Origin of the sequence: Rhodohalobacter mucosus (genome assembly GCF_003150675.1) — a bacterium.
Classification (GTDB): Bacteria; Bacteroidota; Rhodothermia; order Balneolales; family Balneolaceae; genus Rhodohalobacter; species Rhodohalobacter mucosus.
In genome coordinates, this window is the sequence record NZ_QGGB01000004.1 from 57,672 (window position 1) to 115,342 (window position 57,671).

At 49.2% G+C, this 57,671-nt stretch carries 56 protein-coding genes (2 of these 56 cut by a window edge); 36 read left to right on the forward strand and 20 right to left on the reverse strand.

What is annotated here, in order from left to right; translation table 11 throughout:
* Together DDZ15_RS05310 and DDZ15_RS05315 are read right to left on the reverse strand one after the other, a co-directional pair.
* Positions 1-402, reverse strand: partial view of a hypothetical protein gene (locus DDZ15_RS05310; RefSeq protein ID WP_109645866.1) — the 5' portion only. 591 nt of this gene lie to the left of the window's left edge; only the first 402 of its 993 coding nucleotides appear in the window; its start codon is at positions 400-402; its stop codon lies beyond the left edge, outside the window.
* Between the two features lie 64 nt (positions 403-466).
* A complete protein-coding gene (locus tag DDZ15_RS05315; RefSeq protein ID WP_109645868.1) occupies positions 467-1,519 on the reverse strand; it encodes a stealth family protein in 1,053 nt (350 codons plus the stop codon).
* 89 nt (positions 1,520-1,608) lie between these two features.
* Between DDZ15_RS05315 and DDZ15_RS05320 the strand changes: the two genes are divergently transcribed.
* Positions 1,609-1,803, forward strand: a complete 195-nt coding sequence (locus tag DDZ15_RS05320; protein ID WP_109645870.1) for a hypothetical protein — start codon at positions 1,609-1,611, stop codon at positions 1,801-1,803.
* 169 nt (positions 1,804-1,972) lie between these two features.
* Entirely contained in the window at positions 1,973-3,067 is a 1,095-nt protein-coding gene (locus tag DDZ15_RS05325; RefSeq protein WP_109645872.1) for a hypothetical protein, read from the forward strand.
* Between the two features lie 48 nt (positions 3,068-3,115).
* On the opposite strand, the gene DDZ15_RS05330 is transcribed toward DDZ15_RS05325, so the two are convergent.
* Positions 3,116-3,625 (reverse strand): hypothetical protein, encoded by a 510-nt coding sequence (locus DDZ15_RS05330; RefSeq protein ID WP_109645874.1) that lies wholly within the window; start codon positions 3,623-3,625, stop codon positions 3,116-3,118.
* Between the two features lie 503 nt (positions 3,626-4,128).
* Between DDZ15_RS05330 and DDZ15_RS05335 the strand changes: the two genes are divergently transcribed.
* From DDZ15_RS05335 to DDZ15_RS05360, 6 genes are all read left to right on the forward strand, one after another.
* Complete coding sequence (locus DDZ15_RS05335; protein ID WP_109645876.1) at positions 4,129-5,706, forward strand: amidohydrolase family protein; 1,578 nt, start codon at positions 4,129-4,131, stop codon at positions 5,704-5,706.
* Positions 5,707-5,794: 88 nt separating this feature from the next.
* Positions 5,795-6,274, forward strand: a complete 480-nt coding sequence (locus DDZ15_RS05340) for a hypothetical protein (RefSeq protein WP_109645878.1) — start codon at positions 5,795-5,797, stop codon at positions 6,272-6,274.
* A gap of 13 nt (positions 6,275-6,287) precedes the next feature.
* Complete coding sequence (locus tag DDZ15_RS05345; RefSeq protein WP_109645880.1) at positions 6,288-7,235, forward strand: threonine ammonia-lyase; 948 nt, start codon at positions 6,288-6,290, stop codon at positions 7,233-7,235.
* Between the two features lie 451 nt (positions 7,236-7,686).
* Positions 7,687-8,661: a glycoside hydrolase family protein gene (locus tag DDZ15_RS05350; RefSeq protein ID WP_109645882.1), complete on the forward strand. Its 975-nt coding sequence runs from the start codon at positions 7,687-7,689 to the stop codon at positions 8,659-8,661.
* Between the two features lie 301 nt (positions 8,662-8,962).
* Complete coding sequence (locus DDZ15_RS05355) at positions 8,963-9,940, forward strand: Gfo/Idh/MocA family protein (RefSeq protein ID WP_109645884.1); 978 nt, start codon at positions 8,963-8,965, stop codon at positions 9,938-9,940.
* A 109-nt stretch (positions 9,941-10,049) separates the two neighbouring features.
* On the forward strand, positions 10,050-10,478 hold the full coding sequence (locus DDZ15_RS05360) for a hypothetical protein (RefSeq protein WP_109645886.1): 429 nt from the start codon (positions 10,050-10,052) through the stop codon (positions 10,476-10,478).
* An 89-nt stretch (positions 10,479-10,567) separates the two neighbouring features.
* On the opposite strand, the gene DDZ15_RS17065 is transcribed toward DDZ15_RS05360, so the two are convergent.
* Positions 10,568-10,747 (reverse strand): LPXTG cell wall anchor domain-containing protein, encoded by a 180-nt coding sequence (locus tag DDZ15_RS17065; protein WP_109645888.1) that lies wholly within the window; start codon positions 10,745-10,747, stop codon positions 10,568-10,570.
* Between the two features lie 300 nt (positions 10,748-11,047).
* Here DDZ15_RS17065 and DDZ15_RS05370 point away from each other — a divergent pair, with 300 nt between their 5' ends.
* Both DDZ15_RS05370 and DDZ15_RS05375 read left to right on the forward strand, forming a co-directional pair.
* Positions 11,048-12,481 (forward strand): PhoPQ-activated pathogenicity-related family protein, encoded by a 1,434-nt coding sequence (locus DDZ15_RS05370; RefSeq protein WP_109645890.1) that lies wholly within the window; start codon positions 11,048-11,050, stop codon positions 12,479-12,481.
* Positions 12,482-12,534: 53 nt separating this feature from the next.
* Entirely contained in the window at positions 12,535-13,467 is a 933-nt protein-coding gene (locus DDZ15_RS05375) for a cobalamin-binding protein (RefSeq protein WP_109645892.1), read from the forward strand.
* Positions 13,468-13,482: 15 nt separating this feature from the next.
* Here the strand turns inward: DDZ15_RS05375 and DDZ15_RS05380 are convergent, their stop codons facing one another.
* Together DDZ15_RS05380 and DDZ15_RS05385 are read right to left on the reverse strand one after the other, a co-directional pair.
* A complete protein-coding gene (locus DDZ15_RS05380; protein ID WP_109645894.1) occupies positions 13,483-13,950 on the reverse strand; it encodes an OsmC family protein in 468 nt (155 codons plus the stop codon).
* Between the two features lie 10 nt (positions 13,951-13,960).
* Positions 13,961-14,794, reverse strand: a complete 834-nt coding sequence (locus DDZ15_RS05385; RefSeq protein ID WP_109645896.1) for a hypothetical protein — start codon at positions 14,792-14,794, stop codon at positions 13,961-13,963.
* Between the two features lie 116 nt (positions 14,795-14,910).
* Between DDZ15_RS05385 and DDZ15_RS05390 the strand changes: the two genes are divergently transcribed.
* Genes DDZ15_RS05390 through DDZ15_RS05400 form a run of 3 tightly spaced genes read left to right on the forward strand, consistent with a single transcriptional unit; the run spans position 14,911 to position 15,808 of the window.
* A complete protein-coding gene (locus tag DDZ15_RS05390; RefSeq protein ID WP_109645898.1) occupies positions 14,911-15,285 on the forward strand; it encodes a hypothetical protein in 375 nt (124 codons plus the stop codon).
* Between the two features lie 49 nt (positions 15,286-15,334).
* Positions 15,335-15,538: a DUF3185 family protein gene (locus DDZ15_RS05395; RefSeq protein ID WP_109645900.1), complete on the forward strand. Its 204-nt coding sequence runs from the start codon at positions 15,335-15,337 to the stop codon at positions 15,536-15,538.
* A gap of 51 nt (positions 15,539-15,589) precedes the next feature.
* Positions 15,590-15,808: a hypothetical protein gene (locus DDZ15_RS05400; RefSeq protein WP_146198521.1), complete on the forward strand. Its 219-nt coding sequence runs from the start codon at positions 15,590-15,592 to the stop codon at positions 15,806-15,808.
* A 20-nt stretch (positions 15,809-15,828) separates the two neighbouring features.
* On the opposite strand, the gene DDZ15_RS05405 is transcribed toward DDZ15_RS05400, so the two are convergent.
* Positions 15,829-16,164, reverse strand: coding sequence for a DUF971 domain-containing protein (locus DDZ15_RS05405; protein WP_109645904.1), 336 nt, complete (start codon positions 16,162-16,164; stop codon positions 15,829-15,831).
* 59 nt (positions 16,165-16,223) lie between these two features.
* Here DDZ15_RS05405 and DDZ15_RS05410 point away from each other — a divergent pair, with 59 nt between their 5' ends.
* Positions 16,224-16,946 carry a hypothetical protein gene (locus DDZ15_RS05410; RefSeq protein WP_109645906.1) on the forward strand — a complete coding sequence of 241 codons (723 nt, stop codon included), beginning with the start codon at positions 16,224-16,226 and terminating at the stop codon, positions 16,944-16,946.
* A 9-nt stretch (positions 16,947-16,955) separates the two neighbouring features.
* On the opposite strand, the gene DDZ15_RS05415 is transcribed toward DDZ15_RS05410, so the two are convergent.
* Entirely contained in the window at positions 16,956-17,384 is a 429-nt protein-coding gene (locus DDZ15_RS05415; RefSeq protein WP_158278624.1) for a CoA-binding protein, read from the reverse strand.
* 72 nt (positions 17,385-17,456) lie between these two features.
* On the opposite strand from DDZ15_RS05415, the gene DDZ15_RS05420 reads away from it, so the two are divergent.
* From DDZ15_RS05420 to DDZ15_RS16680, 3 genes are all read left to right on the forward strand, one after another.
* Entirely contained in the window at positions 17,457-17,888 is a 432-nt protein-coding gene (locus tag DDZ15_RS05420; RefSeq protein WP_109645910.1) for an FKBP-type peptidyl-prolyl cis-trans isomerase, read from the forward strand.
* 259 nt (positions 17,889-18,147) lie between these two features.
* Entirely contained in the window at positions 18,148-19,308 is a 1,161-nt protein-coding gene (locus DDZ15_RS05425; protein WP_109645912.1) for a THUMP domain-containing class I SAM-dependent RNA methyltransferase, read from the forward strand.
* A gap of 26 nt (positions 19,309-19,334) precedes the next feature.
* Complete coding sequence (locus tag DDZ15_RS16680) at positions 19,335-19,442, forward strand: hypothetical protein (protein ID WP_479725180.1); 108 nt, start codon at positions 19,335-19,337, stop codon at positions 19,440-19,442.
* 48 nt (positions 19,443-19,490) lie between these two features.
* Here the strand turns inward: DDZ15_RS16680 and DDZ15_RS05435 are convergent, their stop codons facing one another.
* Positions 19,491-20,123 carry an O-methyltransferase gene (locus DDZ15_RS05435; protein WP_109645916.1) on the reverse strand — a complete coding sequence of 211 codons (633 nt, stop codon included), beginning with the start codon at positions 20,121-20,123 and terminating at the stop codon, positions 19,491-19,493.
* Between the two features lie 115 nt (positions 20,124-20,238).
* On the opposite strand from DDZ15_RS05435, the gene DDZ15_RS05440 reads away from it, so the two are divergent.
* Both DDZ15_RS05440 and DDZ15_RS05445 read left to right on the forward strand, forming a co-directional pair.
* Positions 20,239-20,916 (forward strand): lysophospholipid acyltransferase family protein, encoded by a 678-nt coding sequence (locus DDZ15_RS05440; protein ID WP_109645918.1) that lies wholly within the window; start codon positions 20,239-20,241, stop codon positions 20,914-20,916.
* A gap of 203 nt (positions 20,917-21,119) precedes the next feature.
* Positions 21,120-21,812, forward strand: a complete 693-nt coding sequence (locus tag DDZ15_RS05445; RefSeq protein WP_109645920.1) for a class I SAM-dependent methyltransferase — start codon at positions 21,120-21,122, stop codon at positions 21,810-21,812.
* Positions 21,813-21,901: 89 nt separating this feature from the next.
* Here the strand turns inward: DDZ15_RS05445 and DDZ15_RS05450 are convergent, their stop codons facing one another.
* A complete protein-coding gene (locus DDZ15_RS05450; protein ID WP_158278626.1) occupies positions 21,902-22,948 on the reverse strand; it encodes an oxidoreductase in 1,047 nt (348 codons plus the stop codon).
* 232 nt (positions 22,949-23,180) lie between these two features.
* Here DDZ15_RS05450 and DDZ15_RS05455 point away from each other — a divergent pair, with 232 nt between their 5' ends.
* The 5 genes from DDZ15_RS05455 to DDZ15_RS05475 all read left to right on the forward strand — a co-directional run bounded on the left by DDZ15_RS05455 (position 23,181) and on the right by DDZ15_RS05475 (position 28,039).
* A complete protein-coding gene (locus tag DDZ15_RS05455) occupies positions 23,181-24,134 on the forward strand; it encodes a carbon-nitrogen hydrolase family protein (protein ID WP_109645924.1) in 954 nt (317 codons plus the stop codon).
* A gap of 152 nt (positions 24,135-24,286) precedes the next feature.
* A complete protein-coding gene (locus tag DDZ15_RS05460; RefSeq protein ID WP_109645926.1) occupies positions 24,287-25,402 on the forward strand; it encodes a M23 family metallopeptidase in 1,116 nt (371 codons plus the stop codon).
* Between the two features lie 245 nt (positions 25,403-25,647).
* Positions 25,648-26,457, forward strand: coding sequence for a lytic murein transglycosylase (locus DDZ15_RS05465; RefSeq protein WP_109645928.1), 810 nt, complete (start codon positions 25,648-25,650; stop codon positions 26,455-26,457).
* Positions 26,458-26,544: 87 nt separating this feature from the next.
* Entirely contained in the window at positions 26,545-27,645 is a 1,101-nt protein-coding gene (locus tag DDZ15_RS05470; RefSeq protein WP_109645930.1) for an aromatic ring-hydroxylating oxygenase subunit alpha, read from the forward strand.
* 13 nt (positions 27,646-27,658) lie between these two features.
* Entirely contained in the window at positions 27,659-28,039 is a 381-nt protein-coding gene (locus tag DDZ15_RS05475) for a hypothetical protein (protein ID WP_109645932.1), read from the forward strand.
* Positions 28,040-28,762: 723 nt separating this feature from the next.
* On the opposite strand, the gene DDZ15_RS05480 is transcribed toward DDZ15_RS05475, so the two are convergent.
* A complete protein-coding gene (locus DDZ15_RS05480; RefSeq protein ID WP_109645934.1) occupies positions 28,763-32,158 on the reverse strand; it encodes an amidohydrolase family protein in 3,396 nt (1,131 codons plus the stop codon).
* 167 nt (positions 32,159-32,325) lie between these two features.
* Here DDZ15_RS05480 and DDZ15_RS05485 point away from each other — a divergent pair, with 167 nt between their 5' ends.
* The gene (locus DDZ15_RS05485) at positions 32,326-33,978 is read left to right on the forward strand and encodes a formate--tetrahydrofolate ligase (RefSeq protein WP_109645936.1); all 1,653 of its coding nucleotides are present in this window, start codon (positions 32,326-32,328) and stop codon (positions 33,976-33,978) included.
* A gap of 64 nt (positions 33,979-34,042) precedes the next feature.
* On the opposite strand, the gene DDZ15_RS05490 is transcribed toward DDZ15_RS05485, so the two are convergent.
* Complete coding sequence (locus DDZ15_RS05490; RefSeq protein ID WP_109645938.1) at positions 34,043-34,453, reverse strand: DoxX family protein; 411 nt, start codon at positions 34,451-34,453, stop codon at positions 34,043-34,045.
* 128 nt (positions 34,454-34,581) lie between these two features.
* Here DDZ15_RS05490 and DDZ15_RS05495 point away from each other — a divergent pair, with 128 nt between their 5' ends.
* A complete protein-coding gene (locus tag DDZ15_RS05495) occupies positions 34,582-35,859 on the forward strand; it encodes a Gfo/Idh/MocA family protein (protein WP_109645940.1) in 1,278 nt (425 codons plus the stop codon).
* A 1,024-nt stretch (positions 35,860-36,883) separates the two neighbouring features.
* Here the strand turns inward: DDZ15_RS05495 and DDZ15_RS05500 are convergent.
* From DDZ15_RS05500 to DDZ15_RS05520, 5 genes are all read right to left on the reverse strand, one after another.
* Positions 36,884-37,561 carry a hypothetical protein gene (locus tag DDZ15_RS05500; RefSeq protein ID WP_109645942.1) on the reverse strand — a complete coding sequence of 226 codons (678 nt, stop codon included), beginning with the start codon at positions 37,559-37,561 and terminating at the stop codon, positions 36,884-36,886.
* 119 nt (positions 37,562-37,680) lie between these two features.
* A complete protein-coding gene (gene folD / locus DDZ15_RS05505) occupies positions 37,681-38,574 on the reverse strand; it encodes a bifunctional methylenetetrahydrofolate dehydrogenase/methenyltetrahydrofolate cyclohydrolase FolD (protein WP_109645944.1) in 894 nt (297 codons plus the stop codon).
* A gap of 112 nt (positions 38,575-38,686) precedes the next feature.
* Positions 38,687-40,057 carry a sigma-54-dependent transcriptional regulator gene (locus DDZ15_RS05510; RefSeq protein ID WP_109645946.1) on the reverse strand — a complete coding sequence of 457 codons (1,371 nt, stop codon included), beginning with the start codon at positions 40,055-40,057 and terminating at the stop codon, positions 38,687-38,689.
* Positions 40,058-40,066: 9 nt separating this feature from the next.
* A complete protein-coding gene (gene dacB / locus DDZ15_RS05515) occupies positions 40,067-41,524 on the reverse strand; it encodes a D-alanyl-D-alanine carboxypeptidase/D-alanyl-D-alanine endopeptidase (RefSeq protein ID WP_158278627.1) in 1,458 nt (485 codons plus the stop codon).
* A 13-nt stretch (positions 41,525-41,537) separates the two neighbouring features.
* On the reverse strand, positions 41,538-42,008 hold the full coding sequence (locus DDZ15_RS05520; RefSeq protein WP_109645950.1) for a PTS sugar transporter subunit IIA: 471 nt from the start codon (positions 42,006-42,008) through the stop codon (positions 41,538-41,540).
* Between the two features lie 140 nt (positions 42,009-42,148).
* Between DDZ15_RS05520 and DDZ15_RS05525 the strand changes: the two genes are divergently transcribed.
* The 10 genes from DDZ15_RS05525 to DDZ15_RS05570 all read left to right on the forward strand — a co-directional run bounded on the left by DDZ15_RS05525 (position 42,149) and on the right by DDZ15_RS05570 (position 53,705).
* Positions 42,149-42,811, forward strand: coding sequence for a heme exporter protein CcmB (locus DDZ15_RS05525; protein ID WP_109645951.1), 663 nt, complete (start codon positions 42,149-42,151; stop codon positions 42,809-42,811).
* 19 nt (positions 42,812-42,830) lie between these two features.
* A complete protein-coding gene (locus DDZ15_RS05530; protein WP_109645953.1) occupies positions 42,831-44,033 on the forward strand; it encodes a DNA polymerase III subunit in 1,203 nt (400 codons plus the stop codon).
* Positions 44,034-44,053: 20 nt separating this feature from the next.
* The gene (gene dapF / locus DDZ15_RS05535) at positions 44,054-44,881 is read left to right on the forward strand and encodes a diaminopimelate epimerase (protein ID WP_109645955.1); all 828 of its coding nucleotides are present in this window, start codon (positions 44,054-44,056) and stop codon (positions 44,879-44,881) included.
* A 31-nt stretch (positions 44,882-44,912) separates the two neighbouring features.
* Entirely contained in the window at positions 44,913-46,211 is a 1,299-nt protein-coding gene (locus DDZ15_RS05540; protein ID WP_109645957.1) for a type IX secretion system plug protein, read from the forward strand.
* 128 nt (positions 46,212-46,339) lie between these two features.
* Complete coding sequence (locus DDZ15_RS05545) at positions 46,340-47,572, forward strand: hypothetical protein (RefSeq protein ID WP_109645959.1); 1,233 nt, start codon at positions 46,340-46,342, stop codon at positions 47,570-47,572.
* A 29-nt stretch (positions 47,573-47,601) separates the two neighbouring features.
* Positions 47,602-48,093, forward strand: coding sequence for a hypothetical protein (locus DDZ15_RS05550; protein ID WP_109645961.1), 492 nt, complete (start codon positions 47,602-47,604; stop codon positions 48,091-48,093).
* Positions 48,094-48,119: 26 nt separating this feature from the next.
* Positions 48,120-48,824, forward strand: a complete 705-nt coding sequence (locus tag DDZ15_RS05555; protein ID WP_109645963.1) for an SAM-dependent methyltransferase — start codon at positions 48,120-48,122, stop codon at positions 48,822-48,824.
* 117 nt (positions 48,825-48,941) lie between these two features.
* Positions 48,942-50,543 (forward strand): sodium:solute symporter, encoded by a 1,602-nt coding sequence (locus DDZ15_RS05560; protein ID WP_109645965.1) that lies wholly within the window; start codon positions 48,942-48,944, stop codon positions 50,541-50,543.
* Between the two features lie 73 nt (positions 50,544-50,616).
* A complete protein-coding gene (locus DDZ15_RS05565) occupies positions 50,617-51,489 on the forward strand; it encodes a carbohydrate kinase family protein (RefSeq protein WP_109645967.1) in 873 nt (290 codons plus the stop codon).
* Between the two features lie 245 nt (positions 51,490-51,734).
* A complete protein-coding gene (locus DDZ15_RS05570; RefSeq protein WP_109645970.1) occupies positions 51,735-53,705 on the forward strand; it encodes an alpha-amylase family protein in 1,971 nt (656 codons plus the stop codon).
* A gap of 46 nt (positions 53,706-53,751) precedes the next feature.
* Here DDZ15_RS05570 and DDZ15_RS05575 read toward each other — a convergent pair whose 3' ends face one another.
* The 3 genes from DDZ15_RS05575 to DDZ15_RS05585 all read right to left on the reverse strand — a co-directional run.
* Positions 53,752-55,257: an NAD(P)/FAD-dependent oxidoreductase gene (locus tag DDZ15_RS05575; RefSeq protein ID WP_158278628.1), complete on the reverse strand. Its 1,506-nt coding sequence runs from the start codon at positions 55,255-55,257 to the stop codon at positions 53,752-53,754.
* Between the two features lie 103 nt (positions 55,258-55,360).
* Positions 55,361-56,293 (reverse strand): archaeosine biosynthesis radical SAM protein RaSEA, encoded by a 933-nt coding sequence (locus DDZ15_RS05580; protein WP_109645974.1) that lies wholly within the window; start codon positions 56,291-56,293, stop codon positions 55,361-55,363.
* Between the two features lie 66 nt (positions 56,294-56,359).
* Positions 56,360-57,671, reverse strand: partial view of an asparagine synthase-related protein gene (locus tag DDZ15_RS05585; RefSeq protein ID WP_109645976.1) — the 3' portion only. Its footprint extends 17 nt past the window's final position; the window shows 1,312 of its 1,329 coding nt (coding positions 18-1,329); its start codon lies off the right edge, out of view; its stop codon occupies positions 56,360-56,362.

A 57,671-nucleotide genomic window follows, 5' to 3' on the forward strand; every position in this document is an offset into this window, starting at 1 on the left:
GCGAATATTCTTCAGAATCTGTCTGTCGCCATCATCCAGAAATTTCCGCGCCTGCATAAAAAGAAAAAACTCTCCGGAGTAGCCTACTACCTCCTCATTGTACACCCGTTTCGTCATGAACAAACGAAACAGCTTCCATCTTTTTACAGGCCAGATCTGCCGGTAGATAAAAATTTCGGTGAAAGGGAGCGAAAAATAGAGGATGAAGAAGATCAGGTAAAATAGTGGCTCTCCCGGGAGCGAGCTCAGAACCTCCCTCCAGCCGATATCGGCAATCTGATAGATGATAATGCCGACTATAAATGCAATTACGAGCCTTCTGGTAAATTTCTTAACCCGTTTTCCACCCGGGCTGGCAGAAAATTCTTTCCAGGTGTCCCTGATTTTCTTTTTTGAAATCACTGGGTAAATGCAGGCATTTTGGGATCCTCGGTTTGTGTGCAGATACTCATATTGACTCGTGCAGTTATGAGTTCACCGCTTCTTTCTTTTTTTCATCAGCCGGACCGGTTTTCGGAAATGGTGCGTTCAGGTCAAATTCATCCTTTAGCAGAGTCTTGATTTTTCTGCGCTGCGCCCGGCTGAAGGTCTCCATGCCCTGAATACATACAAACCGTGCCTGTCTGTTTTTTATACGGCTCAGCTTAGCCTGCAGAATGGGATAGATATCCATCTCTCCGTTCAGCATCACCGATTCATCCTTTCTTTCCAGAATCGCGTTTCCATCCCTGATCTCAAGGTGATTGGCAAGATAAATACCCGAAAACTGTTCAGTGCTTCTGAACCGATACCGGATATTTTCTTCGAACAGCGACGGCTTTTTATTGAAAAATTCGACGAGTGTCTCCTTTCTTACAGGATGAGGAACATGCGGTGACATGTAGTACGATTCATAAAATCCGGCAAGCTGCGCAGATTTTATTTGAAAGAGAAGATTCATGGTTCGCGTGATACCAAGCACTTTTTTCATTGCCATGCTCAGCATATCATTCAGTTTTAGCCGAAAGGAACCATACTGCCTCACTTTCTTCCATTTCCCCCGAAGTACAACTTTGTCACCCCGGAAAAAATCCTCCGGCTTTACGGGTTGTGTGATTACAAAATCATCATTGAAATAGATAAACCGGTCAGACAGTCCCTTTATTCTCCAAAGCGCCGTTTCCAGTGTGCGGCTGTTGAAGGTAGGAATGGCCCACTCATATCCCTCAAGTATTTCCCGGTGATCCACAATTCGGATACGAAGCCGATTTCGCACCTCCTCGGTCAGAAAGTCGGGCACCTGGTCATCGGTAATGAGATAGATGTTGCGGATCCACGGAGCATGTTGCCTGATAGAGCGAATACAAAACTTTAGCTCTCCGTTATCAACAAAGCGGGTGCTGTCTCTGCCCGTAGGTATTTCAGACTGCTCCTTTCCCGTCTCAAGATGATATATCCTGTTACGCTTGCGCTGATGGGACTCATCGCTCCCGTCAACCCAGGTAATTACGGCGTCAATCTGTGGTACTTCGTTATTCATTTCAAGTGATACTCAAATACGGAATTAAGATTCCGGATTGGAAAAAACATTCGGTGCAATAACGTTCATTCCGTACAGAGAACAAATTTATGAAAAAAGCACAGTCTGTCGTCCCGGTTCGGATTCAGGTATTGACCGATGCAGCTCTCCGTAAACCGTCTGTTCATTCTATTGCCGGAGCCGCACTGTCCAATTTTTTGTCAGCGAACAATTTACAATTTATTCATGTAAAAAGCCTTTCCCGTGAGCTTACACCCTCAGGGTTTGCACATGCAGCCATATAACGATCCTGCAGGGCTCATCTGATGAAAGCGAAATGGAATGATGACCGAAGCATTTGATTTTTATCACGGAACAAACAGCAGGAATCATCTTACAAATCCATGGCTTAAATAGGATATAACTTAATGGCGCTGTCATCGTTATATTGTGCCAAAACATACCTGTGGCAAAATGCCTGAACACATTTTAATATCATTGAAGAAGCGGCTTTATCTTACATTTTTTCTACATCTGCTACTGCTTGGCGGGAATGCCTCGTATGCACAGATTGATAATCCGGAAGGCGGTCTCACGACCGTGCCGGATGAACTCATATGGGCCCAGACTCTGAGCGGGAGCCACTTCAATGAGTTCTGGAACTACCAGTTCTATTTCGATAACGGAATGAAAGCTCATATTCTGTTTTCCGTGGCCAATTTCGGGAGTCTCAAAGACCCCGTTAGCGGCGTTCGGTTCTCCATCCTGTATCCTGACGGCAGTACATATCACGTATCCCGCGAGTATCCCCTTCACATGCTGATTCAGGACAGGGAGACCCATATGTTCCGGCCGAGGCTGGAGAGGGAACTCTACTTTGTGGGAAAACTGCCTGATGAGCACAAGATAGTGATTGACACCCCGAAAGACGGGATTTCCTATCAGATAGAACTCACATTCACCAATATTGCCAGAGGATACAAATGGGCAGACGGAATGTTCGACATTCATAATGAAGAGATCGGTATTGTAACGCATATACCGTATGCGGAGGTTAGCGGATTCATTTCAGTGGACGGAGACCGAAGGCAGGTTGACGGTACCGGTTACATGGATCATACCTTCCAGAATCAGACCACAACGCGCCTCATGAACAGCGGCTACAGGTTTGTGAATCATACAGACAGCCGGAACTGGGACCTGCTCTATTTTCTTCTTCCCGCAGACAACCGCGGCCGGAGCACGGCTGGATACAGGCTTAAAAGTGAAAACGGCCGGGTGAGCGTGCAGGGAATTGAAGCAATCCAGGAGACTCACGACAGTGAAGCATTCGGAAAGTCCATTCCGCGTATTATGGAACTGGAACTTGAGAATGGCGGCAGCCTCAGGCTCTACCGTACCGAGGATGAGGAGCGATTTTCAGTACTATCCGAACTGAACTGGCTTGCCAGGCGTGCAGCCAAAAGCTTTCTTGGGGGTGAAGTCATCGATTTCAGGGGGGATGCCACCCTGCAGGAGCCTTCGAACCGCCCCAAGCAGGGACACTACAACTACTTTTTTGTTGAATAAAATGTGCGCCTTTTTAAAGTAGTGAAATTACATAACCGGAGTATGATTTCACTCAACGGCCCGGATGCTTGCGGTCATACCCGGATGAAATGAGCAGATATAAAGACCAAAGGCCTCTGCCAGTTCCGCGGTAAGTGTGAATGTGATGTTATTTCCATTCAGTTCTGCATCAACATCAGCATCATCGTCGAACCGGCCATCGGCTCCGCTCTGGCCGAGAAGCTTCTCTCCTTCACTGTTCCTGAAATCAAGCGGGTGGGATGCGGCCCCGCCGTTATTCACAAATGTAAAACGCTTGCCAATTTCGAGATCAATGGGAGAATTATTCTGATTAAGCATAGCACTGGCACCGTCTCCCTCTATAGCGGTAACCACATAAGCGTTCGATCCCACGTTATCCAACGTAATTGAAGCATCCTGAAAGACTGAGTCTGTATCGCCCGGATCAGTATCGGAATAGCCTGTTGAATTGCCGCTGCAGGAAATTAAAATAAGACAAAGACCTGCGCAGAGCGTAAAATTAAGGTATGCGTTGAGGGATCGTTTTAAATTGTTCATAAATGGTATTTTTTTGTTTGACCGGATGTTCTCATCTACGCAAATAAACGGACTATCGTTCAGGCCCCTTCCGATTGTGTTGAAATTTTTTTGCTAAAATGGCAGGACGATTTGGTGAGTTGAATCCACATAAGTCACCCTTCAAATAAAATAAAGGTTCAGAAGGGGCTTGGGATTGGGGAAACTGATTGGATAATCCATAAGGCGCGGGAGGACAGCACCTTCATAAAAAAATAAACCCCGGGACGATCAATCCCGGGGTCATATGCTTTAGGTTCAGCATAATAGGAGTGACTAGTTGACTAACCAGAGTGAGATTAGTGCTATGCTGTTACACTAAAAGAGAATTGGCGCGGTCAATCGTTACAAATTTTCTCATTTTTCTTTTCTTTTTTTCTGAAAAAACCAGCAGGAAACCCTATTCTTGCAATCACTGAATCCTTGCACAGTTCAATTGCAATGCATGTTTCCACTCATTTTCAATCACTAAGACGTTTATTTTTATGAAATCGATACTTGTACTGGCTATCACACTACTCTTCACCGTGCCTTTGTATGCTCAGATGCCGGACGCACCAGACAGAACAGAAGGTGAAGGACCTTACGACAGGCTGATATTAAGAGGATTAACCATGATCGACGGTTCAGGGTCTCCAGCTGTGGGACCGGTGGATATAGTGATTGAGGGCAATCGGATCGCACAAATCAGAAATGTAGGCTACCCGGGTGTTCCTATCAGCGACAGCAGACGTCCAGCCGCTCGGGAAGGCGATGTAGTGATGGACCTGGATGGAATGTACATCCTGCCCGGCTTTATTGATATGCATGCGCACACCGGAGGCTCCGCACAGGGTACCGTACCTGAATATGTCTATAAACTTTGGCTTGCACACGGCATCACTTCCATCCGCGAACCCGGATCGGGCAACGGTATGGACTGGACAATCAGGCACAAGGAAAAAAGCGATCGAAACGAAATTACCGCACCACGGATATTCGCCTACGTAACCTTTGGTCAGGGTGCACCCGGCGGAATCAATTCACCGGCCGAGGCCCGCGAGTGGGTGCAAATGATACATGAAAACGGTGCCGACGGCATTAAGTTCTTCGGTGCGCGGCCCGAGATCTGGGAAGCAGCCCTTGACGAAGCAGATAAACTGGATCTGGGCTCTATGGCACACCATGCTCAAACCAGAGTGGTATACGGGAATGTTGCCAGAACAGCGGAGCTTGGCCTTCGCGGCATGACCCATTGGTACGGCCTTCCGGAAGCGCTGTTTACCGACCGCGTAATTCAGGATTACCCTCTTGATTACAACTACAGTGACGAACAGCATCGTTTTGAGGAAGCCGGCAGGCTATGGGCACAGGCTGCGCCGCCCGGGTCGGCGCGGTGGAATACACTGATGAACGAACTGATCAAGCTCGACTTTGAAATAAATCCTACGTTTACCATTTATGAAGCCAGCCGCGATCTGATGCGGGCACGAAGGGCGGAATGGCACGAAACCTACACCCTGCCCTCGCTCTGGGAGTTCTACAGCCCCGACAGACGGGCACATGGCTCTTATTGGTTCAATTGGGGAACCGAGCAGGAGGTGGCCTGGAAGCAGAATTATCATTTATGGATGCAGTTCATCAACGAGTACAAGAACCGCGGCGGTCTTGTTACGGTGGGTTCCGATGCAGGCTACATCTACAAGCTCTATGGATTCGACTATATCCGCGAGATGGAGCTCTTCCGTGAAGCCGGATTCCATCCGCTTGAAATTTTTATGTCGGCGTCACTTAACGGAGCCAAAGTTCTTGGAGTGGATCACGAACTTGGAACCATCGAGGTCGGAAAACTGGCCGATCTGGTGATAGTGGATGAAAACCCGCAGGAGAACCTGAAGGTACTCTACGGAACCGGCGCCATCCGGGTCAACGAAAACAATGAAGCGGTTCGGGTTGGCGGGGTTCGATACACCATTAAAGACGGTATTGTGTACGACGCAAAAGAGCTGCTCAGGGATGTGGCGGATTATGTGGAACAGGTAAAGGCTGAAACAGGTTATGAAATCAAACAACCCGGAATGTAGATACCCGGGATCATTCCTGCAGCAATTAGGTAAGATTTGCAGAAATTACTCATTCATATTATCAAAACGTATTTAATCTGATCCCTTTATGAAAAAATTGATACTAACGGTATTTCTCACAACATCGCTTCTCATTCTGGCAGAACAGGGAATGGCACAGGACAGAAACTTCGGAATCGGTGCGCAGGTAACTAGCCCAGCCGGCATCACCATGAAAGGCTGGGTATCTGAAACCGGGGCTCTTGCATCCGTCTTCAGTTTTAACCTCAGTGAAAACGCCTCCAGTTTCTATCTGCATCTCGACTATCAGGATCATAAAATCTATGATGACCTGAACTGGGAATTTGGGTACCTCTCCTACTACTATGGCGGCGGTGTTCGCTATATCTGGAGGGAAATTGGCCTGGACGACTCCTTTTTTGCGCTTCGGCTGCCCGCAGGACTGAACGCAAACTTCACGGAACTTCCGGTTGAATTCTATATGGAAATTGCTCCAACATTTGAAGTTGTGCCAGACTTCAACTTTGGTTTTGCAGGCGGATTTGGGTTTCGCTACTTCCTGAACTGAGCTGGCCGTACCGATGACCATTCCCCAGTATGCCGATATCGAGGATGCCGCACGGCGAATAGCATCCATGATACACCGTACACCGGTTCTCACCTCCTCATACTTTAATGACGAAACCGGTGCGGAGCTCTTTTTTAAATGCGAAAACTTCCAGAAAGTAGGCGCCTTCAAATTTCGGGGAGCAAGCAATGCAATTGCAAAACTTCCCGATGAACAGGGAAGTAAAGGCATTGTAACACATTCATCCGGCAATCATGCACAGGCCGTGGCACTGGCCGCACGCATAAACGGCTACAAAGCTACTATTGTGATGCCTGAAAATGCACCGCGCGTAAAGGTGAACGCGGTGCGCGGTTACGGCGCTGAGGTTGTTTTCTGCGAACCCACAATTGAGGCGCGTTCCGAAACGGCACAGCGCGTGGTTTCTGAACTGGGTGCCACCTTCATCCACCCTTATAATCATCCAGATGTGATTGCGGGTCAGGGCACTTGCGCCCTGGAACTTCTGGAGGAGGTGCCCGAACTTGATGCGATCCTGGCTCCTGTCGGGGGCGGCGGCCTGATAAGCGGTACAGCAATTGCGGCCAAACACCTGAAACCCGGTATAAAGGTTTACGGAGCCGAACCGGAGCTGGCCGACGACGCGTACCGGTCTTTTCACTCAGGAAAAATAGAACCGGTTCTTCGAACCGACACGATTGCCGACGGCCTTCGCACCTCCCTTGGTGAGTTACCCTTTGAGATAATCCAAAACCATGTGGACGACATTCGCACCGTATCCGAGCAATCCATCATCCGCGACATGCGGGCCGTATGGGAACGGATGAAAATTATCATCGAGCCCTCCTGTTCAGTTCCGCTGGCTGTTATGAGAGATCAGGAAACAGACCTTACTGGCAAAAAGGTGGGCATTATCCTCACGGGAGGAAATGTGGACCTGGACAATCTTCCCTGGCAATGAAGCCCTCTCCTTTGACTCAGGAATAACTTTTTGCTTCCGTGTGCGTAGGCTCATACTCCTGTGCATGTCCGGCATTCGCAACTTTGGTTTACGATCCGTAGAAGGTAATATACAATTAGGCCGGGTTGCAATATTTCAGGGTAAAGCACTGTTTATGCATTGTATTTACATCAATATTCTTCAAACGTTGCAGATAAAATTAATCAGCCCCATGAAAAACCCGCTGAAGACGAAAAGTGTAGCACCTTATCGGAGCCAGAAATTTCGGTGAATCAAAAGGTTTTTATACCCGTTTGGGTTTTGAAGGAATCGGTCTGGGTGATGAAATTTGCCTCTTCAAACAGGGTGAATCGGCTATCTTTTTATTACAGGACTATTATGTTACAGACTGGGTCCATACACGTTTTTTGTCAACTATGAATCCCACTGAGGAAAAAATTCAGGAGTAATCATGAAGAGTGCAATCGCCATGTTTTTCTTTTCTTTCCTCTTTTTCACATTTTCCTCATGCGAAGATGATAATCCCGCCTCTTCAGATGATTTTGCATCCGAATGGATAAGATCTGCAGAAAACCCGGTGCTCAGGGATCTTATACCGGCTGAAAACTACGAGGGGGCCGGTGATCCTCATGTCTTTTTTGATGAAGACGGTTCACTCAAAATGATTTATTCAGGTGATGCAAACGGCGTTATTTCCATTAAGCTTGCTGAAGGTACCAGCCTTACGGAATGGGAAAAGAAAGGTGCACTGCTTTTTGAGGTCGGCCCTTCCGGAAAGGATATCAGCAAGGAGACCTCATTTTACAGAAAATCTTTCGATGGCAAACACCAGATTTACTACATCGGGTATGCGGATGAAGACAGCTATGAGGCGGAAATATATTTAGCCGAAGCGGATAATCTGACGGGACCTTACATGCAAATGGAAAACCCTGTGGTGCCGCGGGGTAACATTGCCGGAAAAGAGGTTTATCTGATGACTTCACCGAGCGTTGTGGAATACGAAGGCAAACTTTACATGACGTTTCTGGGCTGGAATGACTCTCCGGATAAAGTAACTGAAGTCTGGGTTCTGGGCGCAATCTCTGATGATGACGGGTATACGTGGACTGATTTCCAGGTTGTGGATACCAGAATTGGCATGGAAGGACAGGTTACAAAAGTAAGTGAGAATGAATTTGTTTCAGTAAGAACCGGGACATACGGAGACAGGGAAGCTATCTATTACGCCACATCCTCCAGCCCGTTTGGCCCCTGGGATGAGTCACCGCAACCCATTCTGGTTCAGGAAGATTCTTCATTGGAAAAAGATGAAATCATTGCACCTCAGATTACGATCGATCCGGTAACCGGCGAGGAGTATCTGTTTTATACCGGGGCTGATCACCAGTCTGGATGGTGGATAATGCTGGCAGAAAAGAGATGAAACGGCCCGGTTTCCCGATACATAACCCGTTGCATCCACGATTACGTGGTCTGAGCGGTTTTTTGTAGTTTCAATCTGGTCTTATATAATTAACGTGAGTTCCCCGAGGGGAGTACCGCCTTTAGGCGCAGAGGGGTGTTAGTAATGAAAATAATGCCAAAATTTAATTATTTGAGTCAAACCAAAGCTCAGCCCAAAAGGGATTTCTTACGTGACGGGTCATCCCCCCCGGGCTCTTGCGAGCCTTTCCCCCTTCTGCAATAGGGATCTCTTCGGGCAACTGACGTTAACTACCTAAAAGATGGATAAAATTATAAAATGGGGAATACTCGGCCCCGGCAACATCGCAACACTGTTTGCAGACGACCTTCAACTATCCGACCGTGCCATCCTTCAGGGCGTAGCTTCCCGGAATTTGGATAAAGCCAGGGATTTCAGCAGCACCTACCAATCTCATACATACTATGGATCGTACGAAGAACTGGCCGACGACCCGGATATAGATGTCATCTATATTGCAACTCCCCACCCCTTTCACTGTGAACAGACCCTGATGTGCCTTCAAAAAGGAAAATCGGTTTTGTGTGAAAAGCCGATGGGAATGAATGCAACAGAGATGAAAAGCATGTTTGCGGAAGCCAGGGCACGAAACCTGTTTCTGATGGAAGGCATGTGGACCCGGTTTATTCCGGCCACAAAAAAACTTCTTCAGCTTCTGAACGAAGATGCCATAGGCGAACTGCTTTTCATGCGCGCAGATTTTGGTTTTAAATCCGACGCCGGACCTGAGAGCCGCCTGTTCAAGAAATCACTCGGAGGAGGTTCACTGCTGGATATCGGCATTTACCCGGTATATCTTAGTCTTCTGGCCTTTGGGCTGCCGCATGAGATCAAGGCGATGGCACGCATGACTAAATCCGGTGTCGACAGCTACTGCTCCATGCTGTTTGGGTATGCAGATGGAGCAAAAGCGGTCCTTGAATCAACATTTGAAGCTGAAACTCCCACTGAAGCGACACTCTTCGGAAGCCGGGGATCCATAAAACTTCAAAGCCGGTTTCACCACTCTGAGAACATCACCATAACCCTGAACGGGGAAGAGCAGAATCTGAAACTACCCTACAGGGGAAACGGATATTTCCATGAGATCGAAGAGGTAAATGACTGCCTGCTCAACAAGAAAACAGAGAGTTCAAATTACCCATTGCAAACAAGCCTGGATCTGATTACCGTTCTGGATCACGTAAGAGATGAGATCTCACTGTCGTACAATTCATAACGTGTCTTTATTTTAACAAATCGGGTGAGATCTCCATCATTCAACCATCCGCCACAGTAAATGTTCAATTTGCTGTGATCCCGAACTTAATTCAATCAATACCATAAAATTGGGGTTCGTTAAACGAAATATAGAAATGGAAGGGTATCTGGACTCCCTGAATACAGAGTGGCGGCTTCTTTCCGACTCAGAATACAGGCACATGCTCCAATCCCTGAACAGCTTTATGGATCAGGGCGCCTTCTCACTGTTCGAGGGTGAGCGCGCATACGCAGCATTCGTGGAGCGCCTTCCGCTGTACGGGTATTTGTTCAGTGCTCCCGAACACGAATACTTTTCAGCCAATGAAAGCGGCGGATCGGCCGTCACATTCGGTTATGAAATAAGAAATTTGTCGGGAGTGGACAGAGAGAGAATCAACTCAATTGAATGCGTAATCTCAGACAGTGAGATGTCGTTTTGCGCTGCATTCCATCATGAGTGGGAATCACTTGTACCCGAACAGTTTTTTGACCTCCACACCGGTTCAGAGAACTGAAAAGGCACACACTGAACCGCTATGCCGGACTCATCCACTGAATGGAGTAAAAAGAGTACGTTTCCAATCGATGGCCTGCAGGCAGACGGTCACATCATGGTATCTTCTTTTCTCGCTTTAAAATAGCTGATACCACCCGTTATTAGAACCAGCAAACCAATCCATGGCGCCCAGCTAACCGTTGACGAAGCGGAGTCCGGTTCAGAAAAAAATGAATAAAGAATAAAAAATATCCCCGCGAGCAATATTACGATCCCTGTTACTTTCATATACCCTCCGTTTATTTGATTTACCACGCTGCTCTTCTAAAATACTTTAAAAAAATCTGTCTCCATAATTAAGTGTGATTGCGCCGGATGGCAGAATAGGTACGCCGGTTAACGATCCGGCATTGCAGCCATGTCTTTATCTCCCGATCCTGTTCCGAGTCGCGTTTCGCATTAAAGATACCGATCAAGATTTTTGACGCTACGGCATATCTGCCGGAGCATTGAATCGATTCTGCTGATTCAGAATGATTTTGTATACTTTTATCTCTCAAACCGTACTGTAACCCCAATGTATCCGACATGACTTACAGAAGCATTTTGGTGTCGCTCATTACATTAACCTTTATCCTGTCATCCTGCGGTGAAACGGCAACGGAGCATCCCTTCGAAGCCTATGTAACCGACCCGCATCCCTCCTACAGTTACGAGCTGCAGTCAACGATTGAAGGAAGCTCCCATACCACCTATGTGATACGAATGGTGTCGCAGGAGTGGCTGACTGAAGAGATTGTGGATGAAACGGAGTGGCGGCACTGGCTTACCGTTGTTGTACCAAATAATATTGAGCATCAAACATCGCTGCTCATGATTGGCGGCGGTTCTCATAATGATGAACCTCCTGCTGAAGCGCCCTCCATTGTGCTTGAAGCGGCACTTGCAACCGGCTCAGTTACAGCTCATTTGGACAATGTTCCCGCTCAGCCGCTCACATTCATCGACGATGCAAACAGAGAGCGTTATGAAGATGACATCATCGCCTACGGCTGGCGGATGTTTCTGACCGGAGGAGCAATGGACGAAGACGCCGCCTGGCTCAGCCGGCTGCCGATGACCGCAGCCGCCATGAGGGCCATGGATACCGTTGAGGATTTTACCCTGTCTGAGCTGGGATTGACGGTGAACGACTTTGTGGTTACAGGCGCATCAAAGCGGGGTTGGACTGCCTGGACAACCGCCATTTTTGATAACAGGGTGGTTGCTATTGTTCCTGCCGTAATTGACCTCCTCAATCTGGAGTCCTCTTTTGAACATCATTGGAGAGCCTACGGCGAATGGTCGCCCGCGATAGAGGAGTACGAAGAGGAACAAATCATGTTATGGCAGGAATCGAAGGAGTATGCACGGCTGGCTGACATTGTGGACCCGTACTCATATCTCGACAGTCTCCGCATGCCCAAATACATAATCAATGCCGCCAGCGACGAATTTTTTCTTCCTGACTCCTGGCAATTTTACTGGCACGATCTGCCCGGCAGAAAACATCTGCGCTATATTCCAAACACAGGTCACTCACTGAGCGGCACCGATATGCACGAAGGCCTGATTGCTTTTTACAGCTCCATATTGAACAGAAGTGAACTGCCGCAGTTTGAGTGGTCTGCAACAAACGATCAGCTTACAGTGCGATACGATCCGGCCAACCCGCCCGACCGCCTGCGTCTCTGGAATGCTCACAACCCGGAAGGACGCGATTTCAGGCTGTATGTGATCGACCGGATCTGGATGGCCCGTGAACTTGATATTGAGCAGGACGGTGAGGTAACCGTTATGCTCGATCACCCCTCAAGCGGGTTTACCGCCTGGTTTGTGGAAGCGGAATTTAACTCGGACAGCGCGTATCCCTTTACAGAAACCTCCGGGGTGGTGGTTACTCCGGATATCTACCCATACGAATCCTTCGAAGCTGAAAACCCGTTAGGAACCCCGCCGGATACTGCAGGATACGCTGAATGATTCTCTCCGGATATTCCTTTTTTATTGATGAATTCTGAATCAGACCGTTTTTGATGAACATTGTATCCCTGCTGCCTTCAGTCACTGAAATCGTATGCTCACTGGGCCTGCGAAATGCATTGGTTGGACGATCGCATGAGTGCGATTTTCCGGAAGACGTTTTATCGCTCCCTGCCGTCACAAAAACGTCATATCCGGAACAGCGGTCCGGCCGGGAAACAGACCAAACCGTTCGGGAAATAGTAAGCAGCGGACTGTCTCCCTTCGAAGCCGATCCGGATCTTCTCCGCAGGCTCGAGCCGGATATCATCATTACGCAGGATCACTGCGAGGTATGTGCCATTTCCATCGACAGGCTGAAAGCTGAAACGAAATCGTACCTGGAGAACGCTGACGTGGACCTGTTATCCGTATCTCCCTCATCCTTGCAGGAGATCATGGACTCGATAACCGATATAGGCCATGTGCTGAATGTGCCTGACAGAGCGGCTAACCTGGTTACTGAACTGAGTGAACGGCTCAATATCATCCGCCAAACAGTTCAGGGCGAACCGGAAAAAAGCGCGGTTACGCTTGAGTGGATATCCCCCCTGATGACTGCAGGTAACTGGGTTCCTGAGCTGATCGAAATTGCCGGAGGCGACGACTTAATCGGTATACCCGGAGACCATTCACCCTGGATCGATTTTGATGCCGTACGAGAGTCCGACCCGGACTATTTGCTCATCATGCCCTGCGGCTACAGCATTCAGGATACCATGAATGAGTTCGAAGCTCTTGAACGGACAGACGGCTGGGTGGACCTGAAGGCTGTACGCGAACAGCAGGTATATCTGCTTGACGGCAGTCAGTTTTTCAACCGGCCCGGCCCCCGGATCTACGACTCCGCACGGATACTGGCTGAAATATTCCATCCCAATCTATTTCAGCCGCTTTATAAAGGCACCGGCTGGATTCCGGCAGGGCATTCGGTTGCTGTACCGTAAACCCTGATTCACATTTCATCTCACCGTTACAACCGGATTATGGAGCACAGGGAAATTGCAGGAGTTTGCGATAAAGCACATGCGGTTTGCATCATTATGAAGTGAACGTGCTTTTTCAGTTCTGTCATCCTCAAGTATCAGCACTTTGGGATTCAGGAGTACGGATACAAAGCGTCCCGCCCCGTCTTCATCCTCAACCATCTCCCCCGTGGCCACGTCGCTGTACTCTAGTACGGTTATTCCGTTTGTTGAGCAAAGATGAAGATACCAGAGCATGTGACAGCCTGAGAGCGCCGAGAGAAACTGTTCCTCAGGATTGATGCGTGACGGATTGCCTCTAAAGGCCGGATCCGATGAGCAATGCTGGTCCGGTTTACCGTCGATTTGTACGGTAAAGTCCCTCCTGTAGCTTGCATACGAACGCGTTCCTTCTCCGTCATTTCCGGTCCAGACTGTCCTGATTCGGTACGAATGAATTCCCATCAGTGCAGGGCTACGGGTTTACCCGTACCTCTTGTACAAGAAATACCATGTCACCAATCTCACCGGTATCCAGTATGGATTCCATTCGCTCAATTTGCGGCTTCATCTGCTCTTCGATCATTTTGCGCTGAGCTTCCGGCATCTGCTCAAGTTGTTGCCGAAAGGCCTCCAGCCCTCTCCTTGCTTCCGCAATTTCTTCATCGGTAAACTCGGTTTCCATACCCGAAAACTGAAACGTAACCGTATGTGCAACCGGCAGGCCGCTGTGCATTTGGTAATCCTCCATCAGGATATCCACAATAAACTCTTTTCCTGAATCGTCTCCCTGAACAAACCGGAGTTTTCGCGCAATGAGTTCTTCCCTGTCGAGCCAGACGGTTGCAGACCGGACACTCATCTCCGCGGATGTGTCCTCAAACTCAATGTCGTCACTGACCAGTGTATTCAGCAAGTCCGCATCATCAATAAATACCCTGTACACTGAAAAATTATTGAACTGATCATTTTCAATGCTTTCAGCTCCGCTGATCAGAATGGGCAGCTGATCATCGAAGACTCCTGACAGCAAACCGGAATCAATTTCAGGATCTTCATTTTCAGGACGGAGCCATACTCTGCCGTTTTCACTCTGCTTTACATACCGCGTTGTCGATGCAGGTATGATGTTGTCTTGCGCCTCCACCGTAATTTCCACGGCCTCTATACCTGAAAGCCGATCGGCATTCATCTCAAGAATCATGTCCGCAAGCTGACCGGGAGCAGGCTGAGCGGCGGCCAACGCCGGTACGATGACAAGGTGGATAAAAAGAATTGAAACCGTCGTGATCCGTTTGAATGTTCTCATATGCCGCTTTGTTTTGTAAGTGTACAGCCTGATTTTACGAAATGTGTCTCTAAGTTTGAAATGATACGGCTGCACTATATTATCCGGTCAGGTCTCTTAAAGATAAGCAGCATGCAATGGCAGATGAAGATATTTTTTACGCTATGGCGGAGGAGGAACTGAATCAGTATCAGCACTTCTTTCTGTTTTCGGAGCGTGAGTTATTCAGAAAAGGCAAATACCGTGAGCTGGCAGAGAAGTCACTTCGCCAAACCCGTATTTTCGGAGCAATTGTATTTATCAATATTATCATCTTTTCTGTTATTAGCATTTTTCATTTTATTGACTTTGGAAATGATCAGACACTATCATCCCTTGTACTTGGTCTTTTGGGATGGGCCTTTGTCATCGCATCCACCTATTTCTACACCCGAAATATTCTTGAAAAGAAAAAGTGTATGGAAAGGGTTTTGAAACTGCTGAAAGCACGGGAACAGTATATTGGTTCCTGAACCGAAATAACTGCGATCAAGGATATTGCACTTAAAAAACGGAGCTATTATGAGAAAAATGATTTCAGTCGGATTGCTTGCAGGCGGGTTGTTGCTGCTGTACTTCGGATACCAGGATTATCAATCGTTCAGCTCTGAAGTGACGGAGTTTATTACCGGGTCTCCCGACAGTCAGGCCATGTGGATGATGATTGGGGGCACGGTTGCCGCAGTTGCGGGACTAGTTGGCCTCCTTCCCAGGGATAAAATTTAAAACCCTGCCTTAATTCAGCATAAAAATTGTATGCATCACGATCGTGACCAGATGAACACGGAAAACCGGAGATCATTATGGATATCCCTGATTTCCATTGCGGGCGGTGCCATTCTTGCCTGGCTGGGATACGGCTCGCTCGAACCAAGCACCGGCGATTCACTTCTGGATGCCGCTCTTGACGCGGAAAGCGTATGGCCGGTATTTATGGTTATACTGGGCTTTGCGCTGCTCGTATCCGGCATAACGGGGATGCTGCGCGGTAAATGACAGGAAAGAAGTCATTTCGCTTAATCAAGGCTGCTCTCCGTATAGGTTCCCATCTCCCTCAACAGGTCCCACCGGTACATACCGGCATCGTGACCGTCATCCCAGGTTATCTTGAGCGCATGATTTCCGATGGGCTGTGCCTTAACGATCTTGTAGCTGCGGGGCGGATCGACCCTGAAAAGTTCCGGTTCGAACCGGCCCATTTTATCGTGACCGCCCCTGCACGAAACGCATGGGCAGTTTTTTCGCAGGCCGAAAAGCGGAAAATTGGACGTCTCGCCGTCTTTCCATACAATTGTTAACTGCTGATCGGAATTACTGACATCTACGGATTTCGGTACGTATCTTGGATCCATCTGTTTTTTATACCTGAAAATTCTTAACTGCTGTTTGAAGCTAAAGATACACTCATTTCATGTGGATTTTCATCCTTTTTCTGGCTTTTGTGATGTTGGCAAGCGCTTTTGCGGGCAGCCGGAACTGGTTTACACTCGACCGCCTCACGCGGGAAAATGTGCTCAACGCTGCGCTGATTACCCTTCTTGTATTTACGCTTATGATGATAGCCTATGTGGCCGGCTTTTTTCCTCAAAGCATCGCAGCGCCGGTAATGATGACGCTATACACAATGATCAGTGGTTTTTTTGGCGGGTACGCAATTCGAATGTACAGAAACCGGAGCAGATCCGGCACCATACTCTATCAGCACCGATCATTCTGGATCGATCATGCCCCTAATTTACTTTCTGTGATTCTGCTGCTGTACGGACTTTACCGTACCGCGCTGCTTACGGACCAGCTTATCACGGGAATCAGGGTTACATCGGGCCTCTCGCTGATGGCCATCGGCCTCTTTATGTGGACCCTGAAGGCTGTTCCGGAGTTCAGATCTCTGGGAATACTGTTACTCGACCGCCATATTCACTGGAAACATGTAATTGCCTGGCACTGGAGCAGTGAGTCGATTGTAACCATTGAGTATATGGCGGAGGAACAGAGTAACGATCAACGCATCCGGCAGTTTTCTACGGCGATTCCGGATGAAGACCGCAAAGAGATCGAAGTGGTTCTGAAGTCAAAGATGGAAGAGTTCTCAGAGCAACGGCAAAATGTTCTCTTTCCGGATGATCCGGAGTGATACCCGCGGTCAGCGATGCTCCACCATTACACACCGGTTCTCTACATATTTGAAACCATTTTTCTCTGCCAGTTCTTTGGCTGAATCCGTACTTACATCAAGCTGTGTCCAGATAACGGGTTTCTCCCCCCTGTCTTTACTCCAGCTGATAATCTCTTCGACAACCTCATCCACATAGCGTTTATTCCTGAAAATATCGATAAGATCGATTGATATGTTCTCGGGAAGATCATCCAGTGAGGGATAACTCTGCCTGCCAAGCACCTCACTTTCGTTGGGGTTTACGGGGTAGATCGTAAACCCTGCGCTCATGAGATATTCTGCGATGTGATAGCTTGTGCGATTCGGGTTGGATGAACAGCCAATGACCGCTATCGTCTTCACATTGCTGAGCAACTCTTTAAGCTCGTCTGATGATCGTTTTTGAAAAGGATTCAAATTCTCAATTATCTATTAAAAAGGTTATATTTAAGCATTCAATATACTCGAAAATGAAAATAAAGGAACATTTTGTCTAAAGTAAAAGACGGCGATACCGTCAAAGTACACTATACAGGAACACTTGATAACGGAGAAGTTTTTGATACATCAGAAAACCGGGAACCTCTTGAGTTTACGCTCGGTCAGGGGCAGTTAATCCCTGGTTTTGAAAAAGCAGTGACCGGACTGGCTGTAGGAGACTCAACTACAGTCGATATTCCCAGCAAAGAAGCCTATGGCGATGTGCGGGAAGACCTGATCATTTCTGTGCCAAAATCACAGCTGCCTGATGATATAGAACCACAAGTTGGAATGCAGCTTCAGGTTAACCAGCCTGACGGCCAGCCGGTGCCGGTTCGCGTAACCGAAATCGGAGATGAAAACCTGACACTGGATGCGAATCATCCGCTTGCAGGCCAGGATCTCTCGTTTAAAATTGAAGTTGTTGACGTAGCCGGATAATTCATACGGGTACGATCATGATTCTGACCCGGCCTGATGCAACCTTGTATCAGACCGGGTTTTTTTATATCTGAGCCATGCATCATACCCTACCTGCCCATATTTGAATTGAATCGTGCGCTCACTTCAGCAACTGAGAACGCTTCCCGGTACTGTAATATCTGCCGCTGTAGTTACAGTACAGTTCTGAACACTGTTTACAGATCCTCACAACTTTACTGAATCATCAAAATTAACACTGAATCACCCTTTTTATCAGATGGCCAATTTCGATAAAAAAAGCACCGTAAGCATTACCTGTCCCATGGGCCTCGCTCCTTTCCTCACTGAAGAGGTGAAAGATCTTGGATTTGAACCGGTGACTGTTCGCGAAACAGGAGTTGAAATCGTGGCAAGCCTCACCGATTGCATGTTACTCAATTTCTGGCTGCGTACGGCACACCGTGTACACTATTTGCTGGAAGAGAAACCCATTAATCATCCCGATAAGCTTCGTAACTGGCTTAAGGTTTTTCCCTGGGAGGAGTGGATCCCAAACGACGGTTACCTGTCCGTTACCTCACGTATTGATCACCCCACCATCGAAAATGACCAGTTTGCAAACCTGGTAGTAAAAGATGCTATTGTTGACCGCATTCGCTTTAAAACCAACGAGCGGCCCGATAGCGGATCGGAGCTCTCAAAGACAGTCATTTTCCTTTTCTGGAACAAGGATATTGCAAGAATATTTATAGATACTTCGGGCGAATCATTGTCCCGCAGAAATTACCGAAGCAGTTCAGTGAGTGCGCCAATGCAGGAAACCCTTGCTGCGGGTATCATTTCCTCAACTACCTGGGAACCCGGTCAGCACGTCATCAATCCAATGACCGGCGGCGGAACCTTAGCCATAGAAGCTGTGATGATGGCGATGAACCGGGCACCGGCATCACTCCGGAATAACTTCGGGTTCATGCATCTGGTCGGGTACAATGAAGAGGATTATCAGAGTATCCGCGAAGAAGCCAAAAAAGCGGTAAACCGCAATGTTTCCGGCACGTTCATAGCTACCGACCATGATCCCCAGGCTATTATCGCAGCAAAGAAGAACGCACAAACAGCCGGTGTGGATCATATGATTGAATTTGTAACCTGTGATATTGCGGACACACCTGTGCCCGAAGGCCCGGGTGTGGTGGTTGTAAATCCACCCTATGGCATGAGGCTGGGCGACAGCACAGACTTACGGCCACTCTATAAGGAGATCGGTGATTTCATGAAGAACAGCTGTGCGGGCAAGACCGGCTATGTGTTTACGGCCAATATGGCCCTTGCCAAGAAAGTGGGCCTGCGCGCAAAAAGCCGTACGCAATTTTTCAACTCCACGCTGGAGTGCAGGCTGCTGGAGTATGAACTCTATGAAGGCAGCAAAAAAGGATGAGGACGATGGGCGATGGGCGATGGGCGATGGGCGATGGGCGATGGGCGATGGGCGATGGGCGATGGGCGATGGGCGATGGGCGATGGGCGATGGGCGATGGGCGATGGGAAATTTTTAATTTTCAAGCTTATTAGCAAGTTTATACTTAACTTAGGCTCTATATTTAAACTCAATACTCAAGACTATTTAACCCTCACCACGGTTACCCCATCCCGAAGCGGAAGCATCAACTGGTCTACTTCGTCATCATCCCGGATCAGTTCACTGGTTTTGTGAATAGCGTACTCTTTACCCTCTTTGGCGTTCAGTACCATCCCATCCCAAAGCATATTGTCAAGCACGATCAGGCTGCCTGAGATCGTCTTTTTCCTGATCATCTTCCAGTACTCCGGATAGCTGATCTTGTCCGCATCCAGGTATACAAGATCAAAGTTTCCCTCCAGTCCGGGAATCACTTCCAGCGCATTGCCCATAATTTGCCTTATTTTACTTCTGTAGGGTTCTTTTGAAAAAAAACCGTCTGATATCTCCCTGTACCGGCTGTTCATCTCAATCGTTATCAGTTCGCCGTTTTCCGGTAGTACGCCGGCCATCATCAGTGCCGAATACCCTGTAAATGTTCCCACGTCGAGTACGCGTTTTGCACCGGAAATCTGAACCAGAAGTTTAAGAAGCAGCCCCGTCTGTCTGCCGCTCAGCATATCAGTATGCTCCAGATTCTTTTCTGACGCCCGAATAAGCCGTTTCACAATTTCAGGCTCTTCAGTTGTAAATGATTCGGTATATTCAGCTATTCTCTTGTTAACAAGTTCCATATACCTCCAGTACTTAATCCGTTTCTTTTTAAAAATTAGCAGCTCAATTCAATAACCCCGCAATGCCGGCAGCTGTCCGGCTTTGCAAGCATCGTTCAGAATCAGATTTCAACCATTGTCCCAAAGCAATCATACATTCATTCCGGCTAACGAATCGAAATGGTTTATCGCACTTTTCGATTTTTATGTGCGAAATCTCTTTCACCGTCGATTTAAAAATATTCTGATTGATCAAGAGTACCAACCCTCTTCCGGCAGCCGCACAATTTACTTTCTGAACCATACCTCATGGTGGGACGGCCTTATCCCCCTGCTTCTGAATCAAAAGCTTTTTAAGCAGAAAGCGAGGGCTATGATGGAAGATAAGCAGATGCTTGAGCACCGTTTTTTCAGAAAAATAGGAGCCTTTTCGGTGAATCTGGATCATCCGCGCTCTGCGGTTAAATCCCTCAGATATGCAAGCAGATCCATGGAGAGGCCGAACTCTTCTTTGTACATCTATCCGGAAGGTAAAATCGTACCTTTCAGTGTCGGTAAACCGGAGTTCAAGCGGGGTTTGGGGTGGCTCGCAAAAGAGTGCCCTGCGTGCGACCTTGTGCCGGTGGGTATCTATATTCAAACCGCACGTCACGATAAGCCGGAACTATTCATCCGGATTGGTGATCCGTCAACCCCGGATCGAAGTATGGATACAAAAGAACTATCAAAACTGCTCGAAATGGATCTTCAGTCTGTTCTCATTTCCCTGCGGAAAAAGGCTCATAATGACCCGGATGGGTTTCGTTCACTCTAAGTCCATAACCTATTACGGATATCAGGTATTTGTAAGGCTGACGTGAATTTTTTAAACATTATCCCTATGATTCATTTAATGTACCACAAGAATGCTGTTATATGAACTATCCTAAACCCGGCTATGATCCACATGGCGGCTAGAGTGCAGTTAAAAAATATCCTCCCTCATTTACAAATTACACCCATTAAGCCACGATAAACATGTTTACAGCCGTCAAAGATTTTGTATTGAAGGATATTGTTCTTGAATTCAAGGATATGAAATGCCTGCATGGCCTCAAAGACCTGCATCACAGTTATATACCCTGGAGCGGGGCTTCCATTCGTCCCACAGCGCTGGTCTACATCCTGAACGACATCATGATCAACGGACGCAAAACCATGGTGGAGTGCGGTGCCGGCATATCAACCATTTACGTTGCTGCACTGCTTAAGCAAATAGGTGAAACCGACCGCATGCTATACTCAATCGACCACGATAATAACTGGTTATCCATTATCAAAAAACAATTGCAGGACAATGACCTTGAGGGTTTTGTTAAACAAATTCACGCTCCATTGGTTCATTCAGACTATTGTCAGGATAACACCCAGACTTGGTACGATCCAGATATAATCAGGAGTGCAGTCGGCGGCAGGACCATTGATCTGCTTTTTGTTGACGGTCCGCCGGCCAACAAAAAAGGGTTTGAGGAATCGCGGTATCCTGCACTTCCTTTTTTCAAAGAGAATCTGGCCGAAAACAAGACTGTTCTTCTGGACGATGCAGACCGGAAAGGGGAAGCAAAAATTGCAGAAAAATGGGCTCAAGAACTGGGGCTTCCTTTTAAAAAATCCATCCTTTCAGGCAATATGTACATATGCAGGCATGGAGACTCTTACAACGTGATGTGATGGCCTGAGGAGATACGCCTTTTAATTAAAAGTTGATTTTGGAGTTAATTTAACATTTATCCAGAACCATATATGGATCTTCAGCGGATTCAACAATCCACAACAGTCCCGCTTTTCTGACTTTTTAAAGCCAGTTCGATCATCCGGATAACTTCTGCTGCCTCAGCCGGTTTTACCTGCAGGTCAACCTTTCCATTCACAGCATCTGCAATATTCCTGTAGAACTGCGGATAGCCACCCCCTGCCGTCGGAATACGCTCTTCCCTAAATGAATCGCCGTCTGCGGTTCTGAGCACTCCAAATTTATTTTCCGGCTCATGCCCCCATTCAGCCCCATGTGGGTCATCCCCCCGGGCGAGAGCCTCCTCCTGGGGATCGAACCCATATTTGACGTACGAACCCATCGTACCCCGTATCACAAATCTCGGTGTGGCATCTGCAACAAGCATTCCGGCTCTGAGGGTAGCCGTGAAATCATCGTAGTAGAACCGGATCATGAAAAAGTCATCGGCCTCCCCCCACCTTTGATTGCGAATATCGGCAAAAAGTTTATTGGGTACACCGAAAACCTGAAGTGCCTGATCAATCAAATGCGGAGACAAATCGTACAGAATGCCGCTGCCCGGCAGGTCTTTCTCTTTCCAGGCGTCTTCCTTCAGATAGTTACGAAACCGGTCAAAGCGGGACTCAAATTCAACCAGTCTGCCAACAGCCTGACGGCTGATCAGGTTTCTGACCGTAAGAAAATCGCCGTCCCATCGCCGGTTATGAAATACAGTAAGCACCTTGCCGGACTTCTCCGCTGTGCGGGTCAGGCTGTGTGCCTGTTCGGCGGTCACCGTGAAGGGTTTATCCACAACCACATGTTTACCGGCCGTGAGCGCATCATGGGCCATTTTGTAATGAAGATGATTGGGAGTGGTGATAACAATTAAATCTGTGTCTTCAGAACGGATCAGCTCCTCTGCGCTCCGCATCACATTCACCTCATTTCTGCCTGGAATCTGCTCGGGTCCCGTTCTCGTTACTACGTTTTTCAAAACCATACTGCGGCATGCATCGATAAGCGGAGCGTGTATGTTCCGTCCCGATTTGCCGAAACCGAGAATACCTGCCCTGATGACGGATTCTTTCATAAATGATTTAATTATCTCAACCCTATAATTCAGGAAAAAGATGAAACCCGTACCCATAGGTTAAGCGATACGGCCCAAAATGATTTCCCAACTTACGCAATTTTGTTTTTGATGGGCAACGGATAGACAATATCACCCGCTTTAATTAGCTTATCAACCCAACATGATGCCCAAGCAACTGCAAAACGGCTTTTGTTAAACCCACTATTTTTAAATTGAAATTTATTTCAGGATGTCATCAGAAAATCAGTTAACGGTCGCCCTTGCCCAGATTTCGCCTGTCTGGCTTAAAAAGTCTGAAACTCTAAAAAAAATTGAATTGAACATCAGGGAAGCCGCAAATAACGGTGCTGAGCTGGTGGCGTTTGGCGAGGGCCTTCTCCCCGGCTATCCGCACTGGCTGGCCAATACAATGGCTTCGGAATGGAACTCAGCGGTTCAGAAGGAACTCTTTGCGCACTACGTGAACCAGGCGGTACGTATTGAAAAGGGGGATCTGAGTGAAATCTGTAAACTGGCGGGGAAAAACAAAATTGCCGTTTATCTGGGATTAATTGAGCGCGCTGCCGATCGGGGCGGTCACAGCGTGTACTGTTCGCTGGTTTATATCGATCCGAAAGGAGAAATACAATCCGTCCATCGAAAGCTGCAGCCCACCTACGATGAGCGTCTTGCATGGGCACAGGGCGATGGAAACGGACTGCAGGTACACCCGCTGAAAGCGTTTAGCGTTGGCGGGCTGAACTGCTGGGAAAACTGGATGCCGCTGCCCAGGGCAGCACTGTACGGCATGGGGGAAGATTTGCATGTGGCCGTCTGGCCCGGAAGCATCCGGAATACAAAAGACATCACGAGATTTATGGCACTTGAAGGACGTTCCTTCGTTCTGTCGGTCTCTTCGCTGATGAGAACGAAGGATTTCCCGCCTGATACCCCTCACCTGGACCTGATCCTGGAGCAAGCGCCCGAAGTTCTTACCGACGGCGGTTCCTGCATTGCGGCACCTGACGGCAGCTGGGTTGCGGAACCGTGCACAAATGAGGAGAAGCTGATCATCCGTACACTTGACTATGAGCGGGTGCTTGAGGAGCGGCAAAATTTTGATCCGGCAGGCCATTATTCACGGCCGGACGTGACTCGGCTGGTATTGAACCGTGAACGGCAGTCTACCATTGAATTCAAATAATTCTCCTGTATTGATTTAAAATTAATTACCGTTTTCTAAACAGGACTGGCTTTTTAAAGCAGTTTCAGTACGAAGATTATATATTTGGAACATCATCATTACAGCTTCCCGGTGCAATCCTGCCCGATCGGTACCATTTATCCCGTTAACCCATGAGTGCGATTTTACACCTTTACAGGCGCCCGTTCCTGACGGCTCTGCTGATTGCAGTACACGTGCTGCTGTTTTACGGTGATCTCTTTGGCCAAAGCACCCGTATTTCGGCCGGCTACACCCTGCGCAACTTTTCAGCAGAGACTGTCATAAATCCGGATGTGAGCAGTGAATCCGCACTGCTTCAGAAAGGCTCGATTCACGTTGAAGTGGAGCAGCTCTTCAGGCACAGCTTTTTCATGGGTATCAGGTCCGATTATCTGATACACAACAGAAACACACCGCTCACCGGAGGCCCCGTCGATTTTAACCAGGTTTCATTCAAGGGTAGTGTTGGTCTGCAGTGGGATCGAATCGGGCTTTACACCGGCGTAAACGGGGGGTATCTCTGGGATTTATCGTTTCAGCCGTCCGAAAATGCACAAACCGGGCTCACTTCAATCACTCCTTCCGGTGAATCAGGGTCGTTCTTTGGCGGTCTGCATATCGGGGCCAGATATTACCTCTTCCGATATCTCCGTGTCGAGGCTGAATTCAGAAATCCGGTCTTTGCGAAGAATCGGTTTGAGCCTAACAGCGCACGGTCTTCACTATCCGGGCTATCCTCAATACGGTTCGAACCGACTCAATTCAGCGTAGGAGTATCAGTAAGTATTCCCATTCGCAACAGAGCGCGGGCTCGCAGCTCCTCCACCCGAACGGGCTCAACACCACCCCCTCTTTTGTCCACATCCGGCTCTGTCCGTTTCCGTTCGCCTGTTGACGGTCCTGCACTCATTACCTCGCCGTTTGGGCGTCGATGGGGCCGCATGCATGAAGGTGTGGATATTGATGCCCGTAAAGGCGACCGCATCCTTGCGGCAGCCGACGGTGTTGTCGTTGAAGCGAAAACGTCTGTCAGCTATGGCAGAATGGTAATCGTGCAACACAGCGATCTCTACTCAACCTACTATACTCACCTTAGCCGTATCAGCGTATCCGGCGGTGATCGGGTACGGGCCGGTGACGTAATCGGTCAGGCCGGTGATACGGGTGTCGCAACCGGTGTGCATCTTCATTTTGAAGTGCGCAGAAACGGTGTGGCGGTAGACCCCGAGAGATATATTCGGTTTTAGCTTTCAGGGTGCAGGGTGCAGTTTTAACGTATTGATGTGTTAAAGAAAATTCACTTGGCATTAGTAAGGCTTCAGCTTTTGCCTTCTGCCTTCTGCCTTCTGCCTTTTAACGACTCACGACTCAATTCAGCATTTTTTACAATCATTAAGGAAGGATTAATTTGCCCTTTATCAGTTTTGTACATTTATTCTCTGTTCAGACGGTAATTTAAATTAGCCTTAGCCCGTAATTCGAGAAGAGTCTTATGTTAAGAAATGCTGCTACCATCCTCCTGCTCACCGGAGTGATCCTTGCATCACCCGTTCAAAGCTATTCACAACATCAGCAAACTGAATTTCTGGCCGAGTACAGGGCAGAAGATCCTGCAAAATTTCCTGAAAATTTGCAGAGCCTGATTGACTATTTTGAAACTAAGGGAGTTGACCTGAAGGTTTACCTTGAGGATTCCCGTTTCGAGCTCTATGAAGGAATAACCCAGAGATTCACCCGTTCCGCCGAGAGAAAATCGCCCTCTCTGGATCAATATAAGCGTATTCTGGGATTCGATGACAAAAAAGGTAACATCAAGAACTTTATAGACAGCAACTTTGACAAACTTGTTCAGGCCGAAGAGGAGTATGAAATTCCGCGTTATGTGATAGCGGCCATCATCGGTGTGGAATCTGACTTTGGAAAAAATATTGGAAGTTACAATCCGCTGAATGCATACGTATCGATGTACGCTGAAAACTATCGGGCCGAGTTTGCAAGAGCACAGCTTGAAGAACTGCTTAAGTTCACCGAGCGTCACGATATCGATGTTTTTGAACTGAAATCAAGCTATGCAGGTGCCATGACCTATGCGCAGTTTATTCCCTACTCCCTGAACAGATGGTGGGTGGGTTCGGAACTATTCAACATGGATAACAATATTCTATCCGTTGCCAACTATCTGGCTCACTTCAAAGAGATTACGGGTAGTGTGGAACGGGCTGTATACCGGTATAATCCAAGTCAGCTGTACACGGATGCGGTTCTGTCTCTGGCGGCCGAAGCCGAAAAGTTCTACAACTGATTGAATCCGGACCGGAGTGTCGCGAGCTTTTTTGTGTAGATGAATATGGCGATCATGGCTTAAAAATCAACCTCTCCGGAACCGACCATGACGCTCCCACCGTTTATACACCCGGATGACCTGAAACAGCCGTCCGTCGAACAGGCCCATACCATTCCATCAGAATGGTACACCCATCCCGGCATGGATGCTGTAGAGTCTGAGGCCATTTTTGACATGGAGTGGCACCTTGCCGGACACATTTCCCAGCTCCCCGAACCGGGTGACTCCCTTTGCATTCAGGCCGGAAAGAACCCTGTCAATATCATTCGAGATGAGGGGAAGATGGTCCGCGCTTATTTTAACGTCTGCAAGCATCGTGGCGGACCCCTGACCGTAAAAAAAGGCACCACTACGGTTCTGCAGTGCGGCTATCATGGTTGGACCTATCTTGCCGACGGTTCCCTGAGGGGAATTCCCCACTGGAAGCATGTTGAACTGTTTGATAAAAAGGATTTCGGACTTCAACCGGTTGAATGCGAGGTATGGAACGGTCTGATCTTCATTCATACAGGTAAAAAATCTTCGCCCCTGCGCGATGTCTTCAAGGGAATCGATGACCGGATCCATCCCCTTTCGTTTGAGAAGTATCAGTTCTGTAAGAAAACGAGCGACCCCATCGGCTGTAACTGGAAAGTGTACGCAGACAACTACCTGGAGGGGTACCACATACCCATCGTGCACCCTGAACTGGCCGGTTTGCTCGATTACAACAGTTATGTAACGGAATTGCACGACCACTACTCCCTGCAATACAGTCCGTTCAAAAACAATAAAGCCGATAATCTCTATGGAGCGGATAACGGGGAAGCATTTTACTACTTCATCTACCCGAACATTATGCTCAATATTCTTCCCGGCAGGCTTCAGACCAATGTGATACGTCCTGTGGATGAGAAGAACTGTATTGTGGATTTTTACTACTATTACCTGAATCCTGAAAACCCCGATGTAGCACGGATGATCGAAGAGGATATCGCCTATAGTGAAACCATTCAACAGGAAGATATAGAGATCTGCGAGGCCGTTCAGCGCGGACTCAGATCCAGCGCGTACGACAAAGGGCGCTTTTCAGTTGAGCGTGAAGCGGGAGTCTATCATTTTCAAAGCCTTCTGAAGCAATCGTTCAGGCGTTATTTTTCAGAGTGACCCTGAAGGTGCAGTGTGCAGACTTCAGGGTTCAGGGTTCAGGGTATCCCGAAGTCTCGCGACTGCGCTCCGAGCCGAAGGCGATTCCCACGAAGTAAACCGCACGCAGCAAGGTGCAGTCTACTACGCTATCTACTACGCTGAAGCTATGCAGATCAGGAAAGCTTCGCAGACCAAGGGGCACAGGGCACAGGGCACAGGGCACAGGGCACAGGAAGAAAGTATTAAAGTAATAACATACAAACTTGATGAAGAGCTGCAAAGAGAACACTTGATCGGTTCGTCGGTTCATCTGTTCATCAGTTCATCTGTTTCTACATTCCATGTTCCGGAGGAACATTTGATCGGTAGCCCAACGGGCGCCAACGGCCAAACCTCCGGGCCGAATGGTTGAAAAACTGCGGGATGAATACCGGAGGGTATTAGGGAAATTTAGAATCAAGAGGCCGGGTTCGTCTTATCCATCACCAATCTCATCCATAAACCCCTCGATGATTATCTGGGCGCTGATTAAAATTGCGCCTCGGGGTTTGAAATTCGGGCTTTACGCAACCCCGCGCTGACGCACGGGGCTATTGACATTCAACGCCTACGGCGTTGGACAAGCTGCATAACCAAAGTTTAAATGTGAAAACGTATTACCGTGTTGATGTACTGCAGCGAGAACACTTGATCGGTTGTTCGGTTCGTCGGTTTTTCTGTTCATCTGTTTCTACATTCCATGTTCCGGAGGAACATCTGGTCGGTAGCCCAACGGGCGCCGAGGGCCAAACCTCCGGGCGGGTTGGTTGAAAAATCAGCGAATGGATTCCGGAGGTTCCAAAACGGAACCATGAATGGAAAACGGGATTACTTTCAACATTCGCAAATCCCATAGTGGAAACCCCTCGATACAGATCTGAACGTTGTTCACAATCAAGCCTCGGGGTTTGAATTCCGGGCTTTACGCATCCCCGCGCTGACGCACGGGGCTATGAACATTCAACGCCTCCGGCGTTGGGCAAGTTGCAGAACCAACGTTTAAATGTGAAAACGTATTACCGTGTTGATATACTGCAATGAGAACACTTGTTCGGTTCATCGGTTTTTCTGTTCATCTGTTCATCCGTTCATCCGTTCACCTGTCCATCTGCTGAAGTCCGGGCAGTCCGGCCGGATCTTCCTCATTGAACCAATACCGGCCTACTGCCTGCTGGCGCGGCCATACCTCGTTGAGAGAATCACCGTCGTAAAGCCGACCGTTCTTCATAACCTGCAAAATGGAATCCGTATTGCGAATGTTCTCCAGCGGATTGCGGTCCAGAATCAGAATATCAGCCAGTTTCCCGGCTTCGAGCGTACCGATATCCCCGTCCAGGCCAAGTGCCTCAGCTCCCTGAATGGTTGCAATGCGCAGTGCCGAATGAGGATTCATATCATCCCATGCCATCGCCCAGAGTTCCCAGTGATATCCGAGACCCTGAAGCTGCCCGTGACTGCCCACACCGTTGATTCCGCCCGCCTCATATATCTGTTTCACAATGCGAGATTGCTTGTCCATCACGTACTCATCTTCATGAAACCATCCGGCACCCCTGCGAAGTGCTTTTCCGTCAAGGTCCCTTCTGGGCGTGAAGGTCTGAAGTTTGCGGTTATTGGCTGCATCTTCGGTCATAAAGAAATAGTTTTCCGCCCATGGCCCGCCGTAGGTAACCAACAGCGTAGGTGTGTAAGCCATTTTCGATTCGGCCGTCACCTTAACAACATCCTCATAAACGGGCGTAATCGGGTAGTTGTGCTCCTGCCCCGGGTATCCGTCAATGAGCATCGTCATATTCAGCTTCATATCAAGAGACCCTTCGGTGGTTGGCATCAGCTCCTGCTCTCTGGCCGCCTGCAGAATCCACTGACGCTGTTCCCTGTTACCGGCCACGTACATCTTGATCGTTTTGGTATCGAAATACTTGCTGTATCGCATCAGAACGTCCCGTGCATGATCCAAATCACTGATCTGCTCGCTCCAGAAGACACCGGGACCCGTCTGATAAATCCGCGGACCGATCATTTGACCGCTTTTAACCTGGTCGGCATATGTCAGTAAATCCGTAGTGCCCGTCTGCGGATCCCGAACCGTGGTAACACCATACGCAAGGTTCGCCATGAACGACCATATCTGAGGCTGATGCAGGTTCCTGAATGGACGCACGTGCGCGTGGGTATCCACAAATCCTGGCATAACATACTTTCCGCTGATATCCATTATTTCTGCATCATCCGGAAGTGTTTGTGAACCGCGTTCACCCACTGCCACGATGCGGTTATCCCGTATAACGATATCGGCATTTTCTATGATTTCATAGCCGTTCATGGTTAATGCCGTGCCTCCCCGAAGAACCAGTACGCCCTGCGGCATGTCGCGGTTCACAGAGATCTCAATGGTCCTTTCCACAGCCTCGTAATCTTCCGGTCTTTCACTGTCTTCATCCGCATCCGGTGCGTTTTCCTGATCAATCTGCTCCTCTTTCTCTTCATCCTCATTGCCGGCACCCTCTTCACTGTTCTGTTCTTCCTCTCTTTCATGCTCCCTGTCGTACTGCTCCTGTTCGCGTTTGCGTGCTTCAGCATCATCCAGATTGTAGGAGAAGAGTCCGTTTCCGATCGACCAGTGCACCGTACAACCGTCCCACGTCCACGCGGGGAACTGTCCGCCAATGTCCGTCAGTTTGGACGCAGGAAAGGATGCATTATCAGGGTTGCTCACACTAATATTCTGTGCTTCTCCCGCCCTGGGAATGGTAACCGTATAGATATCGCTGCCAACCTGGGCCAGCGCCTGATCACCCTCGGGAGCTTTCAGAATCATGGATGCACGCTGCGGACTGCTGGATCCCGGTACCGTACTGCCGGTTACCGTAACAAGCGACCTTTCATCTGTACCGTCGTATCGAATCGAAATAAGCCCGCGCTGGCCGTGATTCAGATAAATGCGATCGTCATTCTTGACAAAATGCGGATTATCCCGGCCATCCGTACCGGTAATGAAGGTATACTCCCCTCCATCAGACGGTATCCACACCAATTCGTCGGTTGCAAAAGGAACAAACGGACCGGGTGAGCTGTAGTACGTTCGTTTGTCACCCCGGATCGCGACAATACGATCCTGCACCTTCGACCACGCAATCTGTTGATAAATACCCGGTTTTACAGTGAGCTGTTCTGCATCTCCCCTTCCGTTTGACCGGTTCCGGTAGATATGTCCTCCTACTTCAGGATCCCAGGTTGCAAAGGCTATCCAGCGTCCGTCCGGCGACCATGCGGGATAGGCTTCAACCACATCAAGATCCGTGAGCTTACGCGGCTCCCCGTCAGGAAGGTCCATCACATAAATTTCATTCAATACCGTAAACGCCACCTGCTCTCCATCGGGTGAAGGGGCCACATCCCGTATCTGTCGTGCTATGAAGCCGGGATCGTCGGATATCGGGTATTTAAACTCCAGCCGGGTACCAAGTTCAATCTCCGTGTCAATTGTAAAGGGGATTTCTTTGACGCTTTCTGAAGCGTTTACAGGAACTCTCCAGATTTTTCCTCCATAGCTCGTTACAACCTCCCGGCTGTCGGGTGTGAAGCTCATGTTCGGCAGAACACCGCGCGTTGCCCTCGACTCCTGATCGTCGCGCTGAACCGGATAGGCGAACCAGCGTTCGTCACCGGTATCGAGATCCCTTATTCTCAGTGCCGTTTCCTGCTCGTGACGGGTTCCATATACCATCCATCTGCCGTCAGGCGACAGGGTCGGGCGGAACCCGGATCCCAGCCGTGCCGTCTGCGTATGTCTTTCCCCCGTGTCCCGGTCAAATTTCGCTACCTGGTACTGAGGAAAAATGGCATTGTAGTTCCAGTCGCTTGTTCGCTGTGAAAACCAGATATACTGATCATCCGCACCAAAAGCGGGCTCAATCGTTTTCAGGTTATCGGGCGTTTCCATGAACTCGGTACCGCTGCCGCCGTCAACATGGTACATTCTGAGCTTGTGTACACCGCCGCGCAGGTTTGCCCGCGCCGCGATGATGTATTTTCCATCAGGAGTATAAACCGGATCCTGCATTCGATAATTATTGCCGGTTGTCCGCTGGGTCGCCTCCATGGTTTCCAGATCGAGAATCCAGATATTCTCTCCTCCGCTTCTGTCTGATATGAATGCGATTTTATTTCCGTCGGGGCTATAGACCGGTTGTGCGTCAAAACCCATGCCGGAAGTCAGCTGCACCGCCTCTCCCCCGATCAAAGGGAGTTCAAACAGGTTTCCCATCATGTCAAAAACAATCTTTTCGCCGGAGGGATGAACGTCCAGTGAGATCCATGAGGCTTCATCAATCTCAAGCGAAACGGTTCTTTCGGGTTCAATCTGCAGGTCTTTATGGCTGGGTTCGGCTTCGCCCGTGCTTTGGCGTGCAATCGATTCGGGGATCAATCCCGAAATAAAAAATGAGCTGAAGAGCAAGAAGAGAATGGAAATCGTTGGCGTGCGCATAGAATCTGACTACGGTTAAGGTTTGTCGGTAACGTAATAAACGGAAGATCCCTAAATTGTAAAAAAGTGTTCGTCCACCAATGCAGATTTGTGCCGATTTTATGGCTTTAAAATGATATCATTGAGGCGACCATTATTTCAATAAAAGTATTTGGAGCTACCTGTTTATGGATGTCAAGAATGAGCAAATGAAGCACATGCGTCATTTTATGGGGCAACTGGACCTTGAAGAGGAAGAGTTTGAATTTTACGGTAAGTACACCGGAAAAATTCGTCTGAAAGCCCTGCGCAACAGAAATGATTTTGAAGACGGAAAACTGATTCTGGTGACGGCTATCACGCCTACCCGGGCAGGAGAAGGGAAAACGCTGACCAGCATCGGCCTTGGGCAGGGATTGAAAAAAATAGGAAAAAATCCAATGATTACGCTCAGGGAACCATCGCTGGGGCCCGTTTTTGGCATTAAGGGGGGCGCGACGGGTGCCGGCAAGGCTGAGCTCCTGCCGATGGAAAGGATCAACCTGCACTTTAACGGTGACCTGCATGCGGTGACTACGGCCCACAATCTGCTTGCAGCCCTGGTCGACAATCACCTGAACCATGGAAACGATCTCGGGATTGACCTTACCCGGCCCGTATGGAACCGCGCCATGGATATGAATGAGCGCGCCCTCAGAAACGTCATTGTCGGGCTCGGGGGATATCCAAACGGAATTCCAAGGGAGTCCAACTTTATCATTACGGCAGCATCTGAAATTATGGCCATCCTGGCCCTTGCCGAATCCAGGCGTGATCTGAAACGCAGGCTTGGAAACATCATCGTTGGGTTCACGCGAAATGATGAACCTGTAAAGGCGTCGGATCTGAATGCGGAAAAAGCACTCGCCGTAGTTCTGAATGAAGCGATTATGCCCAACCTGGTACAAACCACCGAGCACGTCCCCGTTCTGGTTCATGCGGGACCTTTTGCCAATATTGCACACGGAACAAACAGTGTTATCGCAATCAGAATGGCTCTGAAGTTCGCCGACTATGTAGTGGCTGAAGCCGGCTTTGGCGCGGACCTGGGAGCGGAGAAATTTATCAATATCGTTTCACAGCAAACATCCATCAAACCCGACGTTTTTGTCATAGTTGCCACCCTGAAGGGTTTGAAGTGGCATGGAGGCTGTTCAATGGAAGAGCTTACCATTAAAAATTTACAAGCGTTAAAGGCCGGAACTGAAAATCTTTCTAAACACATTGAAAATCTTCGATCGTTTGGCGCGAATATCGTGGTCGCTATCAATCGGTTTGACGATGATACCGATGAGGAGATCGACTGGCTGGTTGAGTGGTGCAGTGAACGGGGATTATCCTGCGAAGCACACTCATCTTTCCAGCACGGGGGCGACGGAGCCTCAGACCTGGCCGAGGCTGTTGTATATGCAGCGGAGAACCCTTCCGAAATTGAACCCCTCTACCACAACGATGAGACGCCGGAGGCCAAAATTGAAAAGATAGCGCGCAACATTTACGGAGCAGACGGTATCTATTTCGAGACCAAGGCAGAAAAAGAGCTTGAGCGGTTCAAGCGAATGGGTTACGGACACCTGCCGGTCTGTATCGCAAAAACCCAGAGCTCGTTAAGCGATAAGAAAAATGCACTGGGAGTTCCCCGGGACTGGACGCTGACAATTACCGATATGAGGCTGTCGGCGGGTGCAGGATTCCTCATACCCGTATGCGGCAACATGATGCTGATGCCCGGACTGCCCAAAAAACCATCTGCCATGAGCGTGGACGTGGACGAAGAGGGAAATATTTCCGGGTTGTTTTAAACAGAGCCGGTGCACGGTGCACCGGCTTTATCAGGCCCGGTCGGGTCGGGAAAATCCGGTTACTCTACTCCCTTTTTCCCATTTTGGCATCTAAAGAGATACCGCCCGAGCCCATAATGGCCAATGATACGGTGATGAGAAACATCAGGATATCGACACGGACATTTGCGGCGGTAATGCTGAAATCACCCAGTTTTGTTGTAAAGAATGCCACAACCATAATAATGGCAAGAAGAATGTTGGGAATCCGTGCTTTAAACCCTATCAAGACCATGATTCCGCCCACAAACTCAATCAGCGCTACCACCCAGGCCATGATGCCCGCCAGCGGTATGCCAATGTTCCCGAAAAACTGCTGTACCCCTTCAATGCCTGTCAGTTTCCCCCACCCTGCAAAAATAAATACGATACCAACGCCAATTCGCAGAAGCAGCAATGCAATGTCATGATTTTTACTTAGATCATTTGCGTTCATAGGTTTACCCTTTTTTGGTTTTGAGTTGATTTTTGTACAACCTGACACACAATGTGTAATTTAACCGCTGTACCGTAAATTCCAAAAAGAGCCCATGCGGACTTGTAACCAATAAATCAAATACACACATGTCAGACATTCTTCGTATCGGTTTTATCGGGTCAGGATTTATCGCCAAATTTCTCGCCGTGGCCATGAAACAGGTTCGCCATTGTGAACTGAGCGCCATTTCTCAGCGCAGCGGTTCGTCAGAACTGGCCGCATATGCAAGGGAGAACGGGTTGGGTGATCCCGTTCTGACCAACTCAACTCATGAACTGTGTACGCATTGTGATGCAATAGCCATACTATCCCCGAATTACACCCGTGTCGCAATCATGGAGGAGATTTCGGATGCCGTGCAAAATGGATCGGAACTGACGGGTGTGATTTGCGAGAAACCCCTCGGCAGAACCTTGGATGAGGCCCGAAAAATGACGGGTCTGGCACATAATTCCGGATTGCTCACCGCCTACTTTGAGAACCAGCTTCATATGAACAGCATCAACCATGCACTTTCCCAGCTGCGTCCGCAGCAGAAAGCGATGGGACCGTTCACGCTGGCCCGGAGTACTGAGGAGCATGCAGGTCCCCACAGCGCCTGGTTCTGGGACCCCACAAAACAGGGCGGCGGGGTGCTTTCCGATATGGGCTGCCACAGCATTGCCATCTGCCGGCATATCCTCACACCCGAGAATAAATCTCCATTATTCCTTGAACCAATTGCCATGCAGTGTGATACATCGTTACTAAAGTGGGGCCAGCCGCAGTACCGAAAGCAGCTGAAAGAGAAGTACGGAGTGGATTATGCAGAAACGCCCGCGGAGGATTTTGCCACCGGTATCGTCACATTCCGGAATCCGGAGACGGGTCAGATCGTGAAAGGACAGTTTACGGATTCATGGATGTACGACAAGCAGGGATTGCGGCTCTCCATGGACGGGCTGGGACCGGGATATGCCATTGAGGTGAACAGCCTGATCTCCCCCTCCGAGATCTTTATCGGGGATGAGGCGGCCGAGAGCGTGGCCGATGCCGAACTGGCCCTGGAGAAATCAACGGCTTCCCGCGGCCTGCTGGCAGTACAGCCCAACGAGGCAGACCTGTACGGTTATACAACGGAGCTGCGGGATGCGGTGGACTCCTTTCTGAACGGCCGCGATGCCATGCTGAACTGGGAGTACGGCGTTGAGGTCACCTTTCTGGTTCAGGCCGCCTACCTGGCTGCCGAAAGAAAAGAGACAATCGATCTTACCGATACCCAGGTGAAAAAGGACCTGGAAAGCTACCGGTCGCTGATCTCGCAGGGACGCGGGAACGAAGTGCTGGTGCCGAACGGAAGGACAGATGAATGGAGAAACAGATGAACAGATGAACAGAAAAACCGATGAACCGATCAAGTGTTCTCTTTGCAGTACATCAACAGTTTAATACGTTTGCACATTAAAACACTGGTTCTGCAGATTGACCAACGCCGGAGGCGTTGAATGTCAATAGCCCCGTGCGTCAGCGCGGGGTTTCATGGGGCGCGGAATTCAAACCCCGAGGCGCGATTTTTTATCAACGCCCAAATAATCATCGAGGGGTTTTTGGTCGGAACGTGCAGGGGCTTGCACAGATCCTGTAATTCGTTCTCCGGAAATTGCCTTCAACCTCCGGTATTCATCCCGCGGTTTTTCAACCATCCGGCCCGGAGGTTTGGCCGCTGGCGCCCGTTGGGCTACCGATCAAATGTTCCTCCGGAACATGGAATGGTGAAACAGAGGAACAGATGAACAGAAAAAACGATGAACCGATCAAGTGTTCTCTTTGCAGTACATCAACAGTTTAATGCGTTTGCACATTAAAACACTGGTTCTGCAGATTGACCAACGCCGGAGGCGTTGAATGTCAATAGCCCCGTGCGTCAGCGCGGGGTTTCATGGGGCGCGGAATTCAAACCCCGAGGCGCGATTTTATTCAGCGCCCACATACAGATCGAGGGGTTTTTGGTTGAATCGTGAACGGGTTGGCACGAAACCTGAAATTCGTTCTCCGGGAATTGCCTTCAACCTCCGGTATTCATCCTGTCATTTTCCAAAAAACGGTCCGGAGGTTTGGCTATTGGCGCCCGTTGGGCTACCGAACAGTTGTTCCTCCGGAACATGGAATGGTGAAACAGATGAACAGAAAAACCGATGAACCGAGCAAGTGTTCTCCTTGCAGCACTTCAACACGTTAATACGATTATACTTAAATATTATCTTCCTGTGCCCCTTGGTCTACGAAGCTTTCCTGATCTACTTAGCTTCAGCGTAGTAGATAGCGTAGTAGACTGCACCCTGCTGCGTGCGGTTTGCAGTCCCGAGACTTCGGGATACCCTGAACTCTGAACCTTGCATCCTTCCACTTTCAAAACCGGATCTGCAGCCTTGCCACCGCACCGTCTACCTTTACGTTTCCGCTAACGGGCAGAATTATCAAATGAGCCGTACTCCCTTCAAGGCCCTTTCGCGCCCGGTTATACGCGCTGATGGCGCTGATCACCCGGTTAACAACCATCAGGCCTGCAATGGCGGGGAGCTGATTGCGAACCCGGTCGCGGGTTTGCCTCAAATCTCTGTACCGCAGCCTGTTTTCGGTACTGTTCCACTGCCAGCGGTTTTCCGGGATGTCGTCAAAAAGCCGGTCCCAGTTTCGTGACCTCAACTGAAAATCATTGTACTCCTCCAGGCTGTTAAAATCACCCACAGCCAGCCGAAAAGCACGGTTTCGTCCGTTTAACTCTACTCCTGCATTCAGGCTCGATAGCGTAAGGATATCATTCTCCAGCCTGTTTCCGCGAACGGCGAGACCGAAAAAACTGCCGATCAGCACCGCCTCCGCTCCGATGTGGGCCAGTCCGCGGCTTCGGTTCTGCTCACCTGCGTAAAAATGTCCCCACCCCGGCATGGCAAGGGAGCGAAGAAAGGCACCGCGCGGATCCCGGTTTTCCGCAACTTCATTTCTCTCCGGCTGCTGCGCCATTATACCGGGCGCGATAATAAGCACGGTTAGTACGGAAGCTACGATGTTGCTGAAACGTGACATCGGGGTGGAGGTTGGAGTTTGGAATTTGGAGTTAGGAGTACTTGGAGTTGGGAGTACTTGGAGTTGGGAGTTAGGAGTTGGGAGTATTGGGTACTGAGTATTGAGTATTGAATATTGATTTATTCTTCTGGATAGATGGACTTCTTGGCCGCAAGAAGCGTGTTTTTCATGAGCATGGCAACAGTCATCGGCCCCACACCTCCCGGAACGGGCGTGATCCAGCTCGCCTTTTTGCGGATGCTCTCAAAATCACAGTCACCCACCAGCTTGTACCCCTTTTCCGTGGTTTCGTCGGCCACGCGGTTGATGCCCACATCGATCACAACGGCTCCTTCCTTCACCATTTCCGCTTTGATCAAACTTGGCTGACCGGCCGCCACCACCAGGATATCGGCAGAGATGGTATGGATCGTAATATCTTTGGTAAACTTGTGGCAGATTGTGGTTGTGGCTTTCCCGATGTTATGCTCCCTGGAGAGCATGATTCCCATCGGGGTGCCCACAATATTGCTGGCCCCCACCACCACAGCGTGCTTTCCCTTGGTCTGTATGCTGTAGTACTTGAACAGTTCAAAAATACCTGCCGGCGTACACGATTTGAAGGTTGGCTCATTCACCGCAAGGCGTCCCACGTTCATGGGATGAAAACCGTCCACGTCTTTTTTATAATCAATGCTTTCAATCACATCGTGTGAAGATAGGTGCGAAGGAAGGGGCAGCTGCACCAGGATGCCGTCAATCGAGTCATCATCGTTGAATGACTGAATCACCGATTTCAGCTCTCTCGCAGAAACGGTGTCGGGCAGATGTGTGGTATCCGTTTCGATTCCCACCTGTTTGCAGGATCGCGTCTTGGCACCGATGTAAGTTGTGGAGGCGGGATCCGTGCCCACCTGCAGCACCTTTAGAAAAGGCCGCCGGTTCCCGGCCGCAACCCAGTTCTCCACATCCTGGTGGATCTGTTCTTTCAGTTCAGTGGCTACTTTTTTGCCGTCAATCAGTTGTGCGGACATCTTCAGGGTTCAGGGTTCAGGGTTCAGGGTTCAGGGTTCAGGGTTCAGGGTTCAAAGATATCAAAATTTCACTTCTCTCATCACTCATCAGAAATCGTCCATCGTCCATCGCTTACCGCTCAATATCATACTTCTTCATCTTGTTGTAGATGTGGCTACGCTGGATGTCAATTGCTTCGGCGGTGGCTGAAACGTTCCAGTCGTACTTTTCCAGCTTTTTGATCAGGAATAGACGTTCGGCATGCTCCTTGTACTCCTGGAAGGATTCGGTATCATCGATAATTTCACCCAGCACTTTTTTGGATGAGGTGCGCCCCACAACCAGGGATTCCACATCCTGGGCAGTGATGGTGTCTTCCGGCGACAGAAGCGCAAGACGCTCCACAGCGTTTTGCAGCTCGCGGATATTTCCTGTCCACGAGAGGCCCTTCATTACCTCAAGTGCTTCATCGGAGAACTCTTTCCCTGAGAATACAATATCTTCTTTCCCGAGACGAGCCAGAAAGGTTTTTGCGAGCAGCGGAATGTCCTCTTTTCGCTTGCGCAGCGGCGGTATCTGAATCGGGATCACGCTGAGGCGATGGTACAGGTCTTCCCTGAACCGGCCGTTTTCGATCTCCTCCTGCAAATTCTTGTTTGTGGCTGATATGATCCGCACATCCACATCTATGGTTTCCGATCCGCCCACCCGTACAATCTGATTCTCCTGCAGGGCGCGCAGCACTTTGGCCTGTGCATCCTGACTCATGTCGCCAATTTCATCCAGAAACAGCGTACCTCCGTCAGCCTGCTCGAATTTACCGATCCGGCGTTCCGAGGCACCGGTAAAGGCGCCTTTTTCGTGGCCAAACAGCTCGCTTTCCAATAGCTCGGACGGGATGGCCGCGCAGTTAACGTCAACAAACTTTTTGGATGACCGCTTGCTCAGGTTGTGAATCGATCGTGCAACCAATTCCTTGCCCGTACCGTTTTCGCCGGTGATCAGCACCCGGCTGCTGCTCGCGGCAATCTTGCCGATCGTTTTTCTGATTCTGTCCATAACCGGACTGTTGCCGATAATATCTTTTGCACCGTGCAGCTCCGCTCTCATCTGGCGGTTCTCCCTGATAAGCTCGCTGCTCTGCAGTGCGTTTCGAACCGTAATCAGAAGCCGGTTCAGGTCCGGTGGTTTTTCTACAAAATCGAACGCCCCTTTCTTCGCTGCATCCACCGCTATCTGTATGGTGCCGTGCCCGGATATCATGATCACAGGTAATTCCGGAATCCTCTCCTTAATCCTCTCGAGCACTTCGATTCCGTCCATTCCCTTCATTTTGATGTCGAGGATCACCAGGTCGATCTGCTCGTTTCCGATCAGGCTAAGGGCTTCTTCACCGTTTTCGGCCTCCAGAACACTGTATTTCTCGAACTCCAGAATATCCCGCAGAATATTCCGGATGCTCTTTTCATCGTCTGTGATCAATATGTGAGGCTGTCGGGACATGTATTTAATTTAATATCCGTTATAAAGGTACTCCAGGATCCGCTCATGCACCCAATCAACGTGGGAGGTGCGGGCCGTATAGTTATTGGTAACGATTGTAACCGTCAGCCATTTTCCGGATTCAGTTTGCAGGTATCCGCTCAGTGACCGCACGCCCGATGAAAAACCGGTCTTACCGATAAAATTTTCACGAAGTGATCCGTTCCGGAATCGATGGCCGAGCGTACCATTTACACCTCCGATGCTGAGTGATTCATATAGATAGCTGAACCAGGGTTCTTTTTGGATGGTAACCAGGTAGCGGTTGAGGTCGGATGCCTTGAGAAGCGTGGACGGAGCCATTCCGGAGGCATCCCGAAGCATTACGGACAAGGTGTCAAATCCGGTGGAGTGCATAAATTCCTTGATCACATTCAGCCCAAGCTCCGTACTTCCCTGCGCATCGTACTCTTCCACCGCAAGCACTTTGGTCAGCATCTCAGTAAAAAAATTGTCGCTCTCTTGGTTCAGCCATTCAACCATTCTGAAAAGCGGTTCGGATGTGTGGGTGTCGATCAGCTCCAGGTTGTCATCACTCCATGAGTAGTAGTCACTATCGGTAAGAAGCTGTCCGCTGAAACGGATACCGGACTGCTCCAGATAGCGGGAAAACGTATCAATAAAGTAGAGGGATGGCGCCATCACCGAGAGCGGTTCGGTTTCATAATAACCCTGAGGCAGTGTGCTTCGCAGCACAATGGTATTTGTTCCCAGAATTCTTCTGTAGGATTCGTTGTAGCCGGCAGATGGCGGTGTGATAACCTGCTCGTTTATGAACTCCACATAGGGAGTGTTAAAAGGAAACCACTGTATCTGCGGTGTACTGCCTGCCTCACCCTCGGCAACAACCTCCAGGTTTACAACATTGGAATTGAATGAAAGCGCGTTGATTTCGGGTGCATAGTAATAGGAAAGGTCATCCCACTCCCAGCCCCGCGGATAGGGAATGTCGTCAAAAAGTCCATCCCAGGCGATGATATTGCCGTCAATCTCTCTGATCCCCATCGATGCGAGCACCCTGAACCACTTTTCGAACAGGAAAAGGGGATCTTCATAAAAATCTCCGTTGATGGACGGGTCGCCGCTGCCCCGAATGATCAGATCGCCGCGCCATCGGTCGCCTACCTGCTCACCGCGGCCATAGAGACGGGTTTTGAACCGGTAGTCGGTACCGAGCTTCTCCAGAAAGGCACCGGAACTTACCAGCTTCAGATTTGAGGCAGGACGAACCAGCTTCCCGCCATTCAGGTCTTCAAGCAGCGCACCACTGCTGTCTCTCACCTGTACAACCCAAAACGCATCCGAGGCCTGGCTGCGATCGATGGCATACCGGATCTGGGAAGACAACTGCGCATAGGCAGCTGCTTGCAGAAACAAAAGGAGAAAAATTGCCAGGTAAAAACCCGGCAGCAAGAATCTGGCGTTCATAAATGACCGGGCTTCAGTTACCGAAATAGCGTTCCTCCTCGGCATGGAACGCTTTGAAAATTTCATCTGCCGTTTCACAGTCCGACAGTGCTTCCCGGAAGGCGGAACTGTTCATCAGCCTTGAAATTCTGCTGAGAAGCTTAATATGGGTACTGTTTTTAGATTCGGGTCCCGCAAGCAAAAAAACCATTTTCACCGGCTCTCCGTCAATCGAATCGTAGTCTATTGGATCTTTCAGAATGGCAAAACTGGCGTAGTTCTTTTCTATTGATTTTACCTTACCGTGTGGTATAGCAAGATTTTTTCCCACCCCGGTCGACATAATCTCTTCGCGCTCAAAAACGGAATCCCGAATTTCTTCAAGCTGCTCTTTTGTAACATCATCCGAAAGGGCATCAACCATCTCATTCAACAACTCCTTCTTGTTTTTAACCTTCAGTCCTGCCAGAATTGTGGAGTTGTCGAGAAGTGAATAGATATTCATAAAAAAAGGAGATCAAACGCTTTATTTAGGTAAGCTAGAATATAGGGAGCTAATCCCATATTCTTCAAAAAGAATGTGACCGGCCGGCCGACAGCTCCGTGGTTTTTTTAGTATCTTTTTTCGATAATCAAACCCGATACATGATAAGGTCGTCCATCGCAATATTTAAGAAAGAAGTTCGGCAGGAACTGCGCACGAAATATGCCATGAATACTCTTCTGGCATTTACAGGTGCTTCCCTGCTGCTGGTGCTTTTTACGCTGAGTGCACAGCTTCTGAACCCCACTCCCAAAAGCGGGCTGGTATGGATAATCATTCTTTTTGCTGCCATGACTGGTATGGCGCGCACATTTGTCCACGAAACCGAGAAAAAGACATGGGATCTGCTTCAGCTGCATGCAGATCCTTCCGACGTCTACACCGGTAAATTGCTTTATAATTTTGTTTTCCTGCTGGTTCTGCTGATTCTTACGTTTTTCTTCTATCTGATCATGATGGATATGCACATTATCCATTGGGGATACTTACTGGCTGCAGTCGTATTCGGCGCTGCGGGGCTCTCTTCGGTTACCACCATGGTGTCGGCCATGATTGCCAAGGCCGACAGAAAGGGAGCCGTTTTCTCTGTTCTGTGTATTCCGCTTCTGGTGCCTTTACTGCTTATTTTGACCCAGACAACAAAAATGGCGCTAATTGATGGAGATGACGGCTCAGGACTGAATGATGTAGCTGCGCTAACCGGTTATTGCGGAGCCACCATTGCGGCAGGCGTACTTCTGTTCGACTACATCTGGGAAGATTAAAAAAACGTTCACGGTATAGATGATAGACAGCAACAAGAATATTGAATTTGGAGACAGGCGCCTGGTTGGCCAGCTCAATGCGCGTAGCCAGGTTGAGAAGATGTTCCGCTCGGGCCGTCTTAGCCACGCGTATCTGCTGTCGGGCCCTGAAGGATCAGGAAAAACGGCTTTTGCGTTGGCCATGGCTGAAATTGTGAACGGTATTGATCACCTCACCGATTTAAAAGGAACGGCCATCTCCAAAAAATCCAGCTGGTACACGCATCCCGATATCCATCTGTTCATACCGCTGCCTGCTACACTCGGCGGCTCTGAACTGCAGGCGCGGCTCGATCTGCTATCAAAAGACCCATACGAGATAGTCGACTTTTCAGTACGGCCCGCGCTCACCGATTCCGGGACATCCAAAAACAGGCGTGCATTTTATTCCATCGACTACTACCACAGCGAAATCAGGCCTAAAACGGTTTATAAACCAAATGAAGGGCGGCGCACGGTGGTGATACTTACGGGTATCGATACCATGCGAAAAGAGTCGGCCAATGCTTTTTTGAAACTGCTGGAGGAGCCATCCGATAACGTTCTTTTCATTCTCACCGCATCAAAAACCGATCAGCTTCTTCCCACAATCCTCTCGCGATGTCAGCATATTCGGCTGAATCCTCTTACGGAAGACGAGATACGGGAGGGACTGCAGCGTTTCGACGGCAAAAACCCTGAAGAAGCGGAATTTCTGGCCCGGTTGTCAGACGGCAACTATGCTCTTACCCGGCACTTTGATGTAGAAACCCTGCGGCAAACGCGCAGTGAAGTGATCGACTATCTGAGGTACTCATACACTCAGGATGTGCCAAAGCTGTTATCCATGATCAAGGAGTGGAGCAGAAGCCTGAACCGGGAAAACCAGATAGCGCTTTGCAATACGCTTGAACACTTTTTGAGGGACATCCTGATTTACCGTGAAACTGCCGACAGCTCTCTGATAAGCAATATCGACCGGCTGGATGTGATTGAGAAGTTCTGCAAGAGCATGCAGGATGCGCTGCTGATCGATATGATTGAGCATCTAAACACACTTAAGGCCCTTTTGTACCAAAATGTGCAGTTAAAATATATATTTACTGCACTCTCACTTCGATATTCCTACCTGATGCGCGGCAGGCAGCCTGTGATTTCAAAAGATGAAAACTGGAAACACATGCCCGCAATCGGTGAAATGTAACCGTAACGGAACGGATCGCAATGAAACAGCCAACCATACCATTTACAAAGATGCAGGGTGCCGGCAATGATTTTGTTCTGCTGGATAACCGGAATCTGAAGCTGACCGAAGAGTACCTGACGGATCTGGCCCCTGCTATCTGCAACAGGAAATTCGGTATTGGCAGCGATGGCTTGATATCACTTACCTATGATGATACCCAGAAGGCGGACCTCGTGATGCAGTATAAAAATCCGGACGGAAGCGACGCGGGCATGTGCGGAAACGGTGCGCGCTGTTTTGCCGCCTTCGCGGTTACCCTGGGTTCACCAAAACGATTTACGTTCCGGGTTCACGACAACATATACAAAGCAAGCGTGAAGAAATCTGGTGTGAAGATTTCATTTCCTCTCCATACAACCGTTGACCCCCTCAGCGTTGACGGCTATTCGGCCTTCAGTGTCTATACCAATACGGAACATATTGTGTGCCCCGTGGCTCCTGAACATCTTGAGGAGGAGGCGGTTTTGATCTCGGAAGGGCGCTATCTCCGGAATCATGAAAAATTCATGCCGGAAGGGACCAACGTAAATTTCATTTCCGGAATCAATGCTGAAAACCTTTGTCTTCAGACGTACGAACGCGGTGTGGAAAATCTTACACTTGCCTGCGGTACAGGAGCCATTGCCTCAGCCCTTGCCTGGCACAATCTGCAGCAAGCGGGGAGCGGTACATTCACGTACAAGGTGAAAGTTCGGGGAGGCAGCCTGTCTGTACATTTTTCATATGACGCTGAACAGAACAGCTATGAAAAAATTCGTCTTGAAGGTCCGGCTGAATTTGTGTTTGAAGGAAACTACTATCTATAATACTTTTAGATAATTTCATTAAATCATTGGTTTGAAGTTAGTTAATATTCTTTCATTACCATTACTTCTTTTACCTCTTCTATACGGATGCGCTTATCTGGAATCAGCTGAAGGCACCAGGGAGAGCCGTACCGGAGGTGATGCGGCGTCGGCCTTTAGCCCGCCCGGGCAGTTTACTTCAGGGAGTCCCCTGCTCTACTCCGACCTCTCGCCTTCCGGACAACCGGGCGCAGCTCCGGTGCTCACTATATCTGCCGATGAAACGCTTACCCTGTTTTTTGAAACAGAAGGTATTGAGTCCGCCCAATATACACTGCGCTTTTCACACCACAATCCGGACTGGTCATCATCCTCTCTTCCGCCTGAATTTTATCTGGACGGCCTGCCCGAGGTCTACCTGAGCAGAGGGGAGCTGAACCGGAACAGTCCCTTTCGATACCGTCAGTACTCGTACACGTTCCCGAACAGGGACATCCGGTTTCGGCTGAGCGGAAACTATATGCTGCGTATTTCCAATTCACAGACGGGCAATCTGTTGTTCACGCTGCCGTTTTTCGTGAGTGAAAATGAAGGCAGCCTGCGTGCATCCGTTGAAAGGATTCTCAAGGCAGGCACGGAAAGGCGAATTCAGCACAGGCCGGTAGCCCGGTACGTCTCACCGGAATTTGTTGAAATGCCACAGTTCGACCTGTCTGTGTTCTATGCTCAAAATCAGTTCTGGGGACGAATGAAAGAGGCGCTCGAAACCGATTTCTCCGGTACTGCCGAATCCGGGTTTGAATTAAGGCAGGGAGATGGATTTAACGGCAATTTTGCGGCAGCATCTGTCGATATTCGAACCCTTTCACAGCTTGAACCTGACATAGACAACATCAGTCCCGCAGAGGTTCCTGTAGAACTGCTGATCGATGAGGACATTGATAACCTTTACTCAGATTCCGGTGTTGATTTCACAAATATCCTTCCAGGCGCCCTTCGTACCACGGATTCGGAGTATACCGATGCAGAGTTTCGTTTTGATCCCGGTACAGAAATTAAGGCTGGCGAGTCGGTTTACTTGACGGGCGACTTCAACAACTGGCAGATCGAAGAAAAGCTGAAACTGAGTGATGCGTCCGCCCCGGGATTCCAGAGCGTAACAGTTCGCATAAAGCAGGGGCATTACAGGTACAAGTATATTCTGTACGACGGGGAGAGGTTCGATCTGAACCCATTTGAGAGTGCCTTTGCAAATCAGCGGCAGGAATATCACGCATTTGTCTATTTCAGGGATCCTGAAACGCAATCATACAGGCTTCTGAATGTATTGAGAGTCAGAGGTCCGGGTTAACTGAGGGGTATGTATACTGCACGGAATGATTTTCACAGCATCTACATATTATTTTGTTAGCTTGCGTAGTTATACTCTTTTTTTTTGAACAGATACAGGTCACAATTTATCCCTGAACAAACAACTGAATGCGACTACTGAAGTTTTTTACCATTTTTGCAGTAACTGCACTTGCCATTTTTGCCCTGATTTTCGGATTAAACTGGAAATCCTTTCAAATTTTTATGGAGAACAGGGATGCTATGGCGGAAGGAAGTGAATGGGTTGAAAAGACCTACTCACTTCAGGGTCTTACCGAGTTTATTGAGGAGAATCCGCAGTATGTGTCCGTGGCAAGTATTGTGGTTGACAGTCCCGACTCAACCATCTTGATTGCTGAAAATACACCCCACGTGATGGGCACCGCATCCAACATACTGATACTGCTCGCTTATGCCATGGAAATAGAAAACGGCACTATCCGGGCCGGTCAGCGGATAGAGTGGAGTGACGTTTCACGCTATCAGCTTCCGGATGTGGATGAAGCTGTTCATACCAATGCAGGCAATATAGCCCGTGACCGCGGTTGGCTGGCTGACGGTTCCATCACCCTTCAGAATGCACTGAGCCTGCTGGCACAATACAATGACCTGGCCCTTTCCGACTACCTGCTCACTAACCTTCGGGATGATATCTGGGCGGATGTACGTACACGATTCGAACTGGAACACAGCGATATGCCCCTGCCCTTTTCAGGACTCTATCTGGCCATCGCGCCTTCCATTCAGGGCATATCCGCAGAAGAGATCATTGAAAAGTGGCAGAACCGGCCTGAAACCGATTTTCGCAGGCATGTGATCAGTTTGTCATCCCTTTTTACAGAGAATGAGGACGACCGGCAGGAATTTATGGAGACGCTGACAGATGAACGGCTTGGAAATACCTTTATCGAAGAGCGAAATAGTATCAACCTGTTTCCAAAAACAACCGCTGCTGAAATGGCGCAGCTGCTCTATCGTATTATAACAGAATCCCGTCAGGGCAATCCTGTATCCCTTCGCGTAAAAACATGGCTCAACTGGCCTCTGGAACAGCAACGTGAAATTCGGCGTGATTTTACGGATTACGGTGCACTTTTCGACAACAGGCTCGGTGTTCTGAATGGCATTGATTTCGGAACGTCGACCTACACCGATGACACAACCGTACAAGCTGTTTTTTTTGATAATCTTCCCGTTGCGTTCTGGTTTCACATGTCGAGCAACTACATGCATCAGGACTTCCAGCAGCGCATGATTTTTGATCCTGCCATGATCGACCGCATGAAGGAGGTTGCATTGATTGTGTCAACAGCTGAAACGGACACCACGGGTACCCTCTGAAAAGCTTATCCCTCAAAACTTCATCAGACATGACAAAATACCACTCCATCTACCTGATCTGGCTTCTGCCTCTGTACTTTTTGTTTCAGTTTGGCTACCAGGTTGCTACATACCAGGGTATCAGCAATACCTATTCCAACGGGGACAGTTACCTAGCAAATGTTGTTGAATTTGATGTAAAACAGATTGCAGCCCAGACAAATGGATACGTTATCCTGAAATTTTCTACCGATGGCGGAAAGACCATAGAACAGAAACTGACGCTGCCCGTCCAGATGGCACAGGCCATTATGGAATCGGAAGTTATTCCAATCCGGTATCTTGAAGATAGTTTTAAGCCGATCGTTATGCTGCCCACCTACGAGCTCCAGAAAAGCGTGATCAAGGTTAATTTTGGGGTCATGGGCATCGGGCTGATCATTACCGTCATTCTCTCCTTTTTTGCATCCCGTTATGCGGCTTCAAAAATAAAATACGGTGATCGTGAAATTGAGATTGAACGAGTTGACAGTGAAGAATAGAAACCTGCCTTGAAACAGAACCTATTATGGGGAAACTTTACCTGATACCCACACCGCTCGGAAAAAGAAAAGAGAATACGGTTTTACCCGGGCACACGATCGATATAACCCGGAAATTAGAGTGTTTTATTGTCGAGAAACCACAAACGGCCCAAAGTTTTCTCAGGTGGATTAACCATCCGGTTCCCGACTATAAACTCAAGATGAGGGTGCTCAACAAGAAAACCCCCGGGCAGGAGGTGTACAGCTTCCTGAAACTGATTAAAGAGCAGGATACGGGTCTGATGTCGGAGGCAGGCGCACCCGGCGTGGCCGATCCCGGTGCATCGCTGGTTCAGCTTGCTCACGATAACGGACTGCAGGTGGTGCCTCTGGTCGGCCCCTCCTCTATTCTGCTGGCCCTGATGGCATCCGGGTTGAACGGCCAGAACTTTGCTTTTCACGGATATCTGTCACTTAACGATTCGGAGCGGAAAAAAGAGATTGCACACCTTGAGGCTGAGTCATCCAAACTGAACCGTACACAGATTGTAATGGAGACGCCTCACCGCAACGAGGTGCTCTACGACCTTCTGGTCGAAAGACTGCGTCCGGGTACCCGACTTTGCATCGCCTGCAACCTTACCCAGTCCGATGAATGGATCCGCACCCAAACGGTGCACAAATGGAGTTCATCGCCAAAACCGGACCTTCAGAAAAAACCTGCCCTGTTTTTAATCCACAGCGGGTAACAGAGAAAGAGCCGCTCTTCGGTTTTTCAGGTATAAAATTTTTCCTTTTATTGTTTGAGTTCAGCCTTCACGGCAGAACATACATCGCTATCCGGCTGCTAACCAACCGAATATCTTATGCCTGATTTTTCCCTGCATCTCATTGACCTGATTGTCATTGCTGTGTACATCGTTGTTATTCTCTGGATCGGTTTCTGGGTATCCAAAAACACCGACGATACTGAAGACTACTTTCTTGCGGGCCGTTCACTCACCTGGTCGCTGATAGGTTTTTCACTGCTTGCCTCAAACATGTCGTCAACAAGCCTTATCGGTATGGCGGGCAGCGCGTTTGGCACAGGCATATCGGTGTTCAATTATGAGTGGATGGCGGCTATTGTGCTCGTATTTTTTACGATTTTCCTTCTCCCGCTGCTTCTGAAAAGCGGTGTATTTACCATGCCTGAATTTCTTGAGCGACGATACGACAGCCGGTCGCGCTACTACTTCTCGGGATGGACCATTGTCGGAAATATTTTTATCGATACGGCAGGTGCGCTGTATGCCGGTGCACTGGTTATTTCACTTCTCTATCCGGAAGTACCCTTTGCACTTTCTGTGGCTATTCTGGCTGTTCTGGCGGGTGCATACACCATTCTGGGAGGACTCAAGGCGGTGGTCTACACCGATACCATTCAGGCCGTTCTTTTGCTGTTTGGCGCGGTTTTGATCTCGGCACTGGCTTTCAGCAAGATCGGTTCCTGGGAAACGGTTACCTCAAGTGTCAGCCCGGACATGCTGAGCCTCATTCAGCCTGCAGACGACCCGTTTCTACCGTGGCCGGGCCTGCTCTTTGGCGTTCCGCTGCTCGGATTCTATTTCTGGTGTACCAATCAGTTTATGGTACAGCGCGTACTGGGTGCAAAGAATCTGGACCACGGACGATGGGGTGCCCTTTTTGCCGGTTTTCTGAAGCTGCCGATTCTTTTTATCATGGTTATGCCCGGTATCTTTGCACTTTTACTCTATCCGGAGCTGCCCTCCATGGAGGGATTTACGCCTGACCTGATTTTTCCCGTATTGCTGTTTGATCTGCTGCCGATCGGCCTTCGAGGACTGATACTAGTGGCTCTTATCGCGGCTATCATGTCCTCAATCGACTCCACGCTGAACTCAGCCTCTACACTGGTCACCATGGACTTTGCCAAACCGCTGAAACCGGAGTGGAATGAAAAGCAGCTGCTGATGGCGGGACGAGTCACCACGTTTACCTTTATGATCATTGCAGCCGCCTGGGCACCGATGATCACCAACTTCCCCTCTCTTTGGGAGTACCTGCAGTCGATCCTGGCCTATCAGAGTCCGCCCTTTGTCGCTGCTTTCCTTGTGGGGATATTCTGGGCAGGAGCAAACCGAAAAGCGGCGTTTTGGGGGCTTGTGGGAGGGCATGTTCTTTCAGCCGGCCTCTTTGTTGCAAACATGGTGCTCGGCGTGACGGATATCCATTTTCTCTACGTGGCGCCTATCCTGTTTGTGGCGAGTGTATTTTTGATTGTAGCCATATCATTTTTGACTAAGACCCGACAGGATCGAGAGGACATCCAGGATTTTCTATGGACCAAAAAGTCATACGATCTGGAAACGCAGGAACTTGCAGAAAAGCCATGGTACAAGAACTACCGCATTCAGTCTTTGATCATACTGTCGATTACGGCACTGATTCTGTACTGGTTCTGGTAAAGGCTGCAGCTGACTGGTGTGGCAGCCCCGCACCGGATTCATCAATCATGATTTATTGACCCGTTATTAACATATGCCAACAATCTTCAGTTTTGGTGAGCTTCTTTGGGATATTTTTCCGGATTATAAAAAGCCGGGCGGCTCTCCCGCGAATCTGGCCTATCATCTTCACGTTCTTAAGAACAGATCCCGTTTAATAAGCCGGATCGGAGACGACGAGTATGGTAAAGAACTGCAGCATTTTATCCGGAAAAAAGGACTTAGTGCGGATTATATTCAGACAGACGTCAAGCACCCAACAGGATTGGTTACCGTTCAGTTCGACGACAATGAACCATCTTACACGATTCATGAACCGGCAGCCTGGGATTTTATTGAATTCACCCAGAAGCTTGGAAAAGAGATATCTGATGCGGATGCCCTCTGTTTTGCCTCCCTTTCACAGAGAAACCGGGCCTCTGCCTCTACCCTGAACCGACTTCTGGATTCTGTTCACCCGGAGTGCCTCACCGTTTTTGATTTGAACCTCAGGCCCCCGTTTATTGATCGCAAACGGATAATGAACAGCATTGAACGGTCCAAAGTCATCAAGTTCAACATGGATGAGCTGAATCAGGTCTCAGGCTGGTTTAAAACCGATCAATTTCCCGAATATCTCCTTCGTAAGGATCCTGAGAAGGTGATTCTGCTGACACTGGGCGGCGACGGCAGTGCCATGTACACCCGGGATGGTTACTTCAAACAAGAGGCTTTTCCGATCACCGATGACGGTGATTTTGTGGGCGTCGGGGATGCCTTCCTGGCCTGTATCACGCATCTGCTGCTGAAAAAAGAAGACCCGAAACAGGTGCTCCTCAAGGCCAATCGCTACGCCGCCAGTGTGGCCTCACAGCAAGGCGGCATGCCCGACATCCCCAAATCGGTTCTTGATGATATTTCAGGGTAGTTTTAATGTGGTTCTCGCAGAGTTGCGCAGATTGCCCGCTGATTTCCGCAGATGGGTAGGTTCGTCGCTTCGATATTGTTGAAACTTTATATACATCTGCGAAACTCAGCGAAATCTGCGAGAACCTCAATTATTCTGATCCAATTTCAGGGGTTACTGATTTGATGATTATTCATTCACTTTTATCGTAACCATCTTTTTCCCTACATTGAATCCGCTTTTTTCAAACTTTCTGTAGCTGTCTTATGTACCAGCCCAAAACCATCCCGGAGATCCCGCTTCCCGATGATATTGACAGACGGGAGCAACTTACGCGGGAGCGCATTTTTCCGAGACTCACCAAAAGCGAGGCCGGCGGCGGCAAAAAGGCTGAGATTTTTTACGAGAGGCTTGAAACGGAATTTCCGCGACTCTTCAGAACCCTCTACCACCTCTACGGCAACCGCTACGACTTTTATTATCACCTGGAAGACCTGCTGCACCGTATGGCCGGCATCTACAGCGAGCGCAGCCCGGAGCTCAGAGCTCGCGATCTGAATAAGGAGAAGAATCCGGATTGGTACAAGTCAGAGAAGATGGTTGGCGGGATTTGCTATGTGGACCTGTATGCGGGAGACCTCAAAAAACTCAAGAAAAAGATCCCCTACTTCAAGGAGCTTGGGCTGACATACATGCACCTGATGCCGTTCTTTCGCTGTCCTGAAGGGGAAAGCGACGGAGGATATGCGGTAAGCAGCTATCGCCATGTGAGGAAAGACCTTGGCACGATGGATGATCTTGAAGAGCTTGCGACGGCATTTCATGAGCATGGCATCAATCTTGTGGTCGACTTTATCAACAATCATACCTCCGACCGGTTCAAATGGGCGGAAGAAGCACGCAGAGGCGATCCGGATTACATGGAGCACTACTATATGTTTCCGGACCGGACACTGCCGGATCAGTACGACCAAACCCTCCGCGCCATTTTTCCGGAGGTTCGTCATGGCAACTTTACAAGGGTTGATGAGATCGACCGCTGGGTATGGACCACCTTTCACAGCTATCAGTGGGACCTGAACTACCGGAATCCTGCCGTCTTCAACGCCATTGCGGAGGAACTTCTCGTTTTGGCCAATCGCGGAGTGGACGTGCTCAGAATGGACGCTGTGGCTTTCACCTGGAAAAAAATGGGGACGGACTGCGAAAACCTTCCGGAGGCTCATTATATCCTTCAGGCACTCAATGCGGTGGCATCCGTTGTATGTCCGGGATTGTTGCTGAAATCGGAAGCAATTGTTCATCCCGACGAGGTGAACCGCTACATCGGTTCCGTTGAATGTCAGCTGTCATACAATCCCCTGCTCATGGCCCTCAGCTGGGAAAGCCTGGCCACCCGCGAAACCAAGCTGCTGGCCCACTCCATGAAACACCGTTTCCAGATCGATGAAAACTGTTCATGGGTTAACTATGTGCGGTGTCACGACGATATCGGCTGGACTTTTTCGGATGAGGATGCCGCTGAACTTGGGATACACGGCAATGACCATCGTTCATTCCTGAACCGGTTCTACTCAGGGCGTTTTCCGGGCAGTTTTGCACGCGGCGTCCCTTTTCAGCACAATCCTGAGAACGATGATATGCGAATATGCGGCAGCGCCGCATCTCTGACCGGCCTTGAAAAAGGCCTTGAAGACAACAGCTCAAATGACATTGATCTGAGCATAAAGCGCATTGAAATGATGTACGGCGTGGCCTACAGCATTGGCGGCATTCCCCTGCTCTACCTGGGTGATGAGTGGGGTGTATTGAATGACTACAGCTACCTGGAAACGCCCGGTAAAGTGCACGACAGCCGATGGGCGCACCGTCCGGATCTCAGAAAAGGCGCTAAATCGGACCTTGTGGTCAATGATGTTGCAAAACGGCTCACTGCCTGGTTCAAGAAAATGGGTGCTATCCGTTCATCGGAACCGGTTATGGGCAATACAATCACTCGCTTCCCCGACCAGCCGGATCCCCACCTGTTTACCTTCCTGCGGGGACAGGGTGCCGAAAAACTGCTGGTCATTGCCAACTTCAGCGAGTTTGAGAGGAAGCTTCATAACGACTGGATTACCGATCAGCTACATGCCGTTTCCTATCGCAACCTGTTAAACGGCGAGCATAGATCGGTTCATAATGAGCTTCATGTCGACCCCTATCAGATCCTCTGGCTGAAGCCGGTTTCGGGTTAGATGGGTGCTTTATTAACCGTTTCCAAACCGGGCGGCTGCCGGGTTTCTATGAGAGCGTCACAGCCGTATGCCGGTACATATTATATTTTTCAGGGTCCATCAAACCGGCACGATTAAAGGGTTCGATCCGGGTTCGAATTCTTTCAATCAGCCCGGCCGATTTTTTGTCATTAATAGGGCCTGAACCCAGCATCAGAAGCTCACCGTGCGTATCGGACACCATTTCATACAGGTCCGGAATATCAGGACAGAGAAATGCATGATCCCTGTTACCGGATAAATACCGCTGTTCCCACGTGATTACGGCAGCAAAATAGAGCATAACGGATGCTGTGAAGAGATCAAAACGAAAGCGTGAAATGTAGCAGGATGAAACCAGCATATCCATGAACGACAGCTCTTTACCCACTGTCTCTTCATACTTATTCAAATCAGGCACAGAAAGTTTCCCGTTATCCAGCTGCTCCAGGATCGGCAGCAGTCTCCGGATGCCGGAGAGCGTAAACGAAATTCCGGTGCTGTGGAGAGGATCCACAAACCCGGCCGTGTGCGGAAGGGCTGTCCATCCATTACCAAACACTCTACCCAGCTTTCGCTGCAGCCGGCCGGTTTGAATGATTCTGCCTGGCCGTGCAGCAATGTTTGAATTGCGAAATATTTGCTTCAGTGAAGGGTATCTATTACAAAGGCGCTGCCACTGGGCCTCTGCCGGTTTTTTTGGGTTTTCAGATCCCATGTTATCTGCAATGAGAAATCCTGCACTCAGCAGCTCGTTATTAAACCGCAGCATCCACATCCACCCCTCTTCCGTGAACTGGTGAAGCGCGGAATGATCCGGGTTGTACGGATAATCATCAGTGTAGAAACTATTTTCATTCAGATAATCCAGCCATCGCCCGGCGCCGGTATAGTGCGAATAGACCGCGCGCGAATTTGTATAGAAACCATCGGAAGATGAGTGAACACCCAGGAAGCGCTCTGCGAAGACTGGCGAACCCGTTGCATCCAGAATCCATGAAGCCGACATCTGCAACGGCTCATCATCCCGCTGAGCCTGCACCTGCCAGGCGTCTTTGCTTCGGTTAAGCTTCTCAATTTGAGTCCCCTCGAACAGATCGGCACCCAGATCCGCGGCATAACCTGAAAGCAGCTGATCCACATCACTCCGCAGCCAGTTGGTATCCGAGTTTTTATCATCCGTACTGGCTGCCACCAGGAGCTCCCGGCTGTGGTCGCGGCTGCTCTGAAACGGCTGCCCCGGTTCATGAAAATAGTAACTGAAACCCCGTTTTAGTCCGCAGACCACTTCGGGAACGTGCTTTTGCCAGCTTCCGTACCGGGAAAGCTTTTTAAGCAGCGGCAAATCATAGGATTCCGCCAGGTCGCGCAAAATCATATCGGCAGCCGGCGTGGAGGATTCACCTATGGCAAACCTTGGGTGACGATCTTTTTCGACTATCGCCACCGAAAAGCCACGCTGCACCAGGCACATGGCTGTTATAGAGCCGCCGAAGCCGGAACCGATGATGATGAAATCGTAGGTGTTATTCATTTGCATAGCAGGTTCTCGCAGATGTTCGCAGAGTCATGCGCAGATTTCCGCTGATTTTCTGCGTGACTCTGCGATAAATTCAGCATTAATCTGCGAGAAACTATCAGCATCTGCATTCAACCAATGGAAATTTCTTTTGACCCAAATTCATGGCTTCCAATCTCTTTTTCCGCTCTTCAAAACACTCGCTGCAGTCCGAGAACTTCTCCAGGTCCCACAGATCCGCAAACACCCGGCCCTTCTTCATCTGAAGGGCACGGTCAAACACCTCCTCCAGTGCAGATAGCCTGGGAGGAACATACTCTCCCCGCACCCGCAGCTCCTCCATGATTCCGTTTCCGTCACGCGTCGGGATCACCGAAACAGCTGAGGCCCCGCAGTCGAACGCAAATTCAACGGTTTTCAGGCACCATTCAATGTTTTCCCGTTCATCGGTTAAAAACGGTGGATTCAGCAGCACAAACGCCCTCACGTCCATACCGTTTTCTACCAGATATTCAGATGCCCGCCTGTAGTTCTCGCGCGTAATCTGCTTATTGAGACCGGGCATCACCACCGGATGGATGCTTTCCAGCCCCATTGCAATTTCAAATGAGCCATTCAGCATGTCGCGGAATTCAGGGATGAAATCACCGATCAGTTTAGGATGATTTTCCACGATTATATGATCATAATCGCTCAATAGGTCAGCTATTTCCCGATAATCATCCCGCGGTATCGCCTTGCCGTCAAAAAAATTTCCGCTGTTGTAAAGTTTTACGACATCAGCATCCGGCAATTTCTTCTGAGCAAAACGGATCTGTTCGGGTATGGCACCCCCGGGTGTGGGCTCATCGAGCGTATGCCGCCAGAGATCGCACATTGTGCATTTGAACGGACACTCCCTGTTTGTCAGAAAAATGGTATTGACGCTGCTCAAACATCCATCCGACTGTACCTCCTCTTCATGCAGCCAGAGATAGGGCCGGTACGGATCCATGGCCTCCTTTTCGGGCCTGTAATCCTGTATGCTTTTGTTGCTTATCTGATACTTCAAACGGGACGGAAGCTTTAAAACAAATTACGAAATTACCGGTCGGGTGAACCTGCCTTTTATTGCTAATTATTTGTACAGGCCATGAAAATACTGTCGATATTCCGATTCATTCTCGGGAAAAACTTTTTTGAACTCTTTGATATCCACTACACCGTGCTGCATTCTCCGTTTCGGAAATACCGGCATATCGAGACCGGTAACGGCCTTAACGCCACGCTGAACCACATCCCCTTTGAGCGCATACAGTTCCTCATGTTTCCAGTCGGTAAGCTGTATGAACGGTATACCCTCGGATATCTCAATCACGTTGGGCAATGTATAGGGACTGAATCCCTTGAATCCGTACCTTGAGGATGTTGCATAGACGCGAACATGACCGCGGCTTTGTCCGCCTGAATAGGTGAGCGAATGCTTGATCTTGTCGACGCCCCACCCTTCATGGTAGAGCAGCGGGTTGTTCAGTACGCTGCGAATGGTAAGCTCGGGATTGTCCTCAATCGGGTAAGATTTGAGATTCTCATCCCCTCCGTCACCGTCTGCCAGGTACACCCAATCCGGATACCGCTCGCGCACCTTTCTGCATAGCGTGAGTGCCATCGTGGCCGCTTCCACGTCGCGTGCCTTGTAATCTTCAATCACGCGGATAGTCTCTTTGTAATCCAGGTCGGAAAGTTCAGCCTCAAAAACCTCCAGAAACATGCTCAACCCCAACGAATCAAGGAATTCATGGGCCTGCCTGGCATCCGGGCCGTTGTTCACTGAGAGCGTAAAGGCTTTGAGACGCGATGGCGACTCGCCCCGCTTCAGAAGCAGATTGTAGAGTGTCAGAAATACCGAACCGCTGTCAATTCCACCCGAAAACAGAACACCGATCGGTTCATTCTTCGGAATGGAGTCCAGCCATTTTTCACACTCCCTCTCCATAGCTCCAACATAGGCTTCTCCGATCATATCCAGATCCGCGTTCAGTTTATTCCGCTCGGGTGTGAAATACCGTTTGTGTACCGGGTTGGGGTCGGGACAGCCCACAACATCAAGCCGGGTCACGTAGTGAGCAGGCGCCATGCGGGTGTAATCGGGCCGGAACTGGTCTTCAAGTCCCAGTTCTTTCATGTATTCGTGGATATCATCAATACGGTCTGCAACAATAAGCAACGGTCCCGCTGTCTGTTTGGCCATAAAGTAGCGCATGGGTCTTCCAATAGAACGTGCCATGTAGACCTGTTCGTCCTGCTTTGTTACAATGGCAAAATTCCCCTCTATCTTTCTCACCTTTTCAGGGTCGCCGGACGCAACCAGGGCCTCCGCCTCCTCTTGCGACATGTTAAATATCTGGTTCTGATCCGGGTCGATCAGATTTACAAAATCATTGAGTTTC

Coding starts and splice junctions, on each gene's coding strand:
- DDZ15_RS05315 (WP_109645868.1), bottom strand. CDS start 1,519: ATGAATAACGAAGTACCACAGATTGACGCCGTAATTACCTGGGTTGAC.
- DDZ15_RS05320 (WP_109645870.1), top strand. CDS start 1,609: ATGAAAAAAGCACAGTCTGTCGTCCCGGTTCGGATTCAGGTATTGACC.
- DDZ15_RS05325 (WP_109645872.1), top strand. CDS start 1,973: ATGCCTGAACACATTTTAATATCATTGAAGAAGCGGCTTTATCTTACA.
- DDZ15_RS05330 (WP_109645874.1), bottom strand. CDS start 3,625: ATGAACAATTTAAAACGATCCCTCAACGCATACCTTAATTTTACGCTC.
- DDZ15_RS05335 (WP_109645876.1), top strand. CDS start 4,129: ATGAAATCGATACTTGTACTGGCTATCACACTACTCTTCACCGTGCCT.
- DDZ15_RS05340 (WP_109645878.1), top strand. CDS start 5,795: ATGAAAAAATTGATACTAACGGTATTTCTCACAACATCGCTTCTCATT.
- DDZ15_RS05345 (WP_109645880.1), top strand. CDS start 6,288: ATGACCATTCCCCAGTATGCCGATATCGAGGATGCCGCACGGCGAATA.
- DDZ15_RS05350 (WP_109645882.1), top strand. CDS start 7,687: ATGAAGAGTGCAATCGCCATGTTTTTCTTTTCTTTCCTCTTTTTCACA.
- DDZ15_RS05355 (WP_109645884.1), top strand. CDS start 8,963: ATGGATAAAATTATAAAATGGGGAATACTCGGCCCCGGCAACATCGCA.
- DDZ15_RS17065 (WP_109645888.1), bottom strand. CDS start 10,747: ATGAAAGTAACAGGGATCGTAATATTGCTCGCGGGGATATTTTTTATT.
- DDZ15_RS05370 (WP_109645890.1), top strand. CDS start 11,048: ATGACTTACAGAAGCATTTTGGTGTCGCTCATTACATTAACCTTTATC.
- DDZ15_RS05375 (WP_109645892.1), top strand. CDS start 12,535: ATGAACATTGTATCCCTGCTGCCTTCAGTCACTGAAATCGTATGCTCA.
- DDZ15_RS05380 (WP_109645894.1), bottom strand. CDS start 13,950: ATGGGAATTCATTCGTACCGAATCAGGACAGTCTGGACCGGAAATGAC.
- DDZ15_RS05385 (WP_109645896.1), bottom strand. CDS start 14,794: ATGAGAACATTCAAACGGATCACGACGGTTTCAATTCTTTTTATCCAC.
- DDZ15_RS05390 (WP_109645898.1), top strand. CDS start 14,911: ATGGCAGATGAAGATATTTTTTACGCTATGGCGGAGGAGGAACTGAAT.
- DDZ15_RS05395 (WP_109645900.1), top strand. CDS start 15,335: ATGAGAAAAATGATTTCAGTCGGATTGCTTGCAGGCGGGTTGTTGCTG.
- DDZ15_RS05400 (WP_146198521.1), top strand. CDS start 15,590: ATGAACACGGAAAACCGGAGATCATTATGGATATCCCTGATTTCCATT.
- DDZ15_RS05405 (WP_109645904.1), bottom strand. CDS start 16,164: ATGGATCCAAGATACGTACCGAAATCCGTAGATGTCAGTAATTCCGAT.
- DDZ15_RS05410 (WP_109645906.1), top strand. CDS start 16,224: ATGTGGATTTTCATCCTTTTTCTGGCTTTTGTGATGTTGGCAAGCGCT.
- DDZ15_RS05425 (WP_109645912.1), top strand. CDS start 18,148: ATGGCCAATTTCGATAAAAAAAGCACCGTAAGCATTACCTGTCCCATG.
- DDZ15_RS16680 (WP_479725180.1), top strand. CDS start 19,335: ATGGGCGATGGGCGATGGGCGATGGGCGATGGGCGATGGGCGATGGGC.
- DDZ15_RS05435 (WP_109645916.1), bottom strand. CDS start 20,123: ATGGAACTTGTTAACAAGAGAATAGCTGAATATACCGAATCATTTACA.
- DDZ15_RS05445 (WP_109645920.1), top strand. CDS start 21,120: ATGTTTACAGCCGTCAAAGATTTTGTATTGAAGGATATTGTTCTTGAA.
- DDZ15_RS05450 (WP_158278626.1), bottom strand. CDS start 22,948: ATGAAAGAATCCGTCATCAGGGCAGGTATTCTCGGTTTCGGCAAATCG.
- DDZ15_RS05455 (WP_109645924.1), top strand. CDS start 23,181: ATGTCATCAGAAAATCAGTTAACGGTCGCCCTTGCCCAGATTTCGCCT.
- DDZ15_RS05460 (WP_109645926.1), top strand. CDS start 24,287: ATGAGTGCGATTTTACACCTTTACAGGCGCCCGTTCCTGACGGCTCTG.
- DDZ15_RS05465 (WP_109645928.1), top strand. CDS start 25,648: ATGTTAAGAAATGCTGCTACCATCCTCCTGCTCACCGGAGTGATCCTT.
- DDZ15_RS05470 (WP_109645930.1), top strand. CDS start 26,545: ATGACGCTCCCACCGTTTATACACCCGGATGACCTGAAACAGCCGTCC.
- DDZ15_RS05480 (WP_109645934.1), bottom strand. CDS start 32,158: ATGCGCACGCCAACGATTTCCATTCTCTTCTTGCTCTTCAGCTCATTT.
- DDZ15_RS05485 (WP_109645936.1), top strand. CDS start 32,326: ATGGATGTCAAGAATGAGCAAATGAAGCACATGCGTCATTTTATGGGG.
- DDZ15_RS05490 (WP_109645938.1), bottom strand. CDS start 34,453: ATGAACGCAAATGATCTAAGTAAAAATCATGACATTGCATTGCTGCTT.
- DDZ15_RS05495 (WP_109645940.1), top strand. CDS start 34,582: ATGTCAGACATTCTTCGTATCGGTTTTATCGGGTCAGGATTTATCGCC.
- DDZ15_RS05500 (WP_109645942.1), bottom strand. CDS start 37,561: ATGTCACGTTTCAGCAACATCGTAGCTTCCGTACTAACCGTGCTTATT.
- folD (WP_109645944.1), bottom strand. CDS start 38,574: ATGTCCGCACAACTGATTGACGGCAAAAAAGTAGCCACTGAACTGAAA.
- DDZ15_RS05510 (WP_109645946.1), bottom strand. CDS start 40,057: ATGTCCCGACAGCCTCACATATTGATCACAGACGATGAAAAGAGCATC.
- dacB (WP_158278627.1), bottom strand. CDS start 41,524: ATGAACGCCAGATTCTTGCTGCCGGGTTTTTACCTGGCAATTTTTCTC.
- DDZ15_RS05520 (WP_109645950.1), bottom strand. CDS start 42,008: ATGAATATCTATTCACTTCTCGACAACTCCACAATTCTGGCAGGACTG.
- DDZ15_RS05525 (WP_109645951.1), top strand. CDS start 42,149: ATGATAAGGTCGTCCATCGCAATATTTAAGAAAGAAGTTCGGCAGGAA.
- DDZ15_RS05530 (WP_109645953.1), top strand. CDS start 42,831: ATGATAGACAGCAACAAGAATATTGAATTTGGAGACAGGCGCCTGGTT.
- dapF (WP_109645955.1), top strand. CDS start 44,054: ATGAAACAGCCAACCATACCATTTACAAAGATGCAGGGTGCCGGCAAT.
- DDZ15_RS05545 (WP_109645959.1), top strand. CDS start 46,340: ATGCGACTACTGAAGTTTTTTACCATTTTTGCAGTAACTGCACTTGCC.
- DDZ15_RS05550 (WP_109645961.1), top strand. CDS start 47,602: ATGACAAAATACCACTCCATCTACCTGATCTGGCTTCTGCCTCTGTAC.
- DDZ15_RS05555 (WP_109645963.1), top strand. CDS start 48,120: ATGGGGAAACTTTACCTGATACCCACACCGCTCGGAAAAAGAAAAGAG.
- DDZ15_RS05560 (WP_109645965.1), top strand. CDS start 48,942: ATGCCTGATTTTTCCCTGCATCTCATTGACCTGATTGTCATTGCTGTG.
- DDZ15_RS05565 (WP_109645967.1), top strand. CDS start 50,617: ATGCCAACAATCTTCAGTTTTGGTGAGCTTCTTTGGGATATTTTTCCG.
- DDZ15_RS05570 (WP_109645970.1), top strand. CDS start 51,735: ATGTACCAGCCCAAAACCATCCCGGAGATCCCGCTTCCCGATGATATT.
- DDZ15_RS05575 (WP_158278628.1), bottom strand. CDS start 55,257: ATGAATAACACCTACGATTTCATCATCATCGGTTCCGGCTTCGGCGGC.